Origin of the sequence: uncultured Intestinibacter sp. (assembly GCF_902468165.1) — a bacterium.
Taxonomy (GTDB): Bacteria; Bacillota; Clostridia; order Peptostreptococcales; family Peptostreptococcaceae; genus Intestinibacter.
Genome location: NZ_CABQXJ010000015.1, coordinates 1 through 44,374 on the forward strand (window position 1 = coordinate 1; position 44,374 = coordinate 44,374).

The window sequence follows — 44,374 nt, forward strand, 5'->3', positions numbered from 1 at the left end:
AAAAATTAATTTTAAAATATATATAAAAATATTTTTACTTATAATGAAATTTATTTTTTTCTTCTTGCACTTTCAACTTAATAGTGCTTTAATTCATAGTATATAGAGTTTTTTTTCAAAGGGGGAATTTTAAAATGATAGATTGGAATCCAGATTTATACTTAAAATTCGGTAAAGAAAGAACTTTACCTGCAAAAGACTTAATCTCAAGAATAGGAATAGATAATCCTAATCGTATCCTAGATATAGGTTGTGGTTCTGGTAATAGTACTAACGAGTTAAAGAGAAGATGGCCTAATGCTGAAATTATCGGTATAGACAACTCACCTACTATGATTGAAAAAGCTAGATTACTTTATCCAGATATGGACTTCAGATTAATGGATGCTACATGGGATTTAAGTGCATTGGGGAAATTCGATATAGTATTTTCAAATGCTGCTATTCAACGTATGACAAATCATGAAGAATTGATAAAAAAATGGTATGCTTTATTGAATATAGGTGGAACTATAGCAATACAATTGCCATTAGTAGATAATATTAAAGGTCAACAAGCGCTATATGAATTAGAATATGTAAAAAAATATAGACCTTATTTTGAAGGAAAAAAATTGAGATTTAATCATCATCAACCTGACTTTTATTATGATGTATTATCTCACTTATCAAGCGCAAAAGATATACAAATATGGACTACAACTTATATGCATGTAATGCAAGGGCTTGAAGGTATATTACAATGGTATGAAAGTACTAGTATGAAAGATTATTTAAACGCACTTCCTAGTGATGATTTTAGAGAAAACTTTAAAAATAACTACTTAATAAAATTAAAAAATGTTTATTCTTTAAGAGCTGATGGCAGTGTTTTATTTAATTATAAGAGATTATTTGTAGTTGCTACAAAATCAAAATAATATAAACTTAGAATTTAATTATATAAATTAAAATAAAAAGGCTATGATAAAATATTTAAGTTTCATTTTACCATAGCTTTTTATTTTGTTTAGATATATTTTTATTATTAAAATATCCTATACTTCGAGTTCAAAACAATATGAAAGATAAATTTTCTATCCTTCATTTTTATTATTTAATTTCTCTATCCATAAGAACCTTTTTGTGTATTTTTCTATATATTCCAATTAAATATGGTTCATTTGAATAATTCTCTAGTTCATCTATTTTTATCCACTTAACACCACTATTTTCGTCTAGCTTAGCTTCAGTATGACTACTTTCATCTGCTACTAAAGCATATGATATACAGAAGTGGAGATGTCCACTTACAAATTTTCCTCTTTTTATATGTGGAACAACAGGTAAAATATCTATAGCTATTATATTTTCATCCAAAACACCTATATCTTTTACTCCTGTTTCTTCTTTTGCTTCTTTAATCGCTACTTTTAATAAATCATCTTCCCCATCAGCATGTCCACCAGTCCATGACCATGTATTGTAGATATTATGGTGAACCATAAGTATTTTGTCTAAGTTTTTATTAAAAATAAGCCCCGAACTAGTCATATGTGCATATTCATTTTCTCTATAAAGTACATCATTATTTTTTTCTATAAAATTTAAAATTAGTTTCTTATCGTTTTGCTCTTGTTCGTTTATCGGTTCAAAATTTTTTATCGCTTGTATATAATTCAAAGTAAAGCCTCCTACATAATATGATTATATATTAATTATATTATGTAGGAGACTTTACTAATAAAAAAATAAGTGCAGATTATCAAATAAATTTTATTTAATCATCTGCACTTATAATATTACAAACTTCAGTTATATTATATATATCTTATTTGTATAATATAGAATTTACGTACTTTACTATATTATTTAGTTTGATTATCTTATAATAAAATAATTTTTAACTTAAACCTAGTCTAACATTAATTTTAAATGCTCTTGTAATATGTGTATTCCTATTTTGTTTTCGCCACCTCTAGGAATTATTATATCAGCATATTTTTTAGAAGGTTCTACAAATTGCTCATGCATTGGTTTTACAGTAGTTACATATTGATTTAAAACTGATTCTACTGTTCTTCCTCTTTCTTGTGTATCTCTTAATATACGTCTCATTAATCTTTCATCAGCATCAGTATCAACGAATACTTTTATATCCATTAAATCTCTAAGTCTTGGATCTTCTAGTATTAATATACCTTCTAGTATTATAACTTTTTTAGGATGAACTTCTACAACTTCTTTCGCTCTTGTATGTTGAGTGTAGTCGTAAACAGGTCTGTATATCATTTCACCTGATTTTAATTTTTTAACGTCTTCTATCATTTTATCTGTGTCGAATGATGATGGATGGTCATAGTTTAATTTAACTCTTTCTTCCATAGTTTTATCATCATTTGATAGATAATAATTGTCATGACTTATTAGTTCAATGTCATTTTGAAATAACTCTTTTATGTTATTTACAATAGTAGTTTTCCCTGAAGCAGAACCACCTGCTATACCTACTATACATATATCTTTTTTCATTCTGCACACCTACTCGTTCTTATTTATTTTTAACTTATAATTTATATTATATTTTAAAACATATTATTTCTATAATATCTTATATAAAATTACTTTTCAATAGCCTTTAAAGAATTTACAATTTTTATTTTAAATAAGTTAAAAAAATATATATTTATCAATAAAAAAAGTAGCTGGCATCCATATTAATACCAACTACTTTTTTATTAGAAGTATTTATTTAAGATTAAAATATTCTTCTAAAGTTATATCTCTATCTTTTAATGCATAACTTATTTCTGTTCCTACATATCTATAATGCCAAGGCTCAAATTTATATCCTGTTATATCAATTTTATCCTTTGGATATCTCAATATAAATCCATATTTATATGCATTTTCATTAAGCCATTTATATTGTTCTGTATCTTCAAATTTTTCATTTGAAGATGTTTCTTGATCTTCTCCATTCAAATCAAAAGCAAGACCAGTTTGATGTTCGCTATATCCTGGTTTTGCAGAAAATGTATCTACATTTTTCCTTTCTTTTTTATATGATTCATATACCCAATTTTGAACAGCATAACTTCTATATCTGCTTACTATATGAAACCATGCTCCATCTTTTTCAGCATCTTTTTGCATTTTTTCAAATGCCTCTGTAGCCTCATCATACAATTCTTGATTGTCCTTATATGTATAATTTTCATCTAAACCATATTTTTTATTAACAATTATAGTTCCATTTACATTATACGCCCCATTTTTATCTTTAGATGGTTTTATTTTCTTAGCTTCTTTTTTTACCTTTGTCTTCTCTGATTTTTCTTGATTTGCTTCTTTTACTTTTTCATTTATATCACTATAAACAACTTTATCATTAAATAAATTATTTATATTGATATTTGTCATAAAAACCCCAGCTCCTAAAACAATAGAAAAACCTGTTATCATTCCTATTTTCTTTATACTATTCATATTAATATCTCCTACCCCTCATTTACTAATAATCTTTTTATATTGTATTTTGATTATTTATAAATAATTTTTATATGGAGTATCTATATCTGCTTCTTATAATTCATCATTTATAATGAAATTTTATATTGTATACTATGTGCATCTGTATTTACTTAGATACTTCATTATTCTAATTAATTACTCACTTTCTAGTATACCATTTTATTCCATATTTTTCTCTTGTTTTTTTAATTATCGACTTATTTTTGTTATTATTGAGTTTTTACTTATCTTTAAATGTCTTATAATAACTTATTTTGATATTTTTGTATAATGAAAATCATTATCATAACAAAGGCAAAAAATATGCAGCTACCTTTTATATTATATATATAAGATTAGTTTATATAAATATAAACTAATCTACAATACCATAAATAATGTACCTGCTGTAATTAAAATTGAGCCTATTATTGATTTCATTGTGAATTGCTCGTGTAAAAATGTAAATGCCAAAATTAAAGTAATTACCACACTTAATTTATCAATTGGAACAACTTTTGATGCATCTCCTATCTGTAATGCTTTGTAGTAACATAGCCAAGATGCTCCTGTAGCAAGACCTGATAAAATTAAAAACGTCCAACTCTTTTTACTAATCTCCACAATACCACTTTGCGTATTGGTTAAAAATACCATTGCCCATGCCATAACAAGAACTACTACTGTTCTTATTGCAGTTGCTAAGTTTGAATTTACACCATCAATCCCAACCTTTGCAAGAATAGAAGTTAATGCTGCAAATACAGATGATAAAATCGCAAATACTAACCACATATTTTCCACCCCCTTATTCATATAATTCTAATTCAATTATACCAAAATAATCAATATGATCCAAATATTATTATACCTAACTTTACTTGAAAATAAATTAGGAGATAAGCTATAATTCTATCTCCTAATTTATCTTTATTAAACTGTATTTTAGATAATTAAAATCAATTTATTTCTTATACTTTAAGAAGGAATTTATTCTAATATTTTTATATAACTACTTCAGACTCGTCTTCTTGAGCATATTCATCATCAAATTCAGCATCTTTTACTCCTAAAATCCCAATTATTAAGAATACTGCTGATGCAATAGCCATTCCAACAAATGATGCAGACATCCCTTCTAGTTGTGCTAAATTAGAATCTATAGCTGTAGAGTTAGAAGCAACAGAAGTCATTATCCCTACAAATACTACACTTCCAATTGCACCTGCAATTGTTCTAAGTGTGTTTATAAGTGCTGTCCCATGTGATGTTAAACTATTTTCAATATTATTAACTCCCCATGTCATAATAGGTGTAAGTATACATCCTATTGCTGCATAACGGAATATATTTAAAATACATGCCCACCATATAGATGTTTCTATTGTAATTCGACTCATTCCTGCGCTTCCTATGAATAATAATATAGCACTTGATATATATAATTTTCTTATACCTAATTTATCATATATCTTTCCTGCTATAGGACTTAATACTGCCATTACAATAGCTCCTGGCAATGTTACAAATCCTGAAATTGTTGCAGAATAACCTTTTATAGTTTGTACATACAATGGCAACATCACAGAAGATCCAAGAACAATAAAGTAAAGTAATATACTTCCGATTAAAGACATTGTAAAAATTTTATTTTTAACTAATCTAATTTCTAAAAATGGCTCTTCTAGTTTTAACTGTTTTCGTAAAAATAATATCATTCCTAATATTCCAATACTTGATAAAATAATAAAATTCATACTCTTCCAATTCCCACCTGAAATACTACCAACCATCAAGGTTATACCACCAAAACCACAAATACTATAAATAAATGAAGCAATATCTAGTTTTTGATTCTTCGTTTCTAAAACGTTTTCGAACACAAAAACAGATACTATAAATGATATAATCGCTATAACTAGAACTAATACAAAGAACATTCTCCAACCAACACTATCTGAAATAATTCCTGCTAATGTTGGTGCAATCACTGGAGCTACTCCTACTGATAATCCATACCACCCCATAGCTGTTCCTCTTTTTTCAGCAGGGAAAATTGTCAACGCAATAACTTGAGTCATTGCTGTTAATATACCTGCTCCACATGCCTGTATAAGACGACCTAATAACATAATTTCAAATTTTGTCGCAAATATACAGAAGATTAAACCTACTATAAACAATCCAATAGAAACGATATATAATTTCTTTGTCGAAATAGTATTAATCAAATATGCCGTTAAAGGCATCATAATCCCCATTACTAGTGAATATGAACTCGTAAGCCATTGTCCCATTGCAGCATCAATATTAAACGAATCCATTACTGATGATAAAATAGTTGTTAACGCAGTTGAAAGCATAGTCGAAACAATACACCCTATGAGAACGTTAACAAATATGATGTTTCTCTTCCTTTCACTTAATTCCAATCCCATAATTCCTTTTTCCTCCCAACAATTGTAAATAACATAAATTATTATATTATACAAATAATACCACTGTCAATTTAGGTTACCTTTCTTGTAAGTAATCAAAACAAAAAAACTCCCGTAAATGGGAGTTTTTATTTTAATTAATATAAACATATATATTAACTTTAATTTATTTATAATTGGATATTTGCTTTTAGTTATCAGCTTTTGATAACCATGCCACATTTTCAACATGAACACTATGTGGGAACATGTCCACAGGTTGAATCTCATGACATTTATATCCTCTTTCATTTAAGTAAGCTAAATCTCTTGCAAGAGTAGATGGATTACATGAAACATAAACCACTCTATCTGGTTGCATCGAAATTATCGTATCTAGTACTTTTTCATCGCACCCTTTTCTTGGCGGGTCGACAACTACTACATTAGCTCTTTTTCCTTCTTTATACATCTTTGGAACGACTTCTTCAGCCTTTCCAACATAGAACTCGACATTATCCATGTTATTTATCTTAGCGTTTCTCTTAGCGTCTTTTATTGCGTCTTCTACTATTTCTATTCCGTATACCTTCTTAGCCTTTTGTGCTAAGAATAATGATATAGTACCTATTCCACAATAAATATCAAATACTGTGTCATTTTCGCCTAAATTTGCATATTCTAAAGCTTTATTGTATAAAACTTCAGTTTGAAGTGGATTAACTTGGAAGAACGATAATGGTGATATTTCAAATACTAATTCACCTATATAGTCTCTAATCATTCCATCTCCATAAGCAACTATATTTTCTTTTCCTAAAATAACATTAGTTTTTTGTGTATTAACATTTACAACAAGAGTTTTAAATCCAGGTATATTTTCTTTTAAAACTGATGCTAATTCTTTTAAATATGGTAGTTTCTTACCGTTAGCAACTAAAACGATCATCACTTCACCTGTAGTAAATCCAACTTTAGTTACTACATGTCTTAATAAACCTTTATGTGTTTTTTCATCATAAATACTTACATTATAGGCTCTAATATAAGTTTTTATTATTTTTATTATTTTATCATTTACTTCATGTTGTATTATACATTCATCAGTCGATATCAAGTCATGACTTTTCTTTTTATAAAATCCTATAACAGGCATATTGTCTTTCTTTTGAATTGGAAATTGAGCTTTATTTCTATATCTAAAAGGATGTTCCATTCCTAGAGTGTCGTGAATCACAACGTCATCTAGTTTACCAATCCTACTTATAACTTGTTTTACTTCGTTTGTTTTTATATCAAGCTGTTTTTGATAGTCTAATTCTTGAATTTGGCATCCACCACACTGTCTAAGATTTTCGCTACATTTTCTAGCTACTCTAAATGGTGATTTTTCAATTATTTCTATCATATCTCCAACAGCATAATTTTTTTTAGATTTTGTAATTTTAACTTTTATTTTATCCTGTACAAGTCCACCATCGACAAATACAGTAAAACCTTCGTATTTTCCAATTCCTACGCCACCTTGACCTATATCTACTATATCTACTATATATTCTTTATTTTTTGATAACATAGGTTCCCTTTTCCTCCGAACAATTTTTTTTGACTTCAAAAATTTATTTTACCAAAAAAATAAGGACTTATAAAGTCCTTAAATAAATAAATCTTTATTTTTAAATCCAAAATATAATTGGAAACATGCTACTACAAGTAATAATATACCTCCGACAAAACCGACATATATTAATTTTTCAGACATTGATTGACTTAATCCCGAATCAACAATAGCCTTTACATATGTATCAAAATCTCCCATTGCTTGTATTCCGTATCTAATCCATGTAGCTGCCGTCATAATCGCAACCGGTATTACACTCATACTCATATAAAATCCATTTATTGATCTCTTTTTACATCCTCTTACACCTAGGAATATTGGTACTAAAAATATAAGTGGTAATATATAACCGTAAAACTGAGGTGTAAATGCCATAAATAATGCTGATGTTAAATAGAAACTAAGAAGATAATATTTTAGTTTATTTGTTTTACCTTCAAAGTCCATTAAAGATGCTTTTAAATATCTTATATAAATAGGAATATCATTTGCTACATTGTCTACATGTTTTCCGCCTCTGATATCTTTAAGAAGTTCATTCCCCTTTTTATTTAATTGGTTATACTGTGTCGTAAAATAATCTGGTAATTCTAAGTCTTTATATTGTGCATTTAATTTGTCTAAATCAGATAAATACTTACCTTTTTGTCTATCTTTAAGGCCTTTTAATTTTTTAATTTCTTTGCTTAGATTATTAATTGTTAATGCTACTGTATTTGAACCCAATTAATACACCCCCTCTGTTTAAATATATAACCTTTTTATGAATACAATTTAAATATATCCGTAATATAAGTATAATTCCTTCTAATTAAAATTTAAATAAAACTTTTAAAAATATGTGTTATAAAAAAACCCCACAAAGTTTTTGTAGGGTTTTCTTTTTTAATTAATTATGTCACTTTAAAGTGTCATTATTATGCTCTATTGCCAACTATTTTCTTTAAAGCTATTCCAGCTGTTCCTAATATAGCAACCCAAACAATACCTAAAAATGTATATGCTGCACCTGTCATGATAATTCACCATCCTTTATTTATTAAACACGACTAAGTAATTATTTTAATGCAACTAAGCATTTGCTTTGTTAGATTCTATTTCATCTTTATATTTACGTTTGATAGCTCTATATGTTTGTGCAAATCCAATTATTAATACTACTACAACAACTAATCTTGCTGCATTTACCCAAGGAGCCATATATTCAATTCCTTCGATATATGATGGAGTGATTTTAAAGTTACCAGCTGTCCAGTAGTCTTTTGTGAATATTGCTAAGAATACTATTATACAAATTGGTGTTAAGAATTGATGGAATACTCTATAGAACCATTTTGGTACATGCCATAATCCACCTCTGTTCATTTCTTCTAGACCTTCATCTTTAACTAACCAAGCAAGTGTTATAACTTCTAATAATCCAAGAACTATTAGTAAGTAGTTACCTATCCAGTTATCTACTTCTGTGAAGTAAACTAAGTTAGCTTCTCCAGTTATTATACCTTCAGCAGCTATTGGAGCACCAACGATTAAGTATAATATGAATATTACTATAGCACCTTTCTTTCTTTCTACGCCTAATTCTTCTTCTAGTAATGCAACTAAGTAGTTGTACATTGCTATTGCAGATGTAAATCCTGCAAAGAATAATAAGAAGAACCAAACTGCACCAAATATTCTACCACCAGCCATTGTAGTAAATACATTTGGTAATGCCATAAATGCTAAACCTATACTACCTTTGATACCTTCTGGTCCAAGGAATGCATAAGAAATAGGTATAACAGATGTACCAGCTAATATAACTTCTGCAAATTCATTTAATGCTACTGTTGCTACAGAAGCTGTTACTATATCTTCATCTGGTTGTAGGTATGATGCGTAGTTACAAATTATACCCATTCCTAAAGATAACGTAAAGAATATTTGACCTGTAGCAGTAACTATTGAAGCTGATGTTAACTGACTTAAGTCTGGATTCCAAACGAAATTTAAACCTTTCATAGATGACCAATCTGGATTTACAGGAGCGCCTAATGTTACGGCTCTTACTGCTAATATGATACCAAATACATATATAGCTGGCATCATTACTTTAGCCCAAGCTTCTATACCTTCAGATACACCTTTCATAACTGCCCATCCTAAAGATGCTAAACCTATAATCCAGAATATTAAGTTTTTAGGATCAGTGACATAGTTTACAAAGAATGCTCCAGAATCTACACCTACATATCCACCAGTTAATGAATTAACTGCATATCCTAATGACCAACCTATGATATGAGTGTAATATGAGTTAACTAATACAGTTACCCCAAAACCTATTGCTCCGCATACAGAACCTAATATAATTGCTTTTTTCGGAGATATAGCTTTTCTAGCTTGTATATATACCATTGGACCTACTGTACCATGTCCATGAGCACCACCATAACGTCCTATTGCCCATTCGACTAACATTGTAGGTAAACCTATAACGATTAGTGCGAAGAAATATGGAATCATGAATGCTCCACCACCATTAGTGGCTGCTATATATGGGAAACGCCAGAAGTTACCAAGTCCAACTGCATTCCCTGCCATCGCAAGAATCAGACCTATCTTCGAACCCCATTGATCTCTGTTTTGATTATCTGCCATCTTTTACCCCTCCTTTGTTAAATATTATGACCTAAACAAAACAAATATAACTTAAATAAATCAGAAATATAATTTCAATTTAATAAAACATTAATGCTATATTTATATCCAAATTTAGTCTATTATCGTATTATAAGTTTTAATATTTTATTAAATTTTCTGACTATTTATTTTATAAAGAGGGCCACTAAATTTAAAGCATCTGCTACATTAGTGGCCCTCTTTATAAAATAATAGTATCATCATTTTTTATAAATTTCAATAATTATTTGAATTTTTTACCATTTTAGTAAATTTTTATAAAATAATTATTCAAAATAAAAAGAGAATTATATCTATTTAATTTACAAATAAATATAATTCTCTTTGTTTATTTTGCTAAAGTATATTTAACACAATTTAGGATAACAATTTCTTATAAAACTCTACTTGAGCCTCTATAAACTACTCCTCTAGTAGCATCTACAGTTACTATTTCCCCATTTTCAACTTTATTCATTATATCAGAAGCTGACATTACAACTGGTTTCCCTAAGTTTATACCAACTATAGCAGCATGAGAAGTCATTCCACCTTCTTCTGTTACTATAGCAGCAGCTTTTTCAATATATTGATTCATATCTGAATTTGTCATAGATGTAACTAATATATCACCTTCGTTGAAGTCTACACAAGTTTCTCCATCTTTTACGATTTTAACTCTTCCTTCAACAGTGTCTCTACCTACACCCATACCCATTGCTATTTCTTCACTCATTACGTGAACTTTTATTAAGTTAGTAGTTCCACTTTCACCAACTGGTACACCAGCAGTTACTACAACTAATTCACCTTGTTTTACATAATCTGCTTCTTTAGCAGCATTTATAGAATATTCTATAACATCATCTGTATTTTTTGCTTGATCAGCTTGTACTGAATAAACTCCCCAGCTTAAAGCTAATTGTCTTCTAGTTCTTTCGCTATCAGTAGCAGCTATGATAGGTGTTTTAGGTCTAAATTTAGATACCATTCTAGCTGTATATCCAGAAGAAGTTGAAGATACTATTGCAGAAGCATTTAATTCTATTGCAGTTGTGCAAGTAGCATAACTTATAGCATCTGTTACTGTAGAACCTTTTAAGTTTCTTTCTCTTAGTATTTCTTCATATTTTAAAGTTTCTTCTATTCTTTTTGATATAGATGCCATAACTTTAACAGCTTCAACAGGGTATTTACCTGCAGCAGTTTCTCCTGAAAGCATTATTGCATCAGTTCCATCATATATAGCGTTTGCAACGTCTGTTACTTCTGCTCTTGTTGGTCTAGGATTTCTTATCATAGAGTCTAACATTTGAGTAGCAGTTATAACTGGTTTCCCTAATTCATTACATTTTCTTATCATGTCTTTTTGTATTATTGGCATTTCTTCTGTTGGAACTTCAACTCCTAAGTCCCCTCTTGCTACCATTAAACCATCAGAAACTTGTAATATTTCATCTAAGTTTTCTACACCTTCTTGGTTTTCTATTTTAGATATTATTTGTATATGAGTAGCATTGTTGTTTTCTAATATTTCTCTTATAGCTAATACGTCAGAAGCTTTTCTAACGAAAGATGCTGCTATAAAATCGATATCTTGTTCTATACCAAATTCTATATCACTTATATCTTTTGGTGTTAATGCTGGTAAGTTTATTTTTACACCTGGTAAGTTAACACCTTTGTGGTTTTTAACTATTCCTGAGTTTTCAACAGTACAGATTATATCATTCCCTTTTATTTCGTTTATTTTTAATCCAACAAGACCGTCATCGATAAGTATAGTATCCCCAACTTTAACATCGTTAACTAATTCTTTATAACTTACTGTACATTTTTCTTTTGTTCCTAAAACATCATCCATAGTTACTATGAATTGTTGACCTTGCTCTAAAAGAACTTCTGGGTCTGCAAATTTTCCTGTTCTTATTTCTGGACCTTTAGTGTCTAATAATAATGCTACTGGAACATTTAATTTTTCCCTTACCCTTTTCGCAGTATCCATTCTTACCTTTTGTTCTGCATGATCCCCATGAGAGAAGTTAAATCTACACACATTAAGACCATTTTCTACTAATTGTGTTAATACCTCTTCGCTATCAGAAGCTGGTCCTAGTGTACAAACTATTTTAGTTTTTTTTGCGTTTTTTAACATAAATGTTATCCTCCTAAATCTTGTTACATAAATTATTATATAATTAAAACTATAAAAAATAGTATTTTTGACTTTTATAGCACTATATAGATAGAATTTGTGTCATTTTATAAGTATACTTATCAAAATCTTTTTTCATAGCTAAAGCTTCATGTATGTCCATGTCGATAACTTTATCATCTCTTAATCCAACTACTCTAGCAGACTTACCATCTAGTAATAATTCTACTGCTCTTACCCCTAATCTACTTGCTAGGATACGGTCAAATGCAGTCGGACTACCACCTCTTTGTACATGTCCAAGAATTGTTACTCTCAAATCTGAACCTGTTCTTTCTGCTATTTGTTTTCCTATTTCATGTGCATTCCCTACACCTTCAGCTAAAACGATTATGCTGTGTTTTTTACCTCTTTTTTTAGTTGTTTCTAATCTGTCACATACAGTTTCTATATTTTCTGGATGTTCTGGTAGTATTATTGTTTCTGCACCACCAGCAAGACCAGCATATAAAGCTAAATCCCCGCAGTGTCTTCCCATAACTTCAACAATGTTAACCCTTTCATGAGAAGATGATGTATCCCTTATTTTACCGATAGCATCAATTACTGTTTCTATAGCTGTGAAATATCCAATTGTATAGTCTGTATATGCTAAATCATTATCTATTGTTCCTGGTATCCCTATTGCTGGGAACCCTAATTCACTTAATTTACTTGCCCCATTAAATGAACCATCTCCTCCAATTACAACTAGACAATCTATCCCATATTTTTTAAGAACCTTAACTGCTATTTTTCTTCCTTCTTCAGTTTTAAACTCTTCACATCTTGAAGATTTTAAAATAGTTCCTCCCCTATGTATAATGTCACCTACTGATGATAAGTTCATTTCTTGTACGTCATCTTCTATTAATCCCTTATATCCCCTATTAATTCCATACACTTTGCAACCATAATAGATTGCTGATCTTACGACTGCTCTTATAGCGGCGTTCATTCCTGGAGCATCTCCACCACTTGTTAATATTCCTATTGTTTTCATAAGCTACCTCCTAAAACCATTTTCCCAAGGGACATTTTTAGTCCCTATACGTATTATTTATCCCATGTCAATTAAAAAAACTTACCCAATTCATATACTACGATATTATACCATATTTTTGGAAAAAATTTAGCTATATCGTATTATATTTTTGGGTATTTTATATTATTTTATTACTGTGATACAATTTTAATACAAGTTTCATTTAATATTTGCTTTAAATTTTCAATTAAAACATTGGAAATTGTAACATTTCCATTCCATTTGTATTTTTTCTTTGGCACAGTAGTACATAAGAATACTTCATCTCTACCGGGATAAAGTTTTAAAATATTTTCTATTTTTTGTAGGTTTTCTTTATCATTTATATCTTCTATCTTTAGAAATAAACTTTCCTCTATATTATTTACTTGTTTATTATATACCTTTTTTTGATTTTCTACAAAAGGAGTTTTATCATTTATATCTTTTATTTCTTGAGCTATTATTTTAGCATTCTCCTCTTCTTGTATACTTAATCTACCTTTAATATAAACTATATTCTCTTCATTTACAATAGTATTATATTGTTGTAAGGTTCTAGGAAAGACAATTACCTCCATAGTTCCATATAAATCTTCAATTTCTAAGAAAGCCATTATTTCATTTCTTTTAGTAGTTTGTATTCTTTTATTAGAAATCATTCCACCAATTATTGCATTTTGTTGGTCCATAGATAAATATTTATCCAGGTCTTCTTTTAATTCGTTTAATTTTTTAGTATTAATTGATGTTCTTGTTTCTAGTTCTTTTTCATATTCTGAAAGTGGATGCCCACTAACATACATTCCTAAAACTTCTTTTTCTAAAGCTAATTTTTCTCTTTCTTCAAATTCTTGTATATTTGGAATAGAAGTAATTTCATTTTCAAATTTATCTATTTCTTCAGTTTGTCCAAATCCGTCGAATCCATCAAATAAAGAAATTTGCCCTTTAACATTTTTCTTTCTTTCTAAAGATACACTTTCCAATACTTTTTCATATCCCATCATTAAACTGGCTCTATTGTATCCCATTCCATCAAATCCGCCACATTTAATTAGACTTTCAATTACTCTTTTATTTATATCTTTACTATCTAATCTTTTTATTAAGTTCATAAAATCAGTAAATGTTCCATTTGTTTCTCTTTCAATAACAATATTGTTTATTATATTTACACCTACGTTTTTTACTGCTGCAAGTCCAAATCTTATATTGTTATCTTCAACTGAGAATTTTGCGAAACTTTTATTTATGTCTGGTTTTAAAACTTTTATATTTAATGCATTACATTCTCTAATATACTCAACAACTTTATCTGTATTACCCATTACACTTGTGATTAATGCTGCCATAAATTCTACTGGATAATATGCTTTTAAATAAGCTGTTTCATACGCTATAACACCATATGCCGCAGCATGTGATTTATTAAATGCGTATTTGGCGAAGTCAATCATATCGTCGAAAATTTTATTTGCAGTTTGTTCGTCTACACCATTTCTAACGCATCCTGCTATCTCTACATTTCCATTTTCATCTGTTTTTCCATGGATAAAATATTGTCTTTCTTCTTCCATTACATCCATTTTCTTTTTACCCATAGCTCTTCTAACTAAGTCGCTTCGTCCATAGCTATATCCACCAAGCTCCCTAACAACTTCCATAACCTGTTCTTGGTATATTAAACAACCATATGTTACTTCCATTATTGGTTTTAACTTCTCGTGCATATATGTTATTTTTTCTGGATTATGCTTATATTCTAAGTAAGTTGGAATAGAATCCATTGGACCTGGTCTGTATAATGATATACCGGCTACTATATCCTCAAAATTACTTGGTTTTAATTGTTTCATAAATGATCTCATACCGGCACTTTCCATTTGGAACACACCTAAAGTATTTCCTGTTGAAAGAAGTTCAAATACTTTTGGATCATCATAATCCATCTTAGAAAAATCTATTTTTACACCGTGATTTTTTTCAATTAAGTCTAACGCATCTCTTATAACTGTTAATGTTCTAAGTCCTAAGAAGTCCATTTTTAGAAGTCCTAATTCTTCTAAAGTTGTCATTGTAAACTGGGTACTTATTGCGTCTTGATGTTTGTATAATGGTACATATTCATCAATCGGATTTTTAGATATAACGACACCTGCCGCATGTGTAGAAGCATGTCTAAGCATTCCCTCTAACTCTTTAGAAATATTTATTATAGTTTTTGTCTCTTGGTCTTGTTCATACATTGCCTTTAAGTTAGGGTTTGTTTCAAGAGCTTTATCTATAGTCATTCCTAATGCATTTGGTATTTCTTTTGCTATTTTATCGACTTTATTATATGGTATATCTAACACCCTACCGACGTCTCTTATAGCTAATTTTGCACCCATTGTACCAAATGTAATTATTTGTGCAACATGGTCTGCCCCATATTTTCGCTTAACATAATCTATAACTTCTTCTCTTCTTTCATAGCAGAAATCTATATCTATATCGGGCATTGATATACGCTCTGGATTTAAGAATCTTTCAAACAGTAAGTTATATTTTATTGGGTCTATATCTGTTATTTTAAGTGTATATGCAACTATTGAACCTGCAGCACTACCACGTCCAGGCCCTACCATTATTCCGTTTTCTTTTGCAAAATTTATAAAATCCCATGTTATTAAGAAATACTCTACGTATCCCATTTTATTAATAACACCTAATTCATATTCTAATCTATCTATAATTTCTTGACTTGGATTTTCATATCTTTCATGTAACCCTTTGTAACATAATTCTTCAAGATAACTTGAAGTTGTATATCCTTCTGGAACTTCATAATTTGGTAAGTGTATTGTATTAAAATCAAACTCTACATTACATCTTTGTGCAATTTTTTCAGTATTATCTAAAGCTTCTAGTGCATATGGGAATAATTCTTCCATTTCTTCTCTTGATTTTAGATAAAACTCTTGAGTTCCAAATCTCATTCTTGCTGGGTCATTTAATGTTTTACCCATTTGTATACATAGTAAAACATCATGTGCCTTTGAATCCTCTTTATCGACATAATGAACATCATTTGTGGCTACTAATGGTATATTTAACTCTTTAGATAATTTTACTAATGATGCATTTACTTCTTTTTGTTCTGGAAGATTGTGATCTTGTAATTCTAAGAAGAAGTTCCCTTGTCCAAAAATTTCGTTATATGTTAAAGCAATTTCTTTTGCCTTTTCATAATTTCTGTTCATTAATGCATTTGAAACATCTCCTGCTAAACAAGCCGATAAACATATAATTCCTTCACTGTGCTCTCTTAAAGCTTCTATGTCTACCCTTGGCTTATAGTAAAACCCGTCTACATATGATATAGAAACTAGTTTTATTAAGTTTTGGTATCCAGTCATATTTTCAGCTAATAAAATTAAATGTCCGTACCTTTTATCAAAATTGGGGTCCTTGTCTTTTAAACTACGTTGTGCAGTGTATAGCTCACATCCTATTACTGGTTTTATACCAGCTTTTTTTGCCTCTTTGTAGAAATCTATAACACCAAACATATTTCCATGGTCAGTTATAGCGACAGATTTCATACCTAATTCTTTAGTTCTTTTTATAAGTTTCTTAACTCTTGAAAAACCATCTAGCAAACTATATTCTGTATGCACATGTAGGTGCGCAAATTCGCCTGACATATCTCCACCTCCTAATATAAACTTTGTATATAAATATCTAATATAATCGTATTTTTTATTAATTTATACCCATTTCCTATCTGTATAAATTAATATATTTTTTAAAAACAAACAAGGGGAATTTATGTAAAATTCCCCTTGTTCTCTATTTTAAATCATTAGCAATTTGCTCTATTTTCTTTAATCGATGATTAACACCTGATTTACTTATAGGCGGATTTAACATCTCCCCTAGTTCCTTCAGTGACATATCTTCATTTTCTACTCTTAAGAGCGCTATCTCTTGTAAATTTTCTGGTAAACTACTAATTCCTATTTTACTTTGGATTAATTTTATATTTTCTACTTGTCGAACTGCTGCATTTACAGTTTTTGATAAGTTTGCAGTTTCACAATTTACAATACGATTTACGTTATTTCTCATTTCTTTTACTATTTTAGTACTTTGTAGACTAAGTAGTGCTTGATACGCCCCTATCATACTTAATAAATCAGAAATTTGTTCACTTTCTTTTAAATAAACAACAAAACTATTTTTTCTAGCAACTATTTTTGCGTTTAATCCTTCAGAGTTTATTAAATCCCTAAGAGAATTTGCGTAATCCTCGTTATTAGTTACAAATTCCATATGATAATTTTTTTCGGGGTCACTTATAGAACCTCCACCTAAAAAGGCACCTCTAAGATAAGCCCTTTTTAGAACTTCATCATCAAATACTTCTTGTGGTATGTTGTTTGTCGGAAAGAAACCATCTCTATCTTCTAGTATTGCCAACTTTTTAAGAAGTCTTTCCGCCCCATTTTCACTTTTAACCATCAAAACATAACTGTTATTTCTTTTTAGCATTTGATTTTTATTTACAGAAATTGTAGTTTCTATATTAAATTCTTTTTTAAGTAGTTTAAATACTCTTCTTGCAATTGAATTTAACTCTGTTGTTATCTTTACATTTATTTTTCTTAATCCCGCAAATTGTATAGTCCCAGCCATTCTAACTATAGCTGATAGTTCTGATAATTTATCATTTACATCGATATCTTTAACTCTAGCTAATTCATTCTTTGTCTCACTTGAAAAAGACATTTCTATCACCTAATTCTAGCTTTTTTTATTCCTTTTTTTTATTTCTTCTAGTGCAACCTTTATTATTTCTCTTTCATCATTATACCTTGCTAAATCAACCACTCTATCTAAATGTATGAATTTAGCATCCACAAAACCTTCTTCTTTTAAAGGAATTGTCTCCATATCCTTCGATTTCATTAGATACCAAAAAACGGTTTTATGGACAGCCTTGTTTTCATCCCAATTCTCTTTATATGTGTAATGGATTTCTCCTAAATATTTTAAAATTTCGGCTTTTACTCCTGTCTCTTCTAGTACCTCTCTTAGAGCCGCGTCTTTTCTTTGTTCACCTTCCTCTACCCTTCCTTTAGGTAACACCCAATCTCCGTTAAATTTTCTAAGTAGAAGAATTGCATTCCCAAATAAGACTACACCCCCGGCGCTAATCTCTTCTCTCATAGATTTTCACTCCTTAATTCAACATAATAATAAGAATTTCTTCATAAAGATATAAAATCCTTTTTTATTCACTGTTACATATCATGACCTAGAGCCAGTTTAATAATTATACTAGAAATTTCATCAGCATTATGCCTAATATAGTTATCTTTTACTTCTATTAAATTCGATTCCACAGCCTTAATTCCCATACATTTCAATTTTAATCTTTGCTCATTGTCTAATAAAACTTGTGTTGAACCGTCATCGTTGTATCTTCTAGCTACAGATTCTGATATCTTTTCATTATTAGTTACAATGCAATCAATTAATCCTGGTTCAGTATGTTTAATTATCGCTTGGACATGATCTAATACATTATATCCCTCTGTTTCTCCTGGTTGTGTCATAACATTAGGTATATATACTTTCTTAGCATTTGATTTTTTGATAGCTTCAATTACTCCTGGAACTAGTAAGTTTGGTATTACACTTGTGTATAAACTTCCTGGTCCCATTACAATTATATCTGCTCCATGTATAGAGCTTATTACTTCATCTAGCGGTCTGCAATTTTCTGGTATTAAAGAAATTTTATCTATTTTACATTTTTGTTTTCTAACTTCTTTTGGTATTGTTGATTCTCCCTTTACAATTTGACCATTTTCCAATTTTGCACTTAAATCTACATTTTCAAGTGTAACTGGTAAAACTCTTCCTGTTATTGCAAAAACTTGGCCTATTTTGTAAACTGCTGTCTCAAAATTACCATATAGACCATTCATAGCAGCTAAAAATAGGTTTCCAAAACTTTGACCTTTTAATGCTCCATCTTCAAACCTATATTGCATAACTTCATTCATAGTTGGTTCTATATTTGCAAGTGCCATAATACAATTTCGGATATCTCCCGGTGGTAACATTCCTAAATCAGATCTAAGAACGCCTGATCCTCCTCCATCATCAGCAACAGTAACTATCGCTGTTATATTTTCTGTATGATGTTTTAATCCTCTTAGAAAAATTGATTGGCCAGTTCCCCCACCGATAACTACTACATTAGGGCCTTTTTGTTCTTTATTTTTTAACTCTAAGTATCTTATCCTTTCATTTTTCATTTGGATAAATAAATATATAGCTATGCCAAAACATACTATACCCATTATCCCAAAAACTATACCAAATATTTCCATAATAACCTCCGCACTATTTTAACATAAAATCTCTATGTTTTTTAACAACCCTATAGCCATTGCTTTGTATTTCATCAGCAATAAGATTAGCTATAGTTACAGATCTATGTCTTCCTCCAGTGCAGCCAATACTAATAACTAAATGGTGTTTTCCTTCTTCTACATATTGTGGTATTAAAAAGTCTATCATATCTGTAAGCTTTGCATAAAATTCTCTACTAATATCAGAATTCATAACATAATCCCTAACTTCTTGGTCTTCCCCTGTCTTATCTCTAAGACTGTCTAAGTAGTATGGATTTGGTAAAAACCTAACGTCAAATACTAAATCTGAATCTTTAGGGATACCATGTTTAAATCCAAATGAAAGTACAGATATTGTAAGATTTGTTTGCTTCTCTCCAGTTGAATATATTTTTAATATTTCTTCTTTTAAATCTTTAGGCTTCATATTAGTAGTATCTACTATATAATTTGCAATTTCTTTTAATGGATTTAAAATCTTTCTTTCAATTTTTATGCCTTCTGGTATTTGTCTATTTAATGCTAATGGATGATTTCTTCTAGTCATCTTATATCTCTTTAGAAGAGTATCATCATCACAGTCTAAGAATAGGATTTCAAAAGGATAATTTTCTTTTTTTAATGTTCTTAAACTTTCGTGTAAGTCTTCAAAAAATTTCATTCCTCTTATATCTATACCTAGTGCAACCTTATCTACCATTGACCCTGCTTGATAACATATTTCAGCAAAATTTACTATTAATGTTGGAGGTAGATTATCTACACAATAATAATCCATATCTTCAAAGACTTTCATTACTTCACTCTTGCCTGATCCTGATAATCCAGTTACTATTACAAATTTCATTAAAGACCCCTCCTTAAACTATAATGTTTTCGATTAACGATTTATCTAATCCTGATTTATTTACAGTTTCTAATGCTAATTTAAAGTTACCTACATTTTGTGGTATATGCGCATCAGAACCTATAACAAATTTAAGATTATAATCCTTTATTTTTTGTAATTGTTCTACATTTAAAAACTCATGGCTACTATTTATTTCTAGTCTAGTATTAGTATTTTCTGCCACTTTAGCCACTTCTTCTATATAAATTCCCCCTTTATCTCCAGGGTGAGTAATTGCAAATATATCGTTATTTTTTATAGTATTTACAATTGCCTCAGTATTATATTCTTTGGCTTTTTCACTTTTACTTTTAAAGAAGTAATTTTGACACATATTGACCATCCCCTTAAAAGATGTTGGAACAGATCCAAAATGATATCCTGCCATTACATAATCGAAATATTGAGCAATATTTTCTGTTAAATCTATATTTCCCTTATTATCTAATATATTGCATTCAACACCTAAAAGTATTTTTATTTGGTCTTTATACTTTTCATTCAAAATATCTACTTCTTCTCTCATTTTTTTAAAATCATCGATTTTCACACCATAGGCAATATTTTTATACCCATGGTCTGAAATACCGATTGTCTTTATCCCCTTAGATATTGCTACTTTCACATTGTCTTCTATAGTTCCTTTTCCATGACTATATACAGTGTGAGTATGATAATCAGCTAATATTTCCATATTAATCCTCTCCAAGTATTTTGACTTCTTCTTCTAACATTACACCAAATTTATTTAAAACGGTACTTTTTACAATGTACATTAAATCTAATATATCTTTTGCTGTTGCTTCACCTTTGTTAACAACAAATCCACAATGTTTTTCAGAAACTTGTGCTCCTCTTAATGTTAAGCCTCTTAGCCCACAATCATCTATTAATTTTGCTGCAAAGTACCCTTCTGGTCTTTTAAAAGTACTTCCCGCACTTGGTAAATTTAATGGTTGTTTAGTTACTCTTCTATTTGTTAAATCAGCCATATACGCTTTTATTTCGTCATAGTCACCTTTTTTAAGCTCAAGTTCTGCTGATAAAACTATATAATCAGAGTTAGTAAGTCTACTTCTTCTATAAGCAAACTCCATTTCTTCATTTGTGAATTCAGATATTTCACCTTGTGGATTCATTACTCTAACAGATTTTACAACTGATTTTATTTCTCCGTCATAAGCACCTGCATTCATTGCTAACCCACCACCAAGTGTACCTGGAATTCCTGATATACATTCAAATCCAGTTAAACTTTCTCTAAGTGCTGCTTTTCCTAATACAGATAATAAAGCTCCTGCTTGTGCTTTTATTGTATTTCCTTCTATTTCATAGTTGTTGAAGTTATCTCCAAATTCTATTACTATACCTCTTATTCCACCATCTTTTATTAATAGGTTTGATCCATTTCCTATTATTAAGTATGGAAGTTCATTTTCATTTATATATTTTAATACCTCAGCTAATTGTTCTTCTGTTGTCGGCCTAACTAATATATCAGCTGGTCCACCTACTCTAAAAGAGATGTGTTTTTTCATAGGCTCATCCATTTTTACATTTTCCGCATCAACTATTTTTACTAAGTCATTATAAACTAATTCTTTATTCATATTTAAATATTTATTGCCAAACCTCACTTTAATATAAATAAGTATTTGACAGACTCCTTCCTTCTTTATTCTTATATTTACGTTCTTATCTAAATTGTTTTTTTATTTCTATATTCATTTTTGTATTTTTAAGTCTGTTTAATTATTTTATTATGGTTTAATATATGTTTCTATAAATAAAAGTGTATCTCAAAAAAACATAATTCTAGTTATAAAAAGATTTTACCACATATTCAATTTTTATTTAAGGTGAATTTAATTTATTTAATAATTACTTACCATTTTTAACTTTTTTTGTATTTTGACGTAAAAATATCGCCAAAGATTAAATCCTTGACGATATCTTTTAATTTCCCTTATATATTTAAATCTTATACATTAGAAGCTTTCTTTTTATCTGCAGCTAAATATGTAAAGTAGTATATAACCGGTATAATTAAAGCTCCACCGATTAAGTTTCCTATTGTTACACAAATTAAATTAGTTGCACATGCTCCTATTGAAATATCAGCGCCCAATAACATACCTATTGGTATAAAGTACATATTTGCCACGCTATGTTCAAATCCACATAATACGAATAACATGATTGGGAACCAGCATGAAAATATCTTAGATATAATATCTTGTGCACTTGTTGCCATCCATACAGCTAAAACAACAAGGATATTACATAGTATACCTCTAAGTATCATTGTCATTATATCTAGACCTGCTTTCCCTTCAGCTATTGCAATAGCTTTTGTTGCAGCGTCTCCAGTTAGAACATCACCATAAAATACTATAAGTGCTAATGCTATAGAACCAACTAAGTTTCCTACCCAAACAACACACCAGTTCTTAACCATTTGACCGCCTGTAATTTTATTATTCATTAGAGCTAATGTCATTAAGTTGTTTCCTGTGAATAATTCTGCTCCACATATAACAACTAACATAAGTCCAACAGGGAAGACTGCTGCCCCAATAAGTTTTGCAACACCTGGGTCAATATTAGCAAATGTTTGACTTGCTACAGTATTTCCTAATCCACCAAATCCTATAAATGCTCCTGCCAAGATTCCTAGTAAAAACATTGAACCAACTGGTAGGTTTGCTTTTCCTACACCAACGTTAACCATTGCATTGGCTATTTCTTTTGGTGCTAAAAATCTCTTTTCCATACAGATACACCCCTTTTGTTAAGTATTAAGAAAATATCTTCGTATTACAAGTTAATTATAGCACCATTTTTTTTAGAAAAAGCTGTTTTGGCGAATGTATACATTATATTTATTAAATTATTGATAATATTTTTTCTAATCAAATTCTATATTTAATTCAACTTTATACAAAACTATTATGGTCTTATTATTTTGTCGGCTTGTGACATTTTTTCTAGTATAAAGTACATATTTGTCACTTCACCTACTTCTAGTTTTTCTGTTAATTCATAGTAGTTTAAGCAAGTTCCACAGCTTAATATTTCTACACCTTGTGCTTGCAATGTTTTTAAATCATTTATAGAGTTAGAGCCTTCTGTCGATAATTTAACTCCTGAATTATAAAGTAATATTGTACTTGGAAGCTCATCTAATTCAGTTAAAGCATATATAAATCCTTTCATCAAAATTTGACCTAATTCTTCGCTTCCTTCTCCCATCTTATTGCTACTCAATACTACAACTGTATTAGTCTTTTTATCTGGATAGCAAACTTCTTTTGTTTCTTCTTCAACCTTTGTTTGTTCAGTTTCGCTATTTTGTAGCTCTGCTTTTATTTTAATTATGTAATGTTGGTCCTCTATTTTTTCGCATGTATATTCTAGATTTTTTTGTTTTGCCATCTTACTTAAATTTTGAACTGCTATTTCATTATCTACATGCACTTCTACTAAAGTAGTCTCTTTTATTTCACCTAATGCCTTTTTTGTTTTTATAACTGGAATTGGGCATTGATCACCCATTGCATCAACTTTTATTTCTTTCATTGTTATTCCTCCTAAAATTACATTGTATATATTTTAATTTATTATCTACTCTACTATTATTTTATGTTGTTTTTGATTTACAACTTCTCCAATAACACCACATGGTAAGCTTAAAGTTTCTAATTCTTTCATTATTTCCTCTACATCTTCAGGATTTACAGCTATTAATAACCCTCCTGATGTTTGTGGGTCAAATAATATCTCTTCCATTGCAAAATCATATATATTAAATAAAACTTTATCTTGAAGGAAGTTTCGATTTCTTTGTGCTGCTGCAGTTAGTAAAAACTCATCTGCATACTGTCTAGCTTCTTTGATATATGGTACTTTTGTGCTATCTATAATTGCTGAACAATCTCCTGCAACCATTTCGTTTAAATGTCCTAAAAGACTAAATCCTGTAACATCTGTGCATGCATGCACATCATATTTTTTAATAATCTCTGCTGCATATTTATTTAATGTGCACATAGATTCTATAGCCTTATCCATAGCTTCCTTGCTAGCTTCACCAACTCTGTTTGCTGTTGAAATTATTCCAACACCTAAAGGTTTAGTTAGAATTAATTTATCTCCTACTTTGCACCCATTATTTTGATATATTTTATTTGGATTTATAATTCCTGTTACAGATAAGCCGTATTTTACATCTTGGTCCATTATAGAATGTCCGCCAGATAAAACTCCTCCAGCTTCTTCTACTTTTTCACTACCACCTTGAATTATATCACCCAATATATTTAAATCCATCTGTTCTGGAAAACAAACTATATTTAAAGCCGTTTTAACTTCACCACCCATAGCATATATATCACTTAATGCATTTGCTGCGGCTATTTTCCCAAACGTATATGGGTCGTCTACCATAGGCGGAAAGAAATCTAAAGTTTGAACCATTGCAATATCATCCGTTAATTTATATACAGATGCATCATCACTACTTTCAAATCCTATCAGTAAATTTTCATCATATTTTTTCGGTATTCTTTCTAAAACACGACTTAAAATTCCTGGCCCTAATTTAGCAGTACACCCTCCACCTTTACAAAAAACTATATCTTTTTTACTCATAAGCACAACCTCTTTTCATGATAAAGTTTATTAATATAAAACTCTTTTATCGTCTATTCTTTTTGTTATTCTATTTCTATCGAAATGTTCTAGTATAGCTATTGATGTTTTTCTATTTGAATTTGTAATATCCCTAAATTGAGCTACTGTTATTTGATTATTTTGTTTCAGATAGTTTATCAACTCATTTTTCATATTTTCATATATATCTTTATCAACATAGTATGTATCGTCTAGTTTCTGAATTGTATCGCCTATTAATGCTTCCAAAACTTCTTCATAAAACTTATTTTTATTACATATTTCATCTTTTGTAACTAAACAGCTTAGTTTATTTTTTCTAGTTATATTTTCAATTTCTTTCTTTATGGATAATTGTTTTTGATTAAATACAACTTCAAATTCATAATTTGAAACTAAGTTGTCCCTTACTTTTATCTGTTTATCTTCAGCCATTTTATTTAAGATGATGTCCATATCTTTTACTTTAAGTTTACTATCAACCCTAGACCTAAGTTCTTCCTTCAAAATTCCCTTTCTAAGTCTATACTGTTTATGATACTTATTTAAAATATCCATCGTCTTATCTTTAAGTTTATTATAATGACTTATATGTAGATAATATTTATTTACGGGTATTACTTTATTTTCTTTTATTAAAACATCAAGCCCCTCTTTAACATATTCTTCTTTATCTCCAGTATAGCTAATTAAATCTTTTAATGTAATATAGTTTGATAAATTTAATTTTAGATATTCTTCTATTATGTCTTTTAGCTCGCCTTTTTCTTTTATTTTTAATGTTTCAATAACACTTTCGTCATATATCTTATGTTTTTTGGGTGCTGTATCAATAATTATACCTCCACCAATCGTATCCATCGGTGAATAAGATCTAATTATAAATCTATCAACTTTCTTAGCTACTATTTTTTCTTCTAATCTTAGCTGGGCATATCCACTTTCTCCATAAGGTATTTCATCTTCATTTAATGGAACAATTCTGCATAATATTTGTTTTGTACCATGGAATACTCTTATTCTATCCCAATGTTTTAAACTCTTTTTGCAATGTTCAACTAATGATATATTTACATCTATCATCATAGATTCTTCAACAGAACCAGTCTCAGCAATTACATCTCCTCTTTGAATTTCACTAACTTTTATATTAGATAAATTTATTGCTGTTCTTTGTCCTGCATATGCAGTTTTAACATCACAACCATGTACTTGTAAATTTCTTACCTTTACCTTTTTTTCACTAGGATATATCGTCATCTCATCATCAATAGATATTTTTCCTTCGATTAAAGTTCCTGTTACAATTGTTCCGAAACCTTTTAATGAAAATACCCTATCTATACTCATTCTTGCTGGTGCATCAATTTTCTTTTCTTCTATATCTTCACTAATTTCATCAATTTTTTTGACTAATTCTTCTAATCCTCTTCCTGATACTGAATCAACTTCTACAATCGGTGCATTTTCTATAAATAAACCCTTTGTCTTTTCTTTGACTTCATCTTTTACTAAAGAGATAAAATCTTCATCTACTAAATCGCATTTAGTCAAAACTATTATTCCTTTTTTTACACCTAAGTAGTTTAAGATATCTAGATGTTCAACAGTTTGAGGCATTACTCCTTCGTCAGCAGCCACTACAAGCAAAACTATATCTATTCCACATGCACCTGCCAACATATTTTTTATAAATTTTTCATGACCAGGCACATCTACTATTCCGACTCTTTTTTTGCTCGGCAAATCAAAGTATGTAAATCCTAAATTGATAGATATTCCCCTTTGCTTTTCTTCTTTTAAATTATCTGTCTCTCTACCTGTTAAAGCTTTTATTAATGTTGTTTTTCCGTGATCTATATGTCCTGCTGTTCCCAAAATTACATTCTTCATATCAAGAATATCCCCCTAAGCTATTAGTTAAAAATATCTTTTAATTCTTTTATTATAAAATCAAATTCATCTTTTTCTATCGTTCTAACATCTAAGATATATTTATCTTCGTTTATTCTTCCAATTATATGAGACTCACTATTTCTAAGTCTCTTTTCAAGATAAGATACACTAAATTTATTCGGCTTTATTGTTATGACATATGTATCTAATCTTTCTAGTGGCATGGAACCACCTCCAACTTGAGATATCCCTTTTTCTTTTTCAACTTCTGCATCTATATTCAAATCTATTATTTTACTTAAAAGTATCGTCGCTTTTATTTCTAGTTCTTCTATGCTATAAGTTATCATCCTCAATGTCGGTATACTTTTTATTGCATCTTCTTCATCTAAATATATTCTCAATGTAGCTTCTAAAGCTGCTATTGTCATTTTATCTACTCGAAGCGCTCTTGTTAATTGATTCTTTTTCATTTTTTCTATATATTTTTTCTTCCCAACTATAATTCCAGCCTGTGGTCCGCCTAGCATTTTGTCTCCACTAAATGTAACTACATCTGCACCCTTTTTTATAGAATCTATTACAGTAGGTTCATATGATAACCCATATTTAGATAAATCGATAAATACTCCACTTCCTAAATCTTCAATAATCGGTATATCTTTAAACTCTTCTTGTCTTTTTAATTCATCTATCTCAACAGATTCAGTAAATCCTAAAATACGATAATTGCTAGTATGTACCTTCATTATCGCCTTCGTATTTTCACTTATGGCATCTTTATAATCTTGTATATGAGTTTTATTAGTTGAGCCGACCTCAACTAATCTCCCACTACCAATTTCCATTATGCTTGAAATTCTAAAACTGCCTCCAACTTCAACAAGTTCACCTCGTGAAACAACTACTTCGCCGTCCTTTGCCATTGTATTTAAAACTAATAATACTGCCGCTGCATTATTATTTACAATTAATACGTCTTCTGCCCCAGTTAATTGTTTTATTATATCGACTAGATGGTCATACCTAGAGCCTCTTTTCCCTTTTGACAAGTTGTATTCTAAATTTGAATATCCAAAACCAATTTGAATTAACTCTTCTTTTACTTTTGGGCTTAATTTAGAACGACCTAGGTTAGTATGTATAACTATACCCGTTCCATTTATAACCCTCTTAATAGATAATTGGAATTTATTTTTTGTAGAATTGATTATATCATCAACTAAAGTTTCTTCCTTTATATCAAATAAACTTAAACTATCTTCATCTAAATTTATAATTTCTTTTCTCTTTAATTCAATTATTTCTCTTATCGATTCTAATACTAATTGTCTCGGATAATTATTTAATAAATCTTCTATTTTATAATTTGACAGCACTTTGTCAACTGAAGGCAATTTTGATAAAATCTTCCCCTTATTCAAGCCAATCCCCCCTGTAGTTATATTCTTTTTTCATATAATAATTATAGCTTATTTTACATAATAATACTTAATTCCACACATTTTATTACATTTTATGGAAATAAAGTTGAAATTTAAATTATAACTTGTTATTATTAAATAGTGATATAACTATCACAATAAAATATATCTTGGGGGAGGATGAGTTCTGGTGTTCTCTCTAGTCTTCAAAACTAGTACGAGGGGTTAGGAGCCTCTTAGGTGGGTTCGATTCCCACCCTTTCCCGCCATTATAAAGCAAAAAAGTATGCCATCTATACATATAAATGGCATACTTTTTTGTTTTATATATCTAAAATTTAATAACTATAAATTATCATATTTTAAATATAATTCAATTTTTTAGTTGTTATAACAACCGCAATTTTCAATGTAAAATAATATCATACAGTTATGGGATTATATTTAGGAAAGTATTTAATACAAGCCTGTATATTTTATCATCAACATAAATAACTCTATATTCGTCAAACCCTTTATTTTTATAAAGATTTGAAACCCATAATTAGGTCCAATATAACCCTGTATTTATATTGGACCCCTGTTCAAATAATTACATCTATTTTCTAGCACATTCGCTAGCCTCACCAGTTAATATATCTAATCCATGTTCAAGAGCTGGCATTAAACATTCCATACATTCTTTTACGGCTTTAGGACTTCCCGGCATATTTATAATTAATGTAGATTTTCTTATTACTGAAACTGCTCTACTAAGCATTGCTTTTTTAGTAAATTGCATGCTATAAGCTCTTATAGCTTCTGATATTCCTGGCACCAATTTTTCAGCTATTAATAGTGTAGCTTCTGGAGTGTTATCTCTTTTTGAAAATCCTGTTCCCCCTGTCGTAAGAATTAAGTCTACTTCGTTGTTATCGCATAAATTTTTCATCTCTTCTGCTAAAACTTCTTTGTCATCTGGAAGTACTCTGTAGAATTTAACTTCATATCCGAATTCTCCAACGATTTCTTTTATTTTAGCGCCACTTTCGTCTACTCTTTCCCCACGCGAACCTTTATCACTTGCAGTTATAATTCCAACTCTATACATATTATCCACCTTCTATTCTACTATTTCTATTTGATCTCCTGGCTTAATTTTTCCACCTTCTAATACTCTTGCAAATATCCCATTTCTAGGCATGATACAGTCGCCCATCTTTTGGAATATTTCACATCCATGGTGACATTCTTTTCCGATTTGAGTTATTTCTAATAAAACATCATTACATCTAAACTTAGTTCCTACTGGTATTGTTTTTAAGTCCCAACCTTCAACCAATAAATTTTCTCCGAAAGCACCTGGTTTGACACCTGCTCCTCTAGCATTAAATTCTTCTACTTTTTCAAATGAAAGTAAACTAACTTGTCTATGCCATTTTCCAGCATGTGCATCACCTTTTAGTCCAAATTCAACTATAAATTCCCCTTCGTCTATTGGATGTTTTTGAGTTCCTTTTTTTTCACTTATACATACATTTACGATTCTTCCCATTGCCAATCTCTCCTTAATTTTTATCCAAATTTTTAATTATTTAAATATCTATCCGCCTATTTGAACCATATTTTTAACTTCGATATCTTTTTCTCCGTTAGTATGTCCAAACTTATGGCTTAATGGTTTATTCCATATAGTATCATGAATTAATACTTTTAAATCTTCATCACTTATTCCACTTCTTATAGGCGCTTTTAAATCAATTCCTTTATTGTAATGAAGACATAATTTTAAAAATCCATTAGATGTAAGTCTTATTCTATTGCATGATTCACAAAACTCATGACTTATAGCACTGATAAAACCTATACATCCTTTCATATCTTTATTTTTATAATATTTAGCTGGACCATTTCCTCTCTTTTCAGTTACTGGTTCAAATGTTCCAAAATTACTTTCTAAAATTGAAAGTATTTCATCATTGTCTATTTGAGTATATTTTTTCCCAAATCCAATCGGCATCAATTCTATGAATCTAACATCGATTTCTCTATCTTTTGCAAAATTTGCGATATCAGCAAGTTCATTTATATTAAAATCTCTAATTGCTAGACAATTTATCTTAACTCGAATACCTAAATTATATGCTTTATCTATAGCCATGAGTACTTTTTCAAGCCCATCTCTTCTAGTAATTTGTTTAAAGTTATCTTCTTTCAAAGTATCTAAACTTATATTAATTGCATCAATTCCAGCATCATATAAATCATCCAACATATCGTAAAGCAGTATTCCATTAGTAGTCAAAGTTACTTGCTCTATTTTATCTAGATTTTTTATATCTCTAATTAAATTTACAATATCTTTTCTGACTAAAGGTTCTCCACCTGTTATTTTAATTTTTTTAATTCCTAATTGTGATACAGTTTCACAAATTCTTAAAATTTCTTCATAAGTAAGAATTTCTTCATGTGGGATGCTCTCTAAACCTTCTTCTGGCATACAGTAAACGCATCTTAAATTACATCTATCTATTACAGATATTCTAAGATAATCAATCTTTCTATTTAATTTATCTAACATATTTCATTCCCACTTTCAGGTATATTATTATGTAAATTTTTCTCTTGGTTTATGTAACTATTTTTATTCATTAAAGTAAAAATCTCCGCTCTTTCCACCAGATTTTTTTACTAAATGCACATCTGAAATAACCATTCCTTTATCAATAGCTTTACACATATCATAAATAGTTAAAAGTGCAACATTTACACCTGTAAGAGCTTCCATTTCTACCCCTGTTTTCCCACTTAATTTCACAAGACATGTAGCACTTATACTTTTTTCTTCTTCATTAAATTCAAAGTCTACTTTTGCCTTTGTTAACATTAATGGATGACACATTGGTATTAGTTCTGATGTTTTTTTAGTCGCCATAATTCCAGCCACTCTAGCAACTGCAAGGACATCTCCTTTTGCCATATTTCCATTTATAATTCTTTCATATGTTTCATCACATACAAATATTTTTCCTGTTGCTATAGCTTCTCTTTCTGTTACATTTTTATCTGTAACATCTACCATAACTGCATTTCCATGTTGATCAAAGTGATTTAATTTTTCTGCCATCTTATACTCCCTTTCCAAATCCACAGTTAGGGAATGTGCATATATCACAACTTAAGCATAATCCACCTAATCCTAATCCAGCTAAATCGTCGCTTGTAACCATATCATCAGCCATAAGTCTTGGTAAAACTAAGTCAAATACTGTTCTTTTAGAATACATTACACATCCTGGTAATCCTACGATTGGAATTTCTTTTTCATCTTTTTTATAATAAGCAAGTAACATCATTGCTCCTGGAAGTACTGGAGCTCCATAAGAAACTATTCTCGCTCCTGTGCTTTTTATTGCTCCTGGTGTCTTATCATCAGGATCTACACTCATACCTCCTGTGCATAATACCATATCTGCACCTTGCTCTATGAATGATTCTGTTGCTTTCGCTATTTTTTCCATGTCATCATTTACGATTGTTTGACCGATTACCTCTGCCTCAAATTCTTTAACTTTTTCAGCTACTACTGGTCCAAAAGTATCTTTTATTCTTCCATAAAAAACTTCATTTCCTGTTGTAACTATACCTACTTTTTTCTTTTTAAACGGCATTAATGATAATATTGGTGAGTTTCCTGCAACTTCTTTCGCTTTTTCCATCTTCTCTTGTTCTATTAGAAGTGGTATTATTCTTGTTCCTGCAAGTTTATCACCTTTTTTAACAGTAGTATTTGTGTGTCGAGTTGCTATCATCATCTCTCCCAAACTATTTACTGCCCTTAAACTTTCTACATTGATTTTTAAAAGTCCATCTATTTCTGCTATTATTTCTATTTTTCCTTCTTTTACTTCTGATTGGCTCATATTTTCATTTATACATATATCTCTTAAATATTCAGCCGCCTCATTTTCGTGAAGTATACCTTCTTTCTTTTCCCATATATATAGATTATCTTTTCCTAATGATAGTAAAACAGGAATGTCCTCTTCTGTTACTATATGTCCTTTTCTAAAAGCTGTACCTTTTTTTACATCCTTTATAATTTGAGTTATATCGTGGCAAAGAACATGCCCTACCGCGTCTTGAGTCTTAACACATTTCATAAAATCATCTCCTATTTCACTTCAATATACTGAATTATTTTTTCAACAATCTCTTCTATATTATTTAAATTAATTATTGGTTTATCTATATCTAAATTTTTTATATTATTTTCAACGTTTATATCTGATGCAATTGCAATTAAATTCTCTTTATTACAGACAGATTCATATGAATTATTATTTCTTATTATCTCTATCTTTGGATAAGTAGATTTTTTAAATCCTTCTAAAAATATTATATCTGCCTCTGGAAATAAATCTATCAATTCTTGTTCGTTAGTTTCTTTTTGTTCCTTAACTACTAAAAACTTATTTCTTGAAAAGACAGCTGTTCCATATGCACCAGCTTGTTTATGTTTGTAAGAATCAGTCCCTTCTATATCCGCATTAAAATCATGACCATCATGTTTTATTGTAGCTACATTATATCCCAAACTATTAAACTTTTGTATTAATTTTGTTATTAATGTAGTTTTTCCCGAATTCTTAACCCCACATATTGCAATAATCACTTGCTGTTTTAACTTATTTCTTTTTGTCATATACTTAAAAAATTCTCCTATTGGATTTATAAAAGTACAACTTGTACCTTTTCTCCTTTATCTAATTTAGGTGTGCCTGGTTTTATATCTATCAAGCAATTACATCCTATCATTGAACCAAGCATTCCTGATGAATGTCCTCCTTTTGGAAGATATACCTTTCCTTCATCATAAGTCGCCCTTATTAATCTTCTTCCTCTGCTTTCTTTTAAAAACTCATCTTGTAATACAGCTTCTTTTCTTACTTCTTTTAAATCTGGGTCTTGTCCCAACTTATATAATAGTTGTTTGCCCATAAGTTCAAATGTGGCTATTGCAGCAAATGGATTTCCAGATAAACATAGTAATGGCTTATTTTCATAAAGTACATATATAGCTGGTGTTCCTGGTTTCATGTTTACTCTCCAAAATACTCTTTTTGCATCTAATATTTTTATTACTTGATGCATAATATCTTTTTTTCCAACTGAAACTCCACCCGTAGTGAAAACTACATCTACATTTTTGATAATTTCTTTAATTTCATTTGCAATTAAATTTTCATCATCTCCCATTACTTCTGCAACAACAACTTCACATCCTAGTTCCTCTAATCTAGATGCTATCATTCTTCTATTACTATCATATATTTTCCCTTCTGTAAGAGGTTTTCCACCGCAAATAACTTCATCCCCAGTACTTATTAAAGCTACTTTTGGTCGTCTGATGACTTTAACTTTTTCATATCCCATAGATGCTATTATTCCTATATGTATATAACTTAATTTTTCTCCTAAGTTTATTAATTTACTGCCCTTTGTAATATCTTCACCTTCAAAACAATAATTTTGATGATGCTTTACTTCTTGATAAATTTCTACTATTTCCATTCCATAATCAGTAGATTCCTGCCTTATGACACAATCACATCCCTTTGGAATTTTTGCACCTGTCATTATTCTAATTGTTTCATTTTTACCTACTTCTTTATGAGTATATCCCCCGGCACAAATCTCATCTATAACTTTTAATTTTATAGGATTTTTTTTACTTGCACCTGTAATATCTTCTGAATTCAAGGCATAACCATCTAATGGAGAACGATCAAATGGAGGTTGATTAATTGGAGCAATTATATCTTCACCTATAATTCTCCCCCTAGCTTTCTCTATACTAACTTCTTCTATATCGTTTATACTTTTAACGGAATCACAAATTAACTCTATCGCTAATTCAAGTTCTATCCCTACCATATCATGTTTCCTCCCTAAAAAAAATTGCTATATAATCTATTAATTTGAAAATAGAAAATATAGCTAATAAAGGTATTACGCTACCTTTGATAGTTTCCCCTTCTCAAATAACGGATGGCTACAACGTTTCCATCATAACCTGAAGTAATTTTTAAATTACTTGGCTCAGTATCATAGTTTTCCCTTAGATACTTTTGCTCGGAGAATATTAAATTTTATTTTTTAATGAATCATATTCCTGTGGTGTATTTATATTACTTAATGTCTCTAATTCTATATCAGTATCTTCTATATTTATTTTGACAAAGTTACTCTTATCTATTAAATAGCTCAACTTATAATTTTTCTGCTTTATCATTTCTTCTATAATTGGAATTACTTTCTTAGAGTATATAGCACATAGTGGATATAGTCTTTCATCTTTATCACAAAAAACTGCTATATCTATATCTTTATTGATATTGTCACATAACTCTTTTATATTTTTCTTTGTAATAAAAGGCATATCACATGCTGTTATAAAGAGATATTCCTCTTTACAATTTAATAAAGATGAATATATACCTCCCAATGGTCCAATTTCTTTATAAATATCTTCTATTAATTTGAATCCCATTTTTTCGAATTCTTGTTTTTGATTCTTTGAAAATTTGTCATTTATAGATAAATATATGCTAGAAAAGTCATCTAAAGTTTCTTTGATTTTTTCTAGAAATGTCATATTGTTTAGTTTTAGAAGGCCTTTTACATTACCGTTCATTCTACTATTCTTTCCACCCATAAGAATTAGCGCCCCTATATCCAAAACTATCACCCCTATCTATTTGATACTTTAAATTAATTCTAGCATAACTAATGTATTTTTTCAGTATTAGAAAATCCTTATTTTGAAATTTATAATACTTATAAATACATATATATTGAAATAGCCAGAACCTATATTTAATCATATAGGTTCTGGCACCTATTTATATATATTCTGTTCTAATATTTATAAATTTTTCTAAAATCAACTATATTCTAGCTTTATGCTTTTTCAACTTTAACAGCACAAACTTTATATTCTGGTATTCTTGCATATTTATCAAGTGCTGCATTTGTTAACCAGTTTGCATTTCCATCTGGGAAGTGGAATGGCATCCAAGTTTCACCTGGAGATACTTTTGTTCCTACACGAGCAGTTGTTTCTATTTCCCCACGTCTTGAAGAAACTTTTACTCTATCTCCATCTTTAACTCCTATTTTTTCTGCATCTTCAATATTCATTTCTATAAATGACTTGCCTGCTATCTCCATTAATCCAGGAGTTCTACCAGTCATCGCTCTTGTAGTGTAATGATATAATATACGTCCTGTCATTAATATAGTTGGGTATTCATCATCTGGTAATTCTGCAGATGGAACATATTCAGCTGGATAGAACCAACCTAATCCTCTTGTAAATTTACCAACGTGCATTATTGGAGTTCCTGGATGATCTTTAGAAGTACATGGCCATTGAATTCCACCTTCTTTATCAAGTCTTTCGTGGCTTATACCAGCAAAACTTGGAGTTACTGATGCTATTTCATCCATTATTTCTGCTGAAGTTAAGCGTGGTTGAGGATATCCCATTCTATTCATTATATCTGTGAATATATCAGTATCTAATCTCATTTCACCGTCTAATTCTACAGCTTTACGTACTCTTTGAACACGTCTTTCTGTATTAGAGAATGTACCTTCTTTTTCAGCATAACTTACACCTGGTAATATAACATCTGCATATTGTGCAGTTTCAGTCATAAATAACTCATTCATTACAAAGAAGTCTAAGCTTTCTAATGCTTTTATAACGTGATGAGTATCTGGGTCAGTTACGACAGGGTCTTCACCAAATATATAAAGACCTTTTACTTCTCCTCTTATAGCAGCAGGGAATATGTCTGTTGCATGAGTTCCTGGGTTAGGATTTAATTTAGTTCCCCAAGCTTTTTCAAATTTAGCTAATACTTCAGGATTGGCAACTTTTTGGTATCCTGGGAAGTCTCCTGGTAAAGCTCCCATATCACAAGCACCTTGTACGTTGTTTTGTCCACGAAGAGGGTTAACTCCACAACCAGGTCTACCAAGTTTACCAACTAATAATGCCATATTTGACATTGACATAACACCTTCTGTACCAGTTGAATGTTCTGTAACTCCTAGACAATAGATTATTGGAGCCATGTCTGCTTTAGCATACATTATTGCTGCTTTTCTTAAATCGTCAGGATCTATATGACATATTTTTGCAACTTTTTCTGGAGTATAGTCTTTTACTATTTCTTTTATTTTTTCATAACCTTCAGTACGTTCATTTATGAAGTCCATATCTTGAAGGCCTTCTTCTATAATTACGTGCATTATACCATTAGCAAATGCTACGTTTGTACCTGGTCTTAATTTTAAATGTATATCAGCTTTTTTAGCTAAGTCTATATCACGAGGGTCAACTACTATAAGTTTGCATCCTCTTTGAACAGCTTGACGTATTTGCATACCTACAACTGGATGTGCTTCTTCTGGATTTGATCCAACTAACATTATAAGGTCTGGATTTTTAGTTATGTCTTCGATTGGGTTAGTCATAGCTCCTGAACCTAAAGTCATAGCTAAACCAGCAACTGATGCAGAGTGACAAACACGAGCACAGTTATCTACGTTATTTGTTCCGAATGCACAACGTACTAATTTTTGCATCATGTAGCAGTCTTCATTTGGTGAACGTGAGCAAGCAAATCCTGCTAATGCGTCAGAACCGTATTTTCTTTTTATTTCTAAGAATTTTGATGCTACTAAGTCTAATGCTTCATCCCAAGTAGCTCTTTCAAATTCTCCTGTTTCATGGTTTTTAATTAAAGGATATTTTATTCTATCTGGAGAATGAACAAAGTCAAAACATCCTGAACGTCCTTTTACACATAATAAACCTTTGTTTGATGCTCCATTTGCCGCTTCAACATCTACTACTTTATTATCTCTAACAACTAAGTAGTATTGGCATCCTGTTGCACAGTGTGGACAAGTTGTTAATACTTTTTTGTCTACTTGATATGGACGATATTCTGTTCTTCTCTTCATTGTAAGGGCACCTGTTGGACAAGCTTGAACACAGTTACCGCATGATTCACAGATAGTTTCTTTCCAAGGTATATTGAAAGGAGTTCCTATTACTGAATCAAAACCTCTTTCCATAGTGTCTATTGCCCCACGTCCTACTATTTTGTGACAAGTATTTACACATCTATGACATAAAATGCAAAGATTTGGATTATATGTGAAGAATGGATTACTATCATCTATAGGTAATTCAGTTTGCTCCCCTTTATAAGTTGTTGTTGATACGCCATATTCATAACATAAATCTTGGAATTTACAATCCCCATTAGCTCTACAAGAGAAACAATCTGTTTTATGGTTAGATAAAAGCATATCTAAAACATTTTTTCTTGCATTTCTTACTTTTTCACTGTTTGTAGTTACAACAAGTCCTTCGCCAACTTGTGCAGTACAAGCAGTCTCCATTTTTGTTCTTCCTCTGTTTTCGATTTCTACCATACACATTCTACAAGAACCGTCTGGTAGTAAATCCTCTATATAGCATAAAGTAGGTATTTTAATGCCAACAGATTCTGCGGCATGTAAAATAGATGTTCCCTTTTTAGCTTCTACGACTTTTCCATCTATAGTTAAACGTACCATCTTATTTCCCCCTTATTCATATAAAAACTCAAATTATATCTTTAGGAAAGTATCACAGTATCTTCTGTGATACTTTCTGCAATAATTTAATTTATATAAATCTCTAATCGAGTGCCTTCTATTTACATCAACTTTCTAATGTAATAAACTAATGTTTAAGGATACGTTATTTTATATCTATAACATACTTTATACTGAGTCAGCCTTTATGCTTTTGCAATTTTTATAGCACATACTTTATATTCTGGTGCTTTTGCAAATTTATCAAGAGCTGCATTTGTTAACCAGTTAGCATTTCCATCTGGGAAGTGGAATGGCATCCAAGTTTCGCCTGGAGATACTTTAGTTCCAACGACAGCTGTAGTTTGTATTTCACCACGTCTTGATGCTACTTTTACTTTGTCACCATCTTTAATTCCTAGAGCATCGGCATCTTTTATATTCATTTCTATAAATGATTTACCCGCTATTTCCATTAATTCTGGAGTTCTACCAGTCATCGCTCTAGTAGTATAGTGATATAATATACGACCAGTCATAAGAATATATGGGTACTCATCATCTGGCAATTCAGCAGATGGAACATATTCAGCTGGGTAGAAATATCCTAATCCTCTTGCAAATTTACCTACATGTAGTATAGGTGTTCCTGGATGATCTTTGCTTGGACATGGCCATTGTAAACTTCCAACTTCATCAAGTCTCTTATGGCTTATACCAGCAAAACTTGGAGTTAATGAAGCTACTTCATCCATTATTTCTGCAGAAGTTAAATGAGGTTGAGGATATCCCATTCTATTTAATAAATCTATAAATATGTCTGTATCTAATCTCATTTCGCCTTCTAATTGTACAGCTTTACGTACTCTTTGGACACGTCTTTCTGTATTTGAGAATGTTCCCTCTTTTTCAGCATAACTTACACCTGGTAATATAACATCAGCATATTGTGCTGTTTCAGTCATAAACAATTCGCTCATTACTAAGAAATCTAAACTTTCTAACGCTTTAATAATATGATTTGTATCTGCATCAGTTACGACTGGATCTTCACCAAAGATATATAAACCTTTTATATCACCTTTTATAGCAGCTGGAAATACTTCTGTTGCTTTTATTCCTGGGTTTGGATTTAATTTAACGCCCCATGCTTTTTCAAATTTAGCTAGTACTTCTGGATTATTAACTTTTTGGTATCCAGGGAAATCAGTAGGCATAGCACCCATATCACAAGCACCTTGTACGTTGTTTTGACCACGTATTGGGTTAACACCACAACCTTTTCTACCTAATTTTCCAACTAACATAGCCATATTTGACATTGACATAACACCCTCTGTACCAGTTGAATGTTCTGTAACACCTAAACAGTACATAATTGGTGCTTTGTCAGCTTTAGCATACATTATTGCTGCTTTTCTTAAATCATCAGGATCTATATTGCATATTTCAGCTACTCTCTCTGGAGTATAATCCTTAACTATTTCTTTTAGCTCTTCGTAACCTTCAGTACGAGAATTTATAAAATCTGAATCTTGAAGTCCTTCTTCTATGATTACATGCATTATACCATTAGCAAATGCAACGTTTGTTCCAGGTTTTAATTTTATATGCACATCAGCTTTTTTAGCCAAATCTATATCACGAGGGTCAACTACTATAAGTTTACATCCTCTTTGAACAGCTTGACGTATTTGCATACCTATAACTGGATGTGCTTCTTCTGGATTTGATCCAACTAACATAATTAAATCTGATTCTCCTGTTGTATCTGCTATTGTATTAGTCATGGCTCCTGAGCCTAGTGTCATCGCAAGACCTGCGACAGATGGAGAATGTCAGACACGAGCACAGTTGTCTACGTTGTTGTTACCAAATCCACAACGAACTAGCTTTTGCATCATATAAATATCTTCATTTGTTGAACGAGAACATGCAAAACCAGCCAACGCATCTGTTCCATAATTTTTCTTTATATCTAAGAATTTTGTTGCTACTAAGTCTAATGCTTCATCCCAAGTAGCTCTTTCAAATTCTCCTGTTTCTTTATTTTTAATTAAAGGATATTTTATTCTATCTCCTGAGTGAACAAAATCAAAACTTGCTGAACGACCTTTTACACATAATAAACCTTTATTTGATGCACCATTTGCACCTTCAACATCTACTATTCTATTATCTTTAACTAATAGATAATATTGACATCCTGTTGCACAGTGTGGACAAGTTGTTAATACTTTTTTATCTATTTGATATTTACGATAATTTTTTCTTCTCTTCATAGTAAGAGCGCCTGTTGGGCAAGCTTGAACGCAGTTACCACATGATTCACAATTAGTATCTGCCCAATCTATATGGAATGGAGTTCCGATTGCTGAATCAAATCCTCTTTCCATAGTATCGATTGCCCCACGTCCTACTACTTTATGACAAGTGTTTACACATCTATGACATAAAATACAAAGGTTTGGATTATATGTGAAAAATTTATTAGAGTCGTCTATTGGTAATTCAGTTTGTTCACCACTATAAGTAGTTCTTTCTATTCCATATTCAAAACATAATTCTTGAAGTTTACAATCTCCATTTGATGGACAAGAGAAACAGTCAGTTTTATGATTTGAAAGTAACATATCAAGAATATTCCTTCTTGCATTTCTTACTTTTTCACTGTTTGTAGTTACAACAAGTCCCTCAGAAACTTGTGCAGTACAAGCAGTTTCCATTTTTGTTCTACCCCTGCTTTCTATTTCTACCATACACATTCTACAAGAACCATCTGGTAATAAATCTTTTATATAGCAAAGCGTAGGTATTTTAATTCCAACGCTTTCAGCTGCATGTAATACACTTGTACCTTTCTCAGCTTCAACTTGGATTCCATCTATAGTTAACTTAACCATATTATTTCCTCCTTTAATTTTAAATTTATGTCTAATTCTTAATTGATAAATTTCGATTAAATTGATTCATCATATTATTCTCTATTAAATTAATGTTTTTTCATATTATTTTTATTTAGCGATTTTTAATTTTTATATTTTTTAATGTTATTTTTAATTTTTATATCTAATTTTTTTGTATCTTATTTTTATGCAATTTTATATTCAATCTTTTTATTCAGTATATATAGCGTCGAATTTACAACCTTCCATACAAGCTCCACATTTAATACATTTAGTTGTATCGATAACATGAGGTGCTTTCTTTTCACCAGTGATTGCACCAACTGGACAGTTTCTAGCACATTTAGTACAACCTTTACATTTATCTGGATCAATTTTGAAAGTTTTTAATGCAGAACATACATGAGCTCTACATTTACCATCAACTATATGTTCTTCATATTCGTGTCTAAATAATTCTAATGTACTTATAACTGGAAGTGGAGCACTCTTACCAAGACCACATAATGACATAGTTCTTACTGTTTTTGCAGTTTCTTCTAGTTTATCTAGATCTTCTAATGTACCTTTACCTTCAGTTATTTTATCTAACATTTCAAGCATTCTCTTAGTTCCTATACGACATGGAGTACATTTACCACATGATTCTCTTTGTGTGAAACTCATGAAGAAACGAGCAACGTCAACCATACAACTGTTTTCGTCCATTACTACAAGTCCACCAGAACCCATTATGGCATTCAGTTTTTTAACTGAGTCAAAGTCTAATGGTAAGTCTAAGTGTTTTTCAACTAAACATCCACCTGATGGTCCACCTATTTGGACAGCTTTGAATGGAACATTATCTTTAACACCGCCACCAATATCGTAAACTATTTCTCTTAGTGTAGTTCCCATTGGAACTTCTATTAATCCTGTATTATTAACACTACCTGTTAATGCAAACGCTTTCGTACCAGGACTGCCTTCTGTACCAAAACCTCTGTACCAATCAGAACCGTTTGTTATTATCATTGGAACGTTTGCATATGTTTCAACGTTGTTTAATACTGTTGGTCTTTCAAATAGACCTTTTTCAGCAGAACGAGGTGGTTTAACCCTTGGCATACCACGATTACCTTCTATAGAAGCTGTTAATGCACTACCTTCACCACAAACGAAAGCCCCTGCACCTCTATTTATGTGTAATCTGAAACTAAAATCAGTTCCTAATATATTATCTCCAAGTAGTCCACGTTCCTCAGCTTGAGCTATAGCTATTCTTAAACGTTCAACTGCTAATGGATATTCAGCACGGACATATATATATCCATTTTGAGCACCTACTAAGTAAGCACCTATCATCATACCTTCTATCATTTTGTGAGGGTCACCTTCCATGATACTTCTGTCCATGAATGCTCCTGGGTCACCTTCATCACCATTACATACTACATATCTCTCGGTTACTGGTTGTTTTGCAACCTCTGCCCATTTCTTACCTGTTGGGAAACCAGCACCCCCACGACCTCTAAGTCCAGATTTTAGTATTTCTTCTAATCCTTCTTCTTTAGTCATGTCGAATAATACTTTTTCTAAACCTTTGTAACCGCCAATTGCTATATATTCTTCTATGTGCTCTGCATCTATATGACCGCAGTTTTTAAGAACTATACGAGTTTGTTTTTCATAGAAAGGTATAGATTCTTGGCTTACATAAGATTTGCCGTTTTGTTTATATACTAATCTATCGATTACATTTCTCTTTAGAATTGTTTCATTATAAATTTCTTCACAATCTTCAAGTTGGACTTTTACATAAAGTATATTTAAAGGTTCTATTCTCATTAATGGCCCCATTTCACAGAAACCATGACATCCACTTTTTTTAACTTCTGGATGTGAAACATGACCTTCAAATTTTACTTCTACATTTTCATTATCTCCAACAAGTTCTTTCATTTTTTCATATATAAATTGTGAACCACCTGATATGCAACCAGTCCCTGCACAAATTAATATACGTATAGGAGTTGCGTCAATTTTTGCTTTCGCTTCTTTACGAATAGCTTGTAATTGTTCTCTTGTTTCTATCCTCATTATTCGCACTCTCCTTCCTTCAATTCATCTATTATTTCTACAGCTTTATCTGGATTCATTTTTGGATGGACTTTATCATTGATAGTCATAACTGGTGCAAGACCACAAGCTCCTAAACATGATACTATTTCTATAGTAAATAACATGTCATCAGTAGTTTGTTTGCCTTTTCCTAAACCTAAATGTTTTTCCAATGCTTCTCTTACTGGCACTGATTTACGTACGTGACATGCTGTACCATCACATACTTTGATAACATATTTTCCTTTTGGATCAAAAGAAAAGTTTTCGTAAAAAGTTGCAACACTATATGCCTTTGCTAGTGGTATGCCTAATTTGTCTGCAATATAAGAAAGTAATTCTCCTGGCAAATAACGATACTCAGCTTGCACATCTTGCATAACTGGAATTAAAGAACTGGCTGTTGCACCATGAAGTTCGATAATCTCATCTGTCTTTTCATAATAAGACTGCTCTAGCATATTTTTCCCCTCCCTATTTGTTAGAATATAAAATGTCCCCTATCTATAAATGTCTATTTATGTACCTTATCATAATTACTCCTTTATATTAGGTAACTACTATTTGTACATACTCCTGTTTATATCTTAGTTTAAAAATCTAATAGTTTTCTACAACAAAAAAGAACTTTATATAAAAATTATTTATTATATAAAGTTCTTTTTTGTTTTGTTATTTACTTTTAATATCTATTTTAATTTCGAGTTTTTTTTATGTTTTTTTGCACAATAATACAAATTTCTCTATCCTAAAGAAATTTTGTGGGTTAACTATATTTTTATGTATGGTTTACCTATTTTTATCGATTGTTTAATATATTTTGTATTTAATATACTAAAATCAACCCTTAGTAAACCATATTAAATTTGTTTATTTGAGCCATTTCTTTTGACGCATTTATATCAATATATTTAGTTATTTTTTTATCAATCTCTCGTGTATTTTTACTATATTTATATATTATAAACTTTTTCATATAATATCTGTTTGTATAACAACAAAACTATATTTTTTATATACATAAATA

The 44,374-nt window shown here is 30.3% G+C and carries 35 protein-coding genes, 1 tRNA gene and 1 riboswitch; of the genes, 2 read left to right on the top strand and 34 right to left on the bottom strand.

Annotated features, from left to right (window positions below; translation table 11 throughout):
* Positions 1 to 134: 134 nt before the first annotated feature.
* Positions 135 to 920 (top strand): methyltransferase domain-containing protein, encoded by a 786-nt coding sequence (locus RDX53_RS04380; protein ID WP_295573625.1) that lies wholly within the window; start codon positions 135 to 137, stop codon positions 918 to 920.
* A gap of 172 nt (positions 921 to 1,092) precedes the next feature.
* Here the strand turns inward: RDX53_RS04380 and RDX53_RS04385 are convergent, their stop codons facing one another.
* From RDX53_RS04385 to selA, 22 genes are all read right to left on the bottom strand, one after another.
* Positions 1,093 to 1,662: an NUDIX hydrolase gene (locus RDX53_RS04385; protein ID WP_295573622.1), complete on the bottom strand. Its 570-nt coding sequence runs from the start codon at positions 1,660 to 1,662 to the stop codon at positions 1,093 to 1,095.
* Between the two features lie 231 nt (positions 1,663 to 1,893).
* A complete protein-coding gene (udk, locus tag RDX53_RS04390) occupies positions 1,894 to 2,511 on the bottom strand; it encodes a uridine kinase (protein ID WP_195931314.1) in 618 nt (205 codons plus the stop codon).
* 216 nt (positions 2,512 to 2,727) lie between these two features.
* Positions 2,728 to 3,468: a D-alanyl-D-alanine carboxypeptidase family protein gene (locus RDX53_RS04395; protein ID WP_195931315.1), complete on the bottom strand. Its 741-nt coding sequence runs from the start codon at positions 3,466 to 3,468 to the stop codon at positions 2,728 to 2,730.
* Between the two features lie 405 nt (positions 3,469 to 3,873).
* The gene (locus RDX53_RS04400; protein WP_195931316.1) at positions 3,874 to 4,287 is read right to left on the bottom strand and encodes an EamA family transporter; all 414 of its coding nucleotides are present in this window, start codon (positions 4,285 to 4,287) and stop codon (positions 3,874 to 3,876) included.
* A gap of 209 nt (positions 4,288 to 4,496) precedes the next feature.
* Positions 4,497 to 5,930: an MDR family MFS transporter gene (locus tag RDX53_RS04405; protein ID WP_307993768.1), complete on the bottom strand. Its 1,434-nt coding sequence runs from the start codon at positions 5,928 to 5,930 to the stop codon at positions 4,497 to 4,499.
* 190 nt (positions 5,931 to 6,120) lie between these two features.
* Positions 6,121 to 7,485: a 23S rRNA (uracil(1939)-C(5))-methyltransferase RlmD gene (rlmD, locus tag RDX53_RS04410; protein WP_195931318.1), complete on the bottom strand. Its 1,365-nt coding sequence runs from the start codon at positions 7,483 to 7,485 to the stop codon at positions 6,121 to 6,123.
* 78 nt (positions 7,486 to 7,563) lie between these two features.
* Positions 7,564 to 8,256: a hypothetical protein gene (locus RDX53_RS04415; protein ID WP_195931319.1), complete on the bottom strand. Its 693-nt coding sequence runs from the start codon at positions 8,254 to 8,256 to the stop codon at positions 7,564 to 7,566.
* Between the two features lie 345 nt (positions 8,257 to 8,601).
* Entirely contained in the window at positions 8,602 to 10,173 is a 1,572-nt protein-coding gene (locus RDX53_RS04420; RefSeq protein WP_195931320.1) for a sodium-dependent transporter, read from the bottom strand.
* Between the two features lie 415 nt (positions 10,174 to 10,588).
* Positions 10,589 to 12,349: a pyruvate kinase gene (gene pyk / locus RDX53_RS04425; RefSeq protein ID WP_195929544.1), complete on the bottom strand. Its 1,761-nt coding sequence runs from the start codon at positions 12,347 to 12,349 to the stop codon at positions 10,589 to 10,591.
* Positions 12,350 to 12,431: 82 nt separating this feature from the next.
* Positions 12,432 to 13,391 carry a 6-phosphofructokinase gene (gene pfkA, locus RDX53_RS04430; RefSeq protein WP_195929543.1) on the bottom strand — a complete coding sequence of 320 codons (960 nt, stop codon included), beginning with the start codon at positions 13,389 to 13,391 and terminating at the stop codon, positions 12,432 to 12,434.
* 173 nt (positions 13,392 to 13,564) lie between these two features.
* Positions 13,565 to 17,101 (bottom strand): DNA polymerase III subunit alpha, encoded by a 3,537-nt coding sequence (locus tag RDX53_RS04435; RefSeq protein ID WP_195929542.1) that lies wholly within the window; start codon positions 17,099 to 17,101, stop codon positions 13,565 to 13,567.
* A 145-nt stretch (positions 17,102 to 17,246) separates the two neighbouring features.
* Positions 17,247 to 18,185, bottom strand: a complete 939-nt coding sequence (gene whiA, locus RDX53_RS04440; RefSeq protein ID WP_195929541.1) for a DNA-binding protein WhiA — start codon at positions 18,183 to 18,185, stop codon at positions 17,247 to 17,249.
* Positions 18,186 to 18,200: 15 nt separating this feature from the next.
* The gene (locus RDX53_RS04445; RefSeq protein WP_195929540.1) at positions 18,201 to 18,626 is read right to left on the bottom strand and encodes an NUDIX hydrolase; all 426 of its coding nucleotides are present in this window, start codon (positions 18,624 to 18,626) and stop codon (positions 18,201 to 18,203) included.
* A gap of 74 nt (positions 18,627 to 18,700) precedes the next feature.
* A complete protein-coding gene (yvcK, locus tag RDX53_RS04450) occupies positions 18,701 to 19,798 on the bottom strand; it encodes a gluconeogenesis factor YvcK family protein (protein WP_195929539.1) in 1,098 nt (365 codons plus the stop codon).
* Between the two features lie 13 nt (positions 19,799 to 19,811).
* On the bottom strand, positions 19,812 to 20,669 hold the full coding sequence (rapZ, locus tag RDX53_RS04455) for an RNase adapter RapZ (protein WP_195929538.1): 858 nt from the start codon (positions 20,667 to 20,669) through the stop codon (positions 19,812 to 19,814).
* A 13-nt stretch (positions 20,670 to 20,682) separates the two neighbouring features.
* A complete protein-coding gene (locus RDX53_RS04460; protein WP_195929537.1) occupies positions 20,683 to 21,405 on the bottom strand; it encodes a PHP domain-containing protein in 723 nt (240 codons plus the stop codon).
* A 1-nt stretch (position 21,406) separates the two neighbouring features.
* On the bottom strand, positions 21,407 to 22,321 hold the full coding sequence (gene murB / locus RDX53_RS04465) for a UDP-N-acetylmuramate dehydrogenase (protein WP_195929536.1): 915 nt from the start codon (positions 22,319 to 22,321) through the stop codon (positions 21,407 to 21,409).
* A 371-nt stretch (positions 22,322 to 22,692) separates the two neighbouring features.
* The gene (locus RDX53_RS04470; RefSeq protein WP_195929535.1) at positions 22,693 to 23,484 is read right to left on the bottom strand and encodes a formate/nitrite transporter family protein; all 792 of its coding nucleotides are present in this window, start codon (positions 23,482 to 23,484) and stop codon (positions 22,693 to 22,695) included.
* 176 nt (positions 23,485 to 23,660) lie between these two features.
* Positions 23,661 to 24,290, bottom strand: a complete 630-nt coding sequence (gene yedF / locus RDX53_RS04475) for a sulfurtransferase-like selenium metabolism protein YedF (protein WP_195929534.1) — start codon at positions 24,288 to 24,290, stop codon at positions 23,661 to 23,663.
* A gap of 45 nt (positions 24,291 to 24,335) precedes the next feature.
* Positions 24,336 to 25,361 (bottom strand): selenide, water dikinase SelD, encoded by a 1,026-nt coding sequence (gene selD, locus RDX53_RS04480; protein WP_195929533.1) that lies wholly within the window; start codon positions 25,359 to 25,361, stop codon positions 24,336 to 24,338.
* 30 nt (positions 25,362 to 25,391) lie between these two features.
* Positions 25,392 to 27,275 (bottom strand): selenocysteine-specific translation elongation factor, encoded by a 1,884-nt coding sequence (gene selB / locus RDX53_RS04485; protein WP_195929532.1) that lies wholly within the window; start codon positions 27,273 to 27,275, stop codon positions 25,392 to 25,394.
* Positions 27,276 to 27,298: 23 nt separating this feature from the next.
* A complete protein-coding gene (selA, locus tag RDX53_RS04490; RefSeq protein ID WP_195929531.1) occupies positions 27,299 to 28,702 on the bottom strand; it encodes an L-seryl-tRNA(Sec) selenium transferase in 1,404 nt (467 codons plus the stop codon).
* A 172-nt stretch (positions 28,703 to 28,874) separates the two neighbouring features.
* Here selA and RDX53_RS04495 point away from each other — a divergent pair.
* Positions 28,875 to 28,971 (top strand) — tRNA-Sec (locus RDX53_RS04495).
* 329 nt (positions 28,972 to 29,300) lie between these two features.
* Here RDX53_RS04495 and RDX53_RS04500 read toward each other — a convergent pair.
* The 12 genes from RDX53_RS04500 to RDX53_RS04555 all read right to left on the bottom strand — a co-directional run bounded on the left by RDX53_RS04500 (position 29,301) and on the right by RDX53_RS04555 (position 43,808).
* Positions 29,301 to 29,792 carry a molybdenum cofactor biosynthesis protein B gene (locus tag RDX53_RS04500; protein ID WP_195929530.1) on the bottom strand — a complete coding sequence of 164 codons (492 nt, stop codon included), beginning with the start codon at positions 29,790 to 29,792 and terminating at the stop codon, positions 29,301 to 29,303.
* 12 nt (positions 29,793 to 29,804) lie between these two features.
* Positions 29,805 to 30,236 carry an MOSC domain-containing protein gene (locus RDX53_RS04505; RefSeq protein ID WP_195929529.1) on the bottom strand — a complete coding sequence of 144 codons (432 nt, stop codon included), beginning with the start codon at positions 30,234 to 30,236 and terminating at the stop codon, positions 29,805 to 29,807.
* Between the two features lie 48 nt (positions 30,237 to 30,284).
* On the bottom strand, positions 30,285 to 31,262 hold the full coding sequence (gene moaA, locus RDX53_RS04510) for a GTP 3',8-cyclase MoaA (RefSeq protein WP_195929528.1): 978 nt from the start codon (positions 31,260 to 31,262) through the stop codon (positions 30,285 to 30,287).
* 63 nt (positions 31,263 to 31,325) lie between these two features.
* A complete protein-coding gene (gene moaC / locus RDX53_RS04515; protein ID WP_195929527.1) occupies positions 31,326 to 31,808 on the bottom strand; it encodes a cyclic pyranopterin monophosphate synthase MoaC in 483 nt (160 codons plus the stop codon).
* 1 nt (position 31,809) lies between these two features.
* Positions 31,810 to 32,844: a molybdopterin-binding protein gene (locus RDX53_RS04520; RefSeq protein WP_195929526.1), complete on the bottom strand. Its 1,035-nt coding sequence runs from the start codon at positions 32,842 to 32,844 to the stop codon at positions 31,810 to 31,812.
* An 11-nt stretch (positions 32,845 to 32,855) separates the two neighbouring features.
* The gene (mobB, locus tag RDX53_RS04525; RefSeq protein WP_195929525.1) at positions 32,856 to 33,386 is read right to left on the bottom strand and encodes a molybdopterin-guanine dinucleotide biosynthesis protein B; all 531 of its coding nucleotides are present in this window, start codon (positions 33,384 to 33,386) and stop codon (positions 32,856 to 32,858) included.
* A 26-nt stretch (positions 33,387 to 33,412) separates the two neighbouring features.
* The gene (gene glp, locus RDX53_RS04530; protein WP_195929524.1) at positions 33,413 to 34,618 is read right to left on the bottom strand and encodes a gephyrin-like molybdotransferase Glp; all 1,206 of its coding nucleotides are present in this window, start codon (positions 34,616 to 34,618) and stop codon (positions 33,413 to 33,415) included.
* An 80-nt stretch (positions 34,619 to 34,698) separates the two neighbouring features.
* Positions 34,699 to 34,834, bottom strand: a riboswitch (molybdenum cofactor riboswitch).
* On the bottom strand, positions 34,827 to 35,432 hold the full coding sequence (locus tag RDX53_RS04535; RefSeq protein WP_295573582.1) for a molybdenum cofactor guanylyltransferase: 606 nt from the start codon (positions 35,430 to 35,432) through the stop codon (positions 34,827 to 34,829). (Overlaps the previous riboswitch by 8 nt.)
* A gap of 212 nt (positions 35,433 to 35,644) precedes the next feature.
* Positions 35,645 to 38,341: a formate dehydrogenase subunit alpha gene (gene fdhF, locus RDX53_RS04540; protein ID WP_295778581.1), complete on the bottom strand. Its 2,697-nt coding sequence runs from the start codon at positions 38,339 to 38,341 to the stop codon at positions 35,645 to 35,647.
* 206 nt (positions 38,342 to 38,547) lie between these two features.
* Positions 38,548 to 41,244 (bottom strand): formate dehydrogenase subunit alpha, encoded by a 2,697-nt coding sequence (gene fdhF / locus RDX53_RS04545; protein WP_195929521.1) that lies wholly within the window; start codon positions 41,242 to 41,244, stop codon positions 38,548 to 38,550.
* A gap of 213 nt (positions 41,245 to 41,457) precedes the next feature.
* Positions 41,458 to 43,326, bottom strand: coding sequence for an NADH-quinone oxidoreductase subunit NuoF (locus RDX53_RS04550; RefSeq protein WP_195931842.1), 1,869 nt, complete (start codon positions 43,324 to 43,326; stop codon positions 41,458 to 41,460).
* The gene (locus RDX53_RS04555) at positions 43,326 to 43,808 is read right to left on the bottom strand and encodes an NAD(P)H-dependent oxidoreductase subunit E (protein WP_195931843.1); all 483 of its coding nucleotides are present in this window, start codon (positions 43,806 to 43,808) and stop codon (positions 43,326 to 43,328) included. The genes RDX53_RS04550 and RDX53_RS04555 overlap by 1 nt, the downstream gene beginning before the upstream one ends.
* Positions 43,809 to 44,374: the final 566 nt, after the last annotated feature.

What these genes read in the sequence shown, in the direction of transcription:
- RDX53_RS04380 (WP_295573625.1), top strand. Translation starts at nt 135, where the DNA reads ATGATAGATTGGAATCCAGATTTATACTTAAAATTCGGTAAAGAAAGA.
- udk (WP_195931314.1), bottom strand. Translation starts at nt 2,511, where the DNA reads ATGAAAAAAGATATATGTATAGTAGGTATAGCAGGTGGTTCTGCTTCA.
- RDX53_RS04395 (WP_195931315.1), bottom strand. Translation starts at nt 3,468, where the DNA reads ATGAATAGTATAAAGAAAATAGGAATGATAACAGGTTTTTCTATTGTT.
- RDX53_RS04400 (WP_195931316.1), bottom strand. Translation starts at nt 4,287, where the DNA reads ATGTGGTTAGTATTTGCGATTTTATCATCTGTATTTGCAGCATTAACT.
- RDX53_RS04405 (WP_307993768.1), bottom strand. Translation starts at nt 5,930, where the DNA reads ATGGGATTGGAATTAAGTGAAAGGAAGAGAAACATCATATTTGTTAAC.
- rlmD (WP_195931318.1), bottom strand. Translation starts at nt 7,485, where the DNA reads ATGTTATCAAAAAATAAAGAATATATAGTAGATATAGTAGATATAGGT.
- RDX53_RS04420 (WP_195931320.1), bottom strand. Translation starts at nt 10,173, where the DNA reads ATGGCAGATAATCAAAACAGAGATCAATGGGGTTCGAAGATAGGTCTG.
- pyk (WP_195929544.1), bottom strand. Translation starts at nt 12,349, where the DNA reads ATGTTAAAAAACGCAAAAAAAACTAAAATAGTTTGTACACTAGGACCA.
- pfkA (WP_195929543.1), bottom strand. Translation starts at nt 13,391, where the DNA reads ATGAAAACAATAGGAATATTAACAAGTGGTGGAGATGCTCCAGGAATG.
- RDX53_RS04435 (WP_195929542.1), bottom strand. Translation starts at nt 17,101, where the DNA reads ATGTCAGGCGAATTTGCGCACCTACATGTGCATACAGAATATAGTTTG.
- whiA (WP_195929541.1), bottom strand. Translation starts at nt 18,185, where the DNA reads ATGTCTTTTTCAAGTGAGACAAAGAATGAATTAGCTAGAGTTAAAGAT.
- RDX53_RS04445 (WP_195929540.1), bottom strand. Translation starts at nt 18,626, where the DNA reads ATGAGAGAAGAGATTAGCGCCGGGGGTGTAGTCTTATTTGGGAATGCA.
- yvcK (WP_195929539.1), bottom strand. Translation starts at nt 19,798, where the DNA reads ATGGAAATATTTGGTATAGTTTTTGGGATAATGGGTATAGTATGTTTT.
- rapZ (WP_195929538.1), bottom strand. Translation starts at nt 20,669, where the DNA reads ATGAAATTTGTAATAGTAACTGGATTATCAGGATCAGGCAAGAGTGAA.
- RDX53_RS04460 (WP_195929537.1), bottom strand. Translation starts at nt 21,405, where the DNA reads ATGGAAATATTAGCTGATTATCATACTCACACTGTATATAGTCATGGA.
- murB (WP_195929536.1), bottom strand. Translation starts at nt 22,321, where the DNA reads ATGAATAAAGAATTAGTTTATAATGACTTAGTAAAAATAGTTGATGCG.
- RDX53_RS04470 (WP_195929535.1), bottom strand. Translation starts at nt 23,484, where the DNA reads ATGGAAAAGAGATTTTTAGCACCAAAAGAAATAGCCAATGCAATGGTT.
- yedF (WP_195929534.1), bottom strand. Translation starts at nt 24,290, where the DNA reads ATGAAAGAAATAAAAGTTGATGCAATGGGTGATCAATGCCCAATTCCA.
- selD (WP_195929533.1), bottom strand. Translation starts at nt 25,361, where the DNA reads ATGAGTAAAAAAGATATAGTTTTTTGTAAAGGTGGAGGGTGTACTGCT.
- selB (WP_195929532.1), bottom strand. Translation starts at nt 27,275, where the DNA reads ATGAAGAATGTAATTTTGGGAACAGCAGGACATATAGATCACGGAAAA.
- RDX53_RS04500 (WP_195929530.1), bottom strand. Translation starts at nt 29,792, where the DNA reads ATGTATAGAGTTGGAATTATAACTGCAAGTGATAAAGGTTCGCGTGGG.
- RDX53_RS04505 (WP_195929529.1), bottom strand. Translation starts at nt 30,236, where the DNA reads ATGGGAAGAATCGTAAATGTATGTATAAGTGAAAAAAAAGGAACTCAA.
- moaA (WP_195929528.1), bottom strand. Translation starts at nt 31,262, where the DNA reads ATGTTAGATAAATTAAATAGAAAGATTGATTATCTTAGAATATCTGTA.
- moaC (WP_195929527.1), bottom strand. Translation starts at nt 31,808, where the DNA reads ATGGCAGAAAAATTAAATCACTTTGATCAACATGGAAATGCAGTTATG.
- RDX53_RS04520 (WP_195929526.1), bottom strand. Translation starts at nt 32,844, where the DNA reads ATGAAATGTGTTAAGACTCAAGACGCGGTAGGGCATGTTCTTTGCCAC.
- mobB (WP_195929525.1), bottom strand. Translation starts at nt 33,386, where the DNA reads ATGACAAAAAGAAATAAGTTAAAACAGCAAGTGATTATTGCAATATGT.
- glp (WP_195929524.1), bottom strand. Translation starts at nt 34,618, where the DNA reads ATGGTAGGGATAGAACTTGAATTAGCGATAGAGTTAATTTGTGATTCC.
- fdhF (WP_295778581.1), bottom strand. Translation starts at nt 38,341, where the DNA reads ATGGTACGTTTAACTATAGATGGAAAAGTCGTAGAAGCTAAAAAGGGA.
- RDX53_RS04550 (WP_195931842.1), bottom strand. Translation starts at nt 43,326, where the DNA reads ATGAGGATAGAAACAAGAGAACAATTACAAGCTATTCGTAAAGAAGCG.
- RDX53_RS04555 (WP_195931843.1), bottom strand. Translation starts at nt 43,808, where the DNA reads ATGCTAGAGCAGTCTTATTATGAAAAGACAGATGAGATTATCGAACTT.